39 protein-coding genes and 1 riboswitch (1 of these 40 cut by a window edge) are annotated in these 43,152 nt (G+C 62.3%); of the genes, 30 read left to right on the top strand and 9 right to left on the bottom strand.

Features of this window, described 5'->3' with window-relative positions; translation table 11 throughout:
* Positions 1-1,166 carry the 3' portion of a sigma-54 interaction domain-containing protein gene (locus HF257_RS24430; RefSeq protein WP_185710682.1) on the top strand. The gene continues 790 nt to the left of window position 1, outside the view, so 1,166 of the gene's 1,956 nt are visible here — the last part of the coding sequence; the start codon falls outside the window, past its left edge; its stop codon occupies positions 1,164-1,166.
* On the opposite strand, the gene rtcR is transcribed toward HF257_RS24430, so the two are convergent.
* On the bottom strand, positions 1,163-2,743 hold the full coding sequence (gene rtcR / locus HF257_RS24435) for an RNA repair transcriptional activator RtcR (protein WP_185710683.1): 1,581 nt from the start codon (positions 2,741-2,743) through the stop codon (positions 1,163-1,165). The genes HF257_RS24430 and rtcR overlap by 4 nt on opposite strands.
* A 214-nt stretch (positions 2,744-2,957) precedes the next feature.
* Between rtcR and HF257_RS24440 the strand changes: the two genes are divergently transcribed.
* Genes HF257_RS24440 through rtcA form a run of 3 tightly spaced genes read left to right on the top strand, consistent with a single transcriptional unit; the run spans position 2,958 to position 6,011 of the window.
* Positions 2,958-4,184: an RtcB family protein gene (locus tag HF257_RS24440; RefSeq protein WP_185710684.1), complete on the top strand. Its 1,227-nt coding sequence runs from the start codon at positions 2,958-2,960 to the stop codon at positions 4,182-4,184.
* Between the two features lie 13 nt (positions 4,185-4,197).
* On the top strand, positions 4,198-4,986 hold the full coding sequence (locus HF257_RS24445) for a nucleotidyltransferase domain-containing protein (protein ID WP_185710685.1): 789 nt from the start codon (positions 4,198-4,200) through the stop codon (positions 4,984-4,986).
* A gap of 11 nt (positions 4,987-4,997) precedes the next feature.
* Positions 4,998-6,011 carry an RNA 3'-terminal phosphate cyclase gene (gene rtcA / locus HF257_RS24450; RefSeq protein ID WP_185710686.1) on the top strand — a complete coding sequence of 338 codons (1,014 nt, stop codon included), beginning with the start codon at positions 4,998-5,000 and terminating at the stop codon, positions 6,009-6,011.
* On the opposite strand, the gene HF257_RS24455 is transcribed toward rtcA, so the two are convergent.
* Positions 6,008-7,051, bottom strand: a complete 1,044-nt coding sequence (locus tag HF257_RS24455; RefSeq protein WP_185710687.1) for a LacI family DNA-binding transcriptional regulator — start codon at positions 7,049-7,051, stop codon at positions 6,008-6,010. The two genes, rtcA and HF257_RS24455, sit on opposite strands and share 4 nt — an antisense overlap.
* Positions 7,052-7,212: 161 nt before the next feature.
* On the opposite strand from HF257_RS24455, the gene HF257_RS24460 reads away from it, so the two are divergent.
* From HF257_RS24460 to HF257_RS24480, 5 genes are read left to right on the top strand one after another with little or no spacing between them, the layout of a single operon-like run.
* Positions 7,213-8,334: a fatty acid desaturase family protein gene (locus tag HF257_RS24460; RefSeq protein WP_185710688.1), complete on the top strand. Its 1,122-nt coding sequence runs from the start codon at positions 7,213-7,215 to the stop codon at positions 8,332-8,334.
* Between the two features lie 58 nt (positions 8,335-8,392).
* Positions 8,393-8,713, top strand: a complete 321-nt coding sequence (locus HF257_RS24465; RefSeq protein WP_185710689.1) for a MocE family 2Fe-2S type ferredoxin — start codon at positions 8,393-8,395, stop codon at positions 8,711-8,713.
* A gap of 2 nt (positions 8,714-8,715) precedes the next feature.
* Complete coding sequence (locus HF257_RS24470; protein WP_185710690.1) at positions 8,716-9,915, top strand: NAD(P)/FAD-dependent oxidoreductase; 1,200 nt, start codon at positions 8,716-8,718, stop codon at positions 9,913-9,915.
* Between the two features lies 1 nt (position 9,916).
* Positions 9,917-10,735, top strand: a complete 819-nt coding sequence (locus tag HF257_RS24475) for a sugar phosphate isomerase/epimerase family protein (protein WP_185710691.1) — start codon at positions 9,917-9,919, stop codon at positions 10,733-10,735.
* A 49-nt stretch (positions 10,736-10,784) separates the two neighbouring features.
* Positions 10,785-11,747 carry a Dyp-type peroxidase gene (locus HF257_RS24480; RefSeq protein WP_185710692.1) on the top strand — a complete coding sequence of 321 codons (963 nt, stop codon included), beginning with the start codon at positions 10,785-10,787 and terminating at the stop codon, positions 11,745-11,747.
* A 132-nt stretch (positions 11,748-11,879) separates the two neighbouring features.
* Here HF257_RS24480 and HF257_RS24485 read toward each other — a convergent pair whose 3' ends face one another.
* The gene (locus HF257_RS24485; RefSeq protein ID WP_185710693.1) at positions 11,880-12,752 is read right to left on the bottom strand and encodes an undecaprenyl-diphosphate phosphatase; all 873 of its coding nucleotides are present in this window, start codon (positions 12,750-12,752) and stop codon (positions 11,880-11,882) included.
* A 180-nt stretch (positions 12,753-12,932) separates the two neighbouring features.
* Here HF257_RS24485 and HF257_RS24490 point away from each other — a divergent pair, with 180 nt between their 5' ends.
* From HF257_RS24490 to HF257_RS24515, 6 genes are all read left to right on the top strand, one after another.
* Positions 12,933-13,439 (top strand): GNAT family N-acetyltransferase, encoded by a 507-nt coding sequence (locus HF257_RS24490; protein ID WP_185710694.1) that lies wholly within the window; start codon positions 12,933-12,935, stop codon positions 13,437-13,439.
* A 275-nt stretch (positions 13,440-13,714) separates the two neighbouring features.
* The gene (locus HF257_RS24495) at positions 13,715-15,247 is read left to right on the top strand and encodes an ABC transporter substrate-binding protein (RefSeq protein ID WP_198913772.1); all 1,533 of its coding nucleotides are present in this window, start codon (positions 13,715-13,717) and stop codon (positions 15,245-15,247) included.
* A gap of 12 nt (positions 15,248-15,259) precedes the next feature.
* A complete protein-coding gene (locus HF257_RS24500) occupies positions 15,260-16,201 on the top strand; it encodes an ABC transporter permease (RefSeq protein ID WP_185710696.1) in 942 nt (313 codons plus the stop codon).
* A complete protein-coding gene (locus HF257_RS24505; RefSeq protein WP_185710697.1) occupies positions 16,198-17,052 on the top strand; it encodes an ABC transporter permease in 855 nt (284 codons plus the stop codon). The genes HF257_RS24500 and HF257_RS24505 overlap by 4 nt, the downstream gene beginning before the upstream one ends.
* 2 nt (positions 17,053-17,054) lie before the next feature.
* Positions 17,055-18,683 (top strand): ABC transporter ATP-binding protein, encoded by a 1,629-nt coding sequence (locus tag HF257_RS24510; protein ID WP_185712118.1) that lies wholly within the window; start codon positions 17,055-17,057, stop codon positions 18,681-18,683.
* Between the two features lie 155 nt (positions 18,684-18,838).
* Positions 18,839-20,077: an OprD family porin gene (locus HF257_RS24515; protein WP_408635727.1), complete on the top strand. Its 1,239-nt coding sequence runs from the start codon at positions 18,839-18,841 to the stop codon at positions 20,075-20,077.
* A 260-nt stretch (positions 20,078-20,337) separates the two neighbouring features.
* Here the strand turns inward: HF257_RS24515 and HF257_RS24520 are convergent, their stop codons facing one another.
* Entirely contained in the window at positions 20,338-21,216 is an 879-nt protein-coding gene (locus HF257_RS24520; RefSeq protein ID WP_185710700.1) for an FCD domain-containing protein, read from the bottom strand.
* Between the two features lie 141 nt (positions 21,217-21,357).
* On the opposite strand from HF257_RS24520, the gene HF257_RS24525 reads away from it, so the two are divergent.
* The 3 genes from HF257_RS24525 to HF257_RS24535 are packed head-to-tail and all read left to right on the top strand — an operon-like array spanning position 21,358 to position 25,589.
* Positions 21,358-22,863, top strand: a complete 1,506-nt coding sequence (locus HF257_RS24525; protein ID WP_185710701.1) for a serine hydrolase domain-containing protein — start codon at positions 21,358-21,360, stop codon at positions 22,861-22,863.
* Positions 22,864-22,875: 12 nt separating this feature from the next.
* A complete protein-coding gene (locus tag HF257_RS24530; protein ID WP_185710702.1) occupies positions 22,876-24,171 on the top strand; it encodes an aminotransferase class III-fold pyridoxal phosphate-dependent enzyme in 1,296 nt (431 codons plus the stop codon).
* Positions 24,168-25,589, top strand: a complete 1,422-nt coding sequence (locus HF257_RS24535) for an aldehyde dehydrogenase family protein (protein ID WP_185710703.1) — start codon at positions 24,168-24,170, stop codon at positions 25,587-25,589. The genes HF257_RS24530 and HF257_RS24535 overlap by 4 nt, the downstream gene beginning before the upstream one ends.
* Here HF257_RS24535 and HF257_RS24540 read toward each other — a convergent pair.
* A complete protein-coding gene (locus HF257_RS24540) occupies positions 25,576-26,514 on the bottom strand; it encodes a GlxA family transcriptional regulator (protein ID WP_185710704.1) in 939 nt (312 codons plus the stop codon). The genes HF257_RS24535 and HF257_RS24540 overlap by 14 nt on opposite strands.
* Positions 26,515-26,672: 158 nt before the next feature.
* On the opposite strand from HF257_RS24540, the gene HF257_RS24545 reads away from it, so the two are divergent.
* Together HF257_RS24545 and HF257_RS24550 are read left to right on the top strand one after the other, a co-directional pair.
* Positions 26,673-27,350, top strand: coding sequence for a type 1 glutamine amidotransferase domain-containing protein (locus HF257_RS24545; RefSeq protein ID WP_185710705.1), 678 nt, complete (start codon positions 26,673-26,675; stop codon positions 27,348-27,350).
* A 78-nt stretch (positions 27,351-27,428) separates the two neighbouring features.
* Entirely contained in the window at positions 27,429-28,547 is a 1,119-nt protein-coding gene (locus HF257_RS24550) for an alkene reductase (RefSeq protein ID WP_185710706.1), read from the top strand.
* Between the two features lie 186 nt (positions 28,548-28,733).
* On the opposite strand, the gene HF257_RS24555 is transcribed toward HF257_RS24550, so the two are convergent.
* A complete protein-coding gene (locus HF257_RS24555; RefSeq protein ID WP_185710707.1) occupies positions 28,734-29,720 on the bottom strand; it encodes an NAD(P)H-quinone oxidoreductase in 987 nt (328 codons plus the stop codon).
* A gap of 129 nt (positions 29,721-29,849) precedes the next feature.
* On the opposite strand from HF257_RS24555, the gene HF257_RS24560 reads away from it, so the two are divergent.
* Positions 29,850-30,725, top strand: a complete 876-nt coding sequence (locus HF257_RS24560) for a LysR family transcriptional regulator (protein ID WP_185710708.1) — start codon at positions 29,850-29,852, stop codon at positions 30,723-30,725.
* Positions 30,726-30,833: 108 nt separating this feature from the next.
* On the opposite strand, the gene HF257_RS24565 is transcribed toward HF257_RS24560, so the two are convergent.
* Entirely contained in the window at positions 30,834-31,652 is an 819-nt protein-coding gene (locus tag HF257_RS24565; RefSeq protein ID WP_185710709.1) for an alpha/beta fold hydrolase, read from the bottom strand.
* Positions 31,653-31,800: 148 nt separating this feature from the next.
* Here HF257_RS24565 and HF257_RS24570 point away from each other — a divergent pair, with 148 nt between their 5' ends.
* Positions 31,801-32,868, top strand: coding sequence for an NAD(P)-dependent alcohol dehydrogenase (locus tag HF257_RS24570; protein ID WP_185710710.1), 1,068 nt, complete (start codon positions 31,801-31,803; stop codon positions 32,866-32,868).
* Between the two features lie 124 nt (positions 32,869-32,992).
* Here HF257_RS24570 and mntP read toward each other — a convergent pair whose 3' ends face one another.
* Entirely contained in the window at positions 32,993-33,556 is a 564-nt protein-coding gene (gene mntP, locus HF257_RS24575) for a manganese efflux pump MntP (RefSeq protein WP_185710711.1), read from the bottom strand.
* A gap of 10 nt (positions 33,557-33,566) precedes the next feature.
* Positions 33,567-33,738: riboswitch (yybP-ykoY riboswitch) on the bottom strand.
* Between the two features lie 39 nt (positions 33,739-33,777).
* Entirely contained in the window at positions 33,778-35,154 is a 1,377-nt protein-coding gene (locus HF257_RS24580) for an aminotransferase-like domain-containing protein (RefSeq protein ID WP_185710712.1), read from the bottom strand.
* Positions 35,155-35,288: 134 nt separating this feature from the next.
* On the opposite strand from HF257_RS24580, the gene HF257_RS24585 reads away from it, so the two are divergent.
* From HF257_RS24585 to HF257_RS24620, 8 genes are all read left to right on the top strand, one after another.
* Complete coding sequence (locus tag HF257_RS24585) at positions 35,289-36,575, top strand: hydroxymethylglutaryl-CoA reductase, degradative (protein WP_185712119.1); 1,287 nt, start codon at positions 35,289-35,291, stop codon at positions 36,573-36,575.
* Between the two features lie 2 nt (positions 36,576-36,577).
* Positions 36,578-37,474, top strand: coding sequence for a hydroxymethylglutaryl-CoA lyase (locus HF257_RS24590; RefSeq protein WP_185710714.1), 897 nt, complete (start codon positions 36,578-36,580; stop codon positions 37,472-37,474).
* Positions 37,475-37,491: 17 nt separating this feature from the next.
* Positions 37,492-38,718, top strand: coding sequence for a CaiB/BaiF CoA transferase family protein (locus HF257_RS24595; protein ID WP_185710715.1), 1,227 nt, complete (start codon positions 37,492-37,494; stop codon positions 38,716-38,718).
* On the top strand, positions 38,715-39,170 hold the full coding sequence (locus HF257_RS24600; protein WP_185710716.1) for an FAS1-like dehydratase domain-containing protein: 456 nt from the start codon (positions 38,715-38,717) through the stop codon (positions 39,168-39,170). Before HF257_RS24595 ends, HF257_RS24600 begins: the two co-directional genes overlap by 4 nt.
* A gap of 2 nt (positions 39,171-39,172) precedes the next feature.
* Positions 39,173-39,568 (top strand): hotdog family protein, encoded by a 396-nt coding sequence (locus HF257_RS24605; RefSeq protein WP_185710717.1) that lies wholly within the window; start codon positions 39,173-39,175, stop codon positions 39,566-39,568.
* Between the two features lie 50 nt (positions 39,569-39,618).
* On the top strand, positions 39,619-40,104 hold the full coding sequence (locus tag HF257_RS24610; protein ID WP_185710718.1) for a hypothetical protein: 486 nt from the start codon (positions 39,619-39,621) through the stop codon (positions 40,102-40,104).
* Entirely contained in the window at positions 40,104-41,489 is a 1,386-nt protein-coding gene (locus tag HF257_RS24615) for a tripartite tricarboxylate transporter permease (RefSeq protein ID WP_185710719.1), read from the top strand. Before HF257_RS24610 ends, HF257_RS24615 begins: the two co-directional genes overlap by 1 nt.
* 78 nt (positions 41,490-41,567) lie before the next feature.
* The gene (locus tag HF257_RS24620) at positions 41,568-42,812 is read left to right on the top strand and encodes an OprD family porin (protein WP_185710720.1); all 1,245 of its coding nucleotides are present in this window, start codon (positions 41,568-41,570) and stop codon (positions 42,810-42,812) included.
* The last annotated feature ends 340 nt before the right edge of the window (positions 42,813-43,152 follow it).

Genomic DNA, 43,152 nt, shown 5'->3' on the forward strand with positions numbered 1-43,152 from the left:
GCCCGTTCAAGCGCCTGGGGCGCAGCGAGTTGAGCGACGTGCTGGGTGAACCGGTGCGCGATCTCGATTGCACCTTTCACCTGCACGACCGCAGCCAACTCGCCTGCCTGGTGTCGGTGTGCCCGCTGGAGCAGGGCGGGGTGATCGTGTCTCTGCGCGAAAACCGCCGCATCCGCGAAATCACCCGGCGCATCATCGGCACCCAGGCCAGCTACACCTTCGACACCATCCAGGGCAGTTCGCGGGCGATTCAGGACGCGCTGCACTTGGGGCGTATTGCCAGCCGCAGCGACTCCACCACTTTGATCCTCGGTGAAAGCGGCACCGGCAAAGAATTGTTCGCCCAGGCGATCCACAATGGCAGCGACCGGCACAAGGGCCCGTTTGTGGCAGTGAACTGCGGTGCGATCCCACGGGACCTGGTGCAAAGCGAGCTGTTCGGCCACGTCGAAGGCGCCTTCACCGGCGCTGCCCGTGGCGGGTCGGCAGGCAAGTTCGAACTGGCGGATGGGGGCACCATCTTCCTGGATGAAATTGGCGACATGTCCTTCGACGCCCAAGTCAGCCTGCTGCGGGTATTGCAGGAGGGTGAAGTGACCCGTGTCGGCGCAAAAAGCTCGCGGCAAGTGAATGTGCGCATCATCGCCGCCACTCACCGCAACCTGAGCCAGGCGGTGGCTGAGGGGGCGTTTCGCGAAGACCTTTACTACCGCCTCAACGTGCTGAACTTGACCGTGCCACCGCTGCGCATGCGTCGCGAAGATATCCCGTTGCTGGCGCGGCACTTCCTCACGCGATGCGCGCGCTCGCTGCGTAAATCGGTGCAAGGTTTTTCGCCGGATGCGCTGGCGTTGCTGTCGGCCTATGGCTGGCCCGGCAATGTGCGTGAGTTGGAAAACAGCATCGAGCGGGCGACCAACCTGGCGATGGGTGAGTTGATCCAGGCGGTGGATCTGCCGCTGGAAGCCCGGCAACGCTCACCGGCACGCCTGCACGAGCCGCAACCGGTCCAGGACTTGAGTAGTCACGAAATGAACGCCATCGTCGCTGCGCTGCAAGGCACTGGCGGCAATATCCGGTTGGCCGCCCGCCAACTGAACGTGTCCCGAGGCGGCCTCTATAACAAGATGAATCGGTTTGGCCTTGTTGCAGGGGATTTTCGCTAGGGTTTCAACTGTTTCCAGTCAACCCCAAAGCGCGCCAGGTATTTGCGCAGTCGATCCGCATCGTTCGGCTGGGCCTTGGCCTGGCGAGTTACGCCGAATAAACGCCGGCCAGCTTCGGACAGGCTGTCGCACTGCAAGCACACATCGATTACCGCCTTGAGTTGCAACTGGTCAAACAGGTCGAGGTCGGTGGGCAGCAGGGTGAGGGGTTCGGACAGCCCCCAGGCGTAGCGCAGTCGCAGGATTTCTTCCTCAACCTGGGCTTCGTCGATGCGCCCGCTGTCGGCCAGCGTCGCCATGCGCGTGATTGACGCTGACAGCTCACGAAAGTTGCCCAGCCACGCCGCTTCGCTGGAGCAGGCAAACGCCAGATAGCGGCGCCGCGCTTCCAGGTTGAAGCGCACACGGCGGCCTTGTTCGCGGGCGTGGCGCTCCAGTTCGAAATCGATGTTTGGCTCGATGTCCTCGCGGCGTCCCGCCAGGCCAGGCAGGTCAAAGGTCCATAGGTTGATGCGGGCATACAGGTCTTCGCGGAACAGCCCTTCGGCCACGCGCCCGCGCAGGTCGCGGTGGGTGCCGGCGATGATCAAAAAATCGCTGGCCACTTCGCGGTCGGCGCCCATGGGATAGAAGCGTTTTTCTTCGATGGCCTTGAGCAGCATTGCCTGTTCATCCAGGCCCAGTTCGCCGATTTCATCCAGGAACAACATGCCGCCATCTGCCGCGCGCAGCAGGCCGTCCCGGGCGTTTTGCGCACCGGTGAAGGCGCCCTTGATATGCCCGAACAACGCCGACATCGCGCCGTCGCCGCGCAAGGTGGCGCAGTTCACTTCGACAAAACGACCCTGCACCTGATGGCGGCTGCGCTTGAGCTCAAAGATGCGTCGGGCGAGGAACGATTTGCCCGCGCCCGTGGGGCCGATCAACAGCATCGGCGCGGTGGAGCGCACGGCCACTCGCTCAATTTGTTCGATGGAGCTATTGAAGGCGCTGTTGCGAGTGGCGATTCCCGACTTGAGGAAGGCCAGGCCTTCCAGGCGCTGGTGGCTAAAGCGTGAAGCGATGCGGTCGTAGCGCGACAGGTCGAGGTCGATCAGGGTGTGGGTGCCGGTGGCGAGCTCATGCTCGTCGCGGCGCCGGCTGGGAGAGGTCTGGATCAATCGCGCCGGCAGATTGCGCGCCTCGGTGAGCAGGAACCAGCAGATCTGCGCCACGTGGGTGCCGGTGGTGATATGGACCAGGTAGTCCTCGCGTTCGGTGTCGAAGGAGTAGGCGGCCGTAAAGTCGTGCAGCGCGCCGTAGACCTCTTCGAAATCCCACGGATTGTTCAGCGGCATGGGGTGCAGGCGGACGTCGGTGTGCGGCGAGACCTGCTGGATATCGGCACGTATCCGTTCGGCGATGCTGACGTCGCGGGCGTCGATGTCGTGGATCAGCTCCAGGCGATCAATCTGCAAGTCATCCTGCTGGCACAGGCCGACGCTGGGCCGCCAATGGTTCCAGCGGTTGGCACCCTTGCCGACGCGATCCAGCTTGGAGCCAATAAACCCGATGGTGACCGTGCGCTTGTGTTTCATGGCTAGACCAAAATATAAGTAACGATATGTAAGGATATGAATAGGGTGGTGGGCTTGTCATTGGTTTTAAGCTCTTGAAGCTGAATAAAATTAAAATATGTATATAAAACAATTAGATGGATATTTTTAAGTGGGCTTTAGTGGAAGCTGGCACGACCGCTGCTATATCCCAGCCAACGCCGCAACGACGGCTTTCAAAAAAAGAATCGAGATCATGCAAGAGAAAACCTACCAACTGCTGGAAGTGGCCAACGGCAAGCCAATCAAACTCTGGACTCAAGGCGTACCCGTAGAACCTGAAGCCCGCCAGCAACTGATGAACACCGCGCAGATGCCGTTTATCTTCAAACACCTCGCAGTGATGCCGGATGTGCATTTGGGCAAGGGCTCGACCATCGGCAGCGTGATCCCCACCGTGGGTGCGATCATCCCGGCGGCGGTGGGTGTGGACATCGGCTGCGGCATGATCGCCGCGCGCACCACGCTGATGGCCAGCGACTTGCCCGACAACCTCCATGGCCTGCGCTGCGCCATCGAGGCCGCCGTGCCCCATGGTCGCACTCGCAGCCGCAACGGTCGTGACAAAGGCGCTTGGGAAAACGTACCAGCCCAGGCCGACCAGGTGTGGTCGGCGCTGAATCCGCGTTTCAAGGCGATCACCGACAAATACCCGCAACTGGAGCGCAGCAACCACCGCCAGCACTTGGGCACGCTGGGCACCGGCAACCACTTTGTCGAGGTGTGCCTGGATGAAGCCAACCGGGTCTGGTTCATGTTGCACAGCGGTTCTCGTGGCGTCGGAAACGCTATCGGCAACCTGTTTATCCAGTTGGCCCAGGCGGACATGCGTCAGCACCTGGCTAACCTGCCGGACCGTGACCTGGCGTATTTCGAAGAGGGCAGCCAGCACTTCGATGACTACGTGGAAGCGGTGGGCTGGGCCCAGGATTTTGCGCGGCAGAACCGTGAACTGATGATGAAAGCGGTGGTACAGGCCACACGCAAGGTGATCAGCAAGCCGTTTGAGGTCGCATTGGAGGCGGTGAACTGCCATCACAACTATGTGCAGAAAGAGCGGCATTTTGGTGAGGACGTTCTGGTCACGCGTAAGGGGGCCGTGTCGGCGAAGAAGGGCGAGTTGGGGATTATTCCGGGGTCCATGGGCGCCAAGAGCTTCATTGTGCGCGGCCTGGGTAACGAAGAGTCGTTTTGCTCTTGCAGCCACGGCGCCGGGCGCACCATGAGCCGCACCAAGGCCAAGAACACCTTTACCGTAGAAGACCAGATCCGCGCCACCGCCCATGTGGAATGCCGCAAGGACGCGGATGTGATCGATGAAATCCCGATGGCCTACAAGGACATCGACCTCGTCATGCATGCCCAGCGTGAGCTGGTAGAAGTACTGCACACCTTGCGTCAGGTGGTGTGCGTCAAAGGTTAAAAGGGGATCCAAGATGCAAAAGGAAGAACGCCACCCATTGAGCGACGCCATGCGTACGCGGGTGTTGCTGGAGCTTGCACGCATAGAGCGCGAGCGCAATGTCACGGTGTTGTACGCCTGTGAGTCCGGCAGCCGGGCCTGGGGCTTTGCCTCCACCGACAGTGACTACGATGTGCGCTTCGTCTACGTGGAGAAGCCTGATTGGTTCTTGCAGGTAGACGCGCCACGGGACGTGATCGAGCGCCCGCTGGATGACGAGTTGGACATAAGCGGCTGGGAGCTGCGCAAGACCTTGGGCCTGCTGCGCAAATCCAATCCTACGTTGCTGGAGTGGTTGGATTCGCCGCTGGTGTATCGCCAGAACGCTGAGGCCACGGCGCAACTGCGTGGCTTGGCCGAGGCGTTCTATAGCCCGCCGGCTGCACGCAATCATTACTTGTCGATGGCCAAGAAAAACTTTCGCGGCTACCTGCAAGGTGACTCGGTGCGCTTCAAGAAGTACTTCTACGTACTGCGGCCGTTGCTCGCGGTGCGGTGGATCGACCTGGGCTTGGGTCGCCCGCCGATGACCTTCGCCGACTTGCTGAGTACGGTGGATGACGCGCAACTGTTGGACGAAGTCGCGAGCTTGCTGGTGTTGAAACGCAATGCCGGTGAGGCGGCGTACGGGCCACGGCGTCCAGCGCTGCATGCGTATATCCAGCGTGAACTGGAACGCACAGTGCCGGTATTGCCACGCACGCAGCAAGACTCACTGCAACTCGACCACTATCTGCGCGACACGGTTAAACGCTTTGCTTAAGGATATGCACAATGATTGAACTCGACGGCGCCATCGGTGGCGGCCAGGTACTGCGCAGCGGCTTGAGCCTGGCGATGGTCACTGGGCAGGCCTTGCACATCAAGAATATCCGCGCCAAGCGCAGCCGGCCGGGGTTGATGCGCCAGCACCTGACCGCGGTGCTGGCGGCGGCCGAGGTGTGTGGCGCCAAGGTGGAGGGGGCCGAGTTGGGTTCGCAGACATTGCGGTTTGAGCCTGGCCCGATTCGCGGCGGTGACTACCGCTTCGCCATCGGCACGGCGGGCAGTTGCACCCTGGTCCTGCAAACGCTGCTGCCGGCACTGTTGCACGCGCCGACGGCCAGTCGTGTGACGATCTGCGGCGGCACCCACAACCCGTTGGCGCCGCCGGTGGACTTCCTGCAGCAGGCCTGGCTGCCGTTGTTGCGCCGCATGGGGGCGCGCATTGAGCTGAGCTTGATCCGCTATGGGTTTTCTCCTGCGGGCGGTGGCGAGCTGGAGGCATTCATCCAGCCGTCCGAACTGAAGCCGCTGCACCTGATGCAGCGCGGAAAGTTGCTGGCGTCACGCGCCATCGCGCTGAGCGCTGGGTTACCCGCCCAGGTCGGTGAACGCGAACTCAAGCGTGTGGGACAGCGCTTGGCATTCGACGATACGCAATTGCTCTGGACAGAGATCGACCCGCAACAAGGCCCGGGCAATATGCTGATGCTGGAGTACGTCCACGAACAAGTCACCGAGGTGTTCAGCGCCTTTGGCATGACAGAGGTGCGGGCCGAAAAAGTTGCAGACCAGGCCATCGACCAGGCCATGGAGTGGCGCTGCACGGACACAGCGGTAGGTGAGCACCTGGCGGATCAGTTGCTGTTGCCGATGGCATTGGCGGGCGGTGGGCGTTTCACCACGCCGCATATGAGCGACCACTTGCACAGCAACATGCAAGTCATCCAACGCTTTTTGCCGGTAGCGATTGAAAGCCAAGTGTTGGAAGAGGGCGGGTTGAAGGTGGAGTGCCGGGCGCTTTAGAGATTCTCCGACGTGACGATCTGCGGCGGTATGTGCACCCGGTGCCGCACCGGATCGAACGCCTCACCGTCCTGCAGCTCCACCAGCAACTCGATCAACGCCTTGGCCGTTTGGCGCGGCTGCGAATCCATCACCACATCAATCAACCCCTGGCGAAGTGCATCACGCGACAGTGCGGTGGACTCCTGCAGGATGCAGCACAGCGCCGGGCGTTTGGGTAGCTGGGCCAGGGCATTGATGATGCCGTCGCCGCCGCCGCCCACCACACACAACCCGCGCAGGTCGTTGTGGCGGGTGATCAGGTCGAGGGTGGCTTCCTCGGTGATGTCGCTGTTGTCGAGGTTGATCAGCGGCTCAAGTGGCTTGAGCCCAGGTGCATGCTCGGCAAGGTAGCTGTGCAAACCTTCGACCCGGGCCTGGTGGCCGAGAAAGCGATGGCCGCCCAGCAAGATTCCCACGCTGCCTTTGCGTGCACCGCAGGTGCGGGCGAGCAACCAACCCATGGTGCGCCCGACCACATGGTTGTCCTGGCCCACGTAGGGTTCGGCGGCGTGTTCATGAATATCTGAGAGCAACGCCACCACCGGCACGCCGGCTTCACGGATCTGCTTGAGGGTGGCGTTGATCAGTGGGTGGGCAAAGCTGACGACGGCGAGGCCATCGCACTGCACGGCGAGTTGTTCGATCTGCGCGACGATGGCACTGGGGGTGCGATCCACGATGTACTCAAACTGGCAGGTCAGGTTGGCGCCAGCGTGCAGTGCAGCGGCATCGCTGATTGCCTGCGCCAGGCTGGCGTAAAACGCCTGGGCAGTGGCCAGCAACAGGATGCCGAAGCGGTAGGTGGGGCGACGTTCGCGAATGCGTTGGCCGATCAGCCGGGCGGCAAAATATCCCACGGCCTCAGCGGCCTGGAATACTTGCTCGGCAGTCTGCGGATTGACCGGCGCACGTGCATTCAACACGCGGTCGACGGTGGCCACACTGAGGCCCGCCTGGGCGGCCACGGTGGCGATGGTTGGGCGTTTATTGTTGTTCATGGCAGGCCCTTTATGCGTCTTGATAGAAAACTATCAAGCCCCGTTGGGCCTGGATGATAGCTTGATAGGGAATGGATTCAAGGCCTTGAGGGTGAATAACCGGTTCTCTATCGTTGGTTTCGCAAAGCACCAGAAACCCACGCTTGCGGAGAACAATAACAATGCCTGAACACACCGCTCACACCGCCCGGCGCGACTACAGCCTTACCGGCCCCGAAGCCGCCCGCGCTGCCGAAAAAGGCCTGGTATCAGCCAGTTGGTACCAATCGCCGATTTCGCGCAAACGCATGAAAGAACTGATGCAGCGCCGCGACGGTCCGGCGCTGCGCGATACCGCTATCTGGTTTGCCGCATTGTTCGCCACGGGCTTTGGCGGCTACTGGTTCTGGGGCTCTTGGGCTTGCGTGCCGTTCTTTATCGCCTATGGCGTGCTCTACGGCACCGCGTCCAACCCGCGCTGGCACGAGACCGGCCACGGCACCGCGTTCAAGACCCGCTGGATGAACGACGTGCTGTACCAGGTCGCCAGCTTCATGTGCATCTTCGAACCCCATGTATGGCGCTGGAGCCATGCACGGCACCACACCGACACCATCGTCGTCGGTCGCGACCCGGAGATCGTCGAGCCGCGTCCGCCGAGCTTCTTGATGATGTTTCTGAGCCTGTTCAATCTGCCCCTGGCCTGGAAAACCTTCAGCGGCGTGGCGCGGCATGCAATCGGCAAGATGAGTGCCCAGGAAGCGGATTTCATCCCTGAATCCGAATGGCCCAAAGTGTTCCGTGCGGCGCGTATCTGGGTGGGCATTTATGCCGTGGTCATCGGCACTGCGTTGTACCTGCACAGCTGGCTGCCCTTGATGTTGGTGGGCTTGCCAAGTCTCTACGGCGCCTGGCTCGGTTACCTGTTCGGCCTCACCCAGCATGTGGGCCTGGCCGAGGATGTGCTGGACCACCGCAGCAACTGCCGCACCATCTACATGAACCGCGTGCTGCGCTTTATCTACATGGACATGAACTACCACCTCGAACACCACATGTACCCGATGGTGCCGTACCACGCCCTGGCCCAGTTGCACGAAGAAATCCGCAACGACTGCCCGCCGCCGTACGCCAATCTCTTCGAGGCCTACAAGGAGATTTTGCCGACGGTCTGGCGCCAGCGCAGCGACCCCACCTATTTCGTCCAACGCCCAACCCCTGTAGTGAGCGAGCTTGCTCGCGCTGGGGGGCGCAGCAGCCCCAATGAGGCCACTGCGTTCTTTCAGACCCATCTCGACAGCTGATCCAGGGGCTGCTGCGCACCCCAGCGCGGGACAAGCCCGCTCACTACAAGGAACCTTTATGAACGATCAATGGATCGACGTCTGCGCCGTGGGCGAAATAGACGAAGAAGACGTACTGCGCTTCGACCACGGCCCGCACACCTACGCGGTGTACCGCTCGGCCGAGAATGAATTTTTTGCCACCGCTGGCCTGTGCACCCACGAGAAAATCCACCTCGCCGACGGCCTGGTAATGGACCACGTGATCGAGTGCCCCAAGCACAACGGCCGCTTCGATTACCGCACCGGCAAGGCCATGGGCGCGCCGGTGTGCGTCAACCTCAAGACCTACCCGGTACGGGTCGAATCGGGGCGAGTGCTGCTCGCCGTCACGGCCTGATGATGAACGCACCCCTGATCATCGTGGGCGCCGGGCATGCCGGCGGCCGTGCAGCGCTGACCCTGCGCGAAGAAGGCTACACCGGGCGCCTGATCCTGATCGGCGACGAGCCGCACCTGCCCTATGAGCGGCCACCGCTGTCCAAAGGGCTTTTGCAAGGCACGACGGACCTGGCCGGCTGTAGCCTGTGCGACAGCGACCAGCTGGCCGAACTGGGCATCGAACATATCGCCGGTAACCCCGTTACTCAATTGCAACCCCAGCAACACCGTCTGCAACTGGCCGACGGCCAATGGCTGCCCTACGCCGGCTTGCTACTGGCCACTGGCGGGCGGGCGCGGCGTTTGCCCCAGGTGCAGGCCAACGTGCTGTACCTGCGCACCCACGATGAAGCGCTGGCCCTGCGCAGTGTGCTGAACCCCGGCACCCGGCTCGTGGTGGTCGGTGGCGGTTTTATCGGCCTGGAAGTAGCGGCGACCGCACGTGGCCTGGGCTGTGAGGTCACGGTGCTGGAAGCCGGGCCACGCTTGGCGGGCCGTGTGCTGCCGCCGGTTATCTCCCAGGCGCTGTTGGAATTGCATCGTGAACAAGGTGTGGACGTGCGTTTGAATGTGGCCCTGGAATCCATCCAGGCCGACAGCGTGCAATGGGTGGATGGGCAGTTACTGCCCTGCGACCTGGTGGTGGTGGGCATCGGCATGCAGCCCAATATCGAACTGGCCACGGCGGCTGGGCTGGAAGTGGGGCAGGGCATTCGCGTCGATGACTATCTGCGTACCAGCGCCCCGAATATCTATGCGGCAGGCGATGTGTGCGAGTTTCGCCTGGGCGGGCGCTATCAACGCCAAGAGACTTGGCGCAATGCCGAAGCCCAGGGGCGGCACGCCGCGTTGAACTTGCTGGGGCGTGAGATTCTGTTCGAAGCGCTTCCCGGTTTCTGGTCCGACCAGTATCACTGGGGCTTGCTGACCGTAGGTGTGATGAGCCCCTCTGTGGTCACCCGTGCACTGCCCGGCGGCGGCCTGCTGCTGTTCTACCTCGACGCCGAGCAGCATTTGCAAGGTGCCTGCGGCTGGGCGCCCGGCAACAGCGTGGCCAAGGACATCAAGCTGTGTGAGCGCTTGATCGCAGCGCGTATCCCGTTGAATCCGACCGGCCTGGCCGACCCCGAACTGTCCCTCAAACACCTGCTGCGAGGCTGAAATGCGCCAATTCCTGGTGTTCCAATCCCTGTGGGCCATGCAAACCGAGCCCGGTCCGTTGGAGGCTCAGTTGGACCGTATCAAAGCCGCCGGCTTCGACGGCATCACCGACCATTATTGGAAGCCCGCCGAGGTCGCCCACCTGCATGCCGCCGCCAGCGCCCGGGGCTTGCAGATCGAAGGCCAGTTGTTTCCGCAATCGGTTGACGACCTGGCGGCCGCGCTGGATGTGATCAGCCGGTATGGTTGCCACCACCTCACCTTGCAGGCCGATGTGCGCCCGCGTACCCAGACCGAGGCCGCGCGGTTGGTCGAAGGCTGGCAGCGGTTGGCCGAGCAAGTGGACTTTCCGGTGCTGCTGGAAACCCATCGATATCGACTGACCAACGACCTGCTGTTCACCCTCGACCTGCTGGCGCAAATGCCGGATTTGAAGCTGCTGGCCGACCTGTCCCACTACGTGGTCGGGCGCGAACTCCCCGAGCCCGGTGCGGTTGAGGATGACGAGCAGATCCGTACGATTCTGCGCCACAGCTGGGGCTTTCACGGCCGCGTGGCCAGTAGCGAGCAGGTACAGGTCGCGCTGGGTTTTCCCCAGCATCAAGCCTGGGTACAGCGGTTTACCGAGTGGTGGCGCTACGGGATCGAAGACTGGCTGGCTCGCCCAGACGCGTCGCACAGCCTGTCCTTCACCTGCGAACTGGGCCCGCCGCCTTACGCGATCACCGGCGCAGACGGGCGCGAGCTCAGTGATCGCTGGTCCGAGGCGCTACAACTGCAGGCGTTGATTCGCGAGGTGTGGCGAAATTGTCAGAAATGATCTGCTAATCTGCGCGGGTTAAATCTCGCCATTAGCCTGGACGTTCACCATGACCCCATCCTCTGTTGAGCCGCCTCTCGAACCGCAGTCCGTATGCCACCCGATCACCAGCAGCGCGATTTTCATGGTCGCCACCCTCGCTCCCGGCAGTGAGGACACTGTGCGTGGCTGGTGCGCCGATATCGCCGGGCTAGTGCGCTCGGTGGGCAAGCGCGTGCCGGCAGGCAACCTCACGTGCGTGTGCGGGTTTGGCTCGGATGCCTGGGATCGGCTATTCGGCGCACCGCGTCCGGCGGCGCTGCACCCGTTTCGCGAGTTCGGTGTGCAAGGGCGCAAAGCCGTGTCGACACCTGGGGATATCCTGCTGCATATCCGCGCCGAACAGATGGACCTGTGCTTTGAACTGGCCACTCAATTGATGGCGGCACTGGGCGACAGCGTCAAGGTGGTGGATGAGGTCCAGGGCTTCCGCTACTTCGATATGCGCAGCATCATCGGCTTTGTCGACGGCACCGAGAACCCGGTGGGGCGCAAGGCCGAGGGCTTCACCATCGTCGGTGATGAAGACCGCGAATTCCGAGGTGGCAGCTATGTGCTGGTGCAGAAGTACCTGCACAACATGACGGCCTGGAACGGCCTGACGGTGGAAGCCCAGGAAAAAGTGATCGGGCGTACCAAGTTGTCGGATATCGAGCTGGACGATGAGACCAAGCCGAGCAATTCCCACAGCGCGCTCACTGTGATCACGGATGAGAACGGCGAAGAAGTGAAGATCCTGCGCGACAACATGCCCTTCGGCCGACCGGGTGCGGGGGAGTTCGGCACCTATTTCATCGGCTATGCGCGTTCGCCGCAGCCGTTGGAGTTGATGCTGGAGAACATGTTCGTCGGCCGGCCGGTGGGCAACTATGATCGCTTGCTGGACTTCAGCACCGCAGTGACCGGTGGATTGTTCTTCGTGCCCTCGGCGGATCTGCTTGAAGAGTTGGCCGAGCGAACAACAGATTTATAGTCAACACACTTCAAATGTGGGAGCGGGCTTGCTCGCGAATACGGTGTGTCAGTATCAGATGTGCTGACTGATACACCGCATTCGCGAGCAAGCCCGCTCCCACATTGAGTTTTCGCTGGTTTTAGAAACGTGTCAGCTCAGCAAACCGGTACTCACCGCCACAATCAGGAACACCCCCAACAACGCCCGGTAGATCACAAACGGCCAAGTCGAGAAGCGTTCCAGGAACTTCATCAATCCCCAGATCGCAAAAAACGCCGAGATGCTGGCCACCACCAGTCCAAACAACAAATGCGGCCAGGCGTGGGCGGGCATGTCGGCGTGCAGCAGCACCCACAGCTCTTTCAAGCCGGCGAGGGCAATCGCCGGCAGGCCCAGCAGGAAGGAAAAGCGCGCCGCTTCCTCACGCTTGAAGTTGAGGAACAGCGCGGCGGTCAGGGTCGAGCCGGAACGCGAAACGCCCGGAATCAGCGCACCAATCTGCGCAATGCCCACGATCAACGCATCGCGCAGGCGCATTTCACTGACTTCCCGCGTATGGCGCGCACGCACTTCCGCCACCGCCAACAGCACCGCCATGACCACGCAGGAAATGCCGATCACCATCAGCCCACGCAGCGGCGAGTTGCACGCGTTCAGGGTCGAGGACAACGCGAGGCCGGCAATACCGATAGGGATGGTCGCCAACACGATTGCCACTGCCAGTTTGAACCAACGGTCGTTGTAGTCACCCCGACGCACTGCACCGATGCTGCCGGTTGTCACCTGGCGCACGTCGCGCCAAAAGTAACTGACCACCGCCGCCAGAGCTGCCAACTGCATGGCTGCCGAAAACGCCGAGCCGGGGTCTTGCCAGCCAAGCAGCGCGGGCACCACACGCATGTGGGCGGTGGACGACACCGGCAACAGTTCGGTGATGCCCTGGATCACGCCCAGGATGAAAATCTGCAGGTAGTCCAGGGAGGCAAAACCCACATCCAGGCCGGCGGAACAGACGTTGGTCAAAATACGTGCCCTCAAAAGTAAAAACCGATTTGGGCGAAGTTTATTCTAAATGTTTCAAGATTTTGGGTGGGCCAGCGCAAATCCGCAATCGGTTCAGCAAACAGAAAGGTTGGACAATGTATTGGCCTGTGCAGGGGTTTTGTGAACAATGGCGCCCTGCGTTTTTTCACCGAGAGTCCCATGCCTGAAACCACCGTCGAATTGATCCAGACCGGCCCTGATGATGCCGAGCTGATCCGCAATCTCTATCAGTATTACGCCTACGAGTCGTCGGACTGGGAGCAGGAAGATGTCGAGGCCGATGGGCGTTTTTACATCCACGACGAGCACCTGGTGCGTTACTGGGAAGACCCGCAGTGGAGCGCCAACCTGCTGCTGGTGGATGGTTATATCGCCGGCTTCCTGTTGATCGAAGGCAGCGAGTTGCCGGGCATCGACGCCCTGGAGCTGGCTGACCTGTTCATCCTCAAACGCTACCGCCGCAAAGGCATCGGTCGTGCCATCGCCAGCCAGGTGTTGTGCAGCGGCGAGGCCAATTGGCTGGTGCGTTTCTATGACCAGGACGAAGTGTCCCAGGCGTTCTGGCGCACGGTGCTGGATAACTTGCCGCGCCCGGTGCAGAGCCTGGAGCTGGACGACGACCCGCAATTGGTGAGCTACCTGATCACGCGGGCTGCGCTGCATTAAGTGGCGGTGGTTCCACAGGAAGAGGCTTCGGCCTCTTTTTTTTGTCTGCGCTTTCGTAATCAATGTTTTTATATGCATAAAAAAACATTTACAAGCAGTGTGCTTGCTGTGAATATGTCCCGGCGAATTTAAAAAAACAAAAATCATCCGCGGCCCTGACTCCTGTCAGGCCATAACAACAACGACCTAATACAGGCTTGAAGCCGGCTCCTGCCCCAGGCCGGTCTTTGCAGCGAAGGAGAACGTCTCCCGTGAATCGCTTACTCAATGGAACGCTGTGCGCCACCCTCGCATTCGGCGCCGGCCTTGCGCAGGCCCAGACCACTTTGCGCGTGGGCTTGAACGCCGATATCCGCAGCACAGAACCTGGCGTCAACCGCGACGAAAATACCGACACCGTGATGCTGCACATCGTCGAGGGCCTGGTGGCCCACCGCGAAGACGCCTCCGTCGGCCCGTTGCTGGCCCGTGAAGTGCAACACTCCGGTGACGGCATGACTTACACCTTCAAGCTGCGTGAAGGCGTGCACTTCCAGAACGGCTCAACCCTGACCGCCGAGGACGTGAAATGGACCTGGGAGCGCTACTTGAATCCCAAGACCCAATGGCGTTGCCTGGCTGAGTTCGATGGCCGTGGCGGGGCGAAGATCACCGGTATCGACACGCCGGACCCGCTCACCGTGGTCTTCCACCTCGACCAGCCGAGCGGCCTGTTCCTGGCCTCGATGGCACGCCCCGATTGCGGCGGCAGCGGCATCCTGCATCGCGACTCGCTGGCGGCGGACGGCAGTTGGAAGGCGCCCATCGGCACCGGCCCGTTCAGCCTTACCGAATGGAAACCCGGCCAATATGTCGTGCTGTCACGCTTCAAGGACTACAGCCCACGTGTCGAGGCGGGGCCGGACGGCTTCACCGGCAAGAAGCAGGCGCTGGTGGATGACTTGCGTTTCATGGTGATCCCGGACCCGTCATCGGCCAAGGCGGCCTTGATGTCCAACAATATCGACCTGCTGCCCAACGTCAGCGCCAGCGATGCCGAAGAACTGAAGGCCAGGCCGGGCGTGCAGATCTCCTTCAGCCCGATCATGGCCATCTGTGGCTTGTTGTTCCAGACCAACGACCCGCTGCTCAAGGATGTGCGCATCCGCCAGGCCATCGCTGCATCCCTCGACTACGGGCAGATGGTCACCGCGCTGTCCAACGGCACCTCCGAGCCGAACAACTCGGCAATCCCGCAAACCAGCCCGTTCTACAGCGCCACCGCCAAGCAGGGTTACCACTACGACCCGCAGCAAGCCCAGCACCTGTTGAAAGAGGCCGGCTACAACGGCCAGCCGATCAAGATGATCGTCAACAAACGCTACTCGCAGATGTTCGACATGGGCCTGCTCAGTCAGGCAATGGCAGTGGCCAGCGGCTTGAATATCCAGATGGAAACCCTGGAGTGGGGCACCCAGCTCGAGCGTTACCAAAGCGGCAACTATCAGATGATGGCGTTCTCTTATTCGTCGCGCCTGGACCCGGCCACCAGCTTCGACTCGTTGATGGGCGACAAGACCAAGGAACCGCGCAAAGTCTGGGACAACCCCCAGGCCCAGGCGGTGCTGCGCGAGGCGGTGCGTGAGAGCGACACGGCCAAGCGCCAGGCGTTGTTCGACCAACTGCACACGATGATGATCCACGACACGCCGATGGTGATCATCTACAACGGCACGGTCGCCGCAGCGCTGCGCGACAGCGTCAAGGGCTTCCATTCGTGGCCGGTGTCGTCGCCACGGTTGTGGGGCGTCAGCCTCGCGGCACAGTAACGAGGCCTGAGCATGTTGCGTTTTATCCTGCAAAAATTCGGGATGGCGATCCCTACACTGTTGCTGATTTCGGTAATGGTGTTCGCCTTGATCCGGCTGATCCCGGGCGACCCGGCGTTGTTGATGCTCGGCGATATGGCCGACCCGCAAAGCCTGGCCGATATGCGCCACACCCTGGGCCTGGATCACTCGTTGGTGACCCAGTTCCTGATCTGGTTCAAGGCCGTGTTGAGCTTTGACCTCGGGTTCTCTATCAGCACCAAGCAGGCGGTGTTGCCGCTGATCCTGGACCGGTTCAGCGTCAGCGCGACCATCGTGCTGGTGGCGGTGTTGCTGGCCACGTTGATCGCGGTACCGATCGGCCTGATCGCCGCGTGGAAGCAAAACAGCGCGCTCGACCTGGGGCTGGTGTCCGTGGCGACCTTGTTGCTGTCGATCCCCAGCTTCTGGCTTGGCTTGCTGTTGCTGCACGCTTTCGGCATCCAGCTGGGCTGGTTGCCGGTGGTGGGCTACGTCAGTTTTGCCCAGGCACCGTGGCAAGCCATGAGCTACATGGTGCTGCCGGTCGTCACCCTGACGTTGGTGGAAGTCGGCGCGATCACCCGCATGGCGCGGGCCAGCACCATCGAAGTGCTGCGCCTGGAATACATCGCCCATGCCAGGGCCAAGGGGTTGTCGGAGCGTGCGGTGTTGTGGAAGCACGCCTTGCCCAACGCCTTCGCGCCCACTTGGACCTTGGTGGGGTTGATCCTCGGCAACCTGTTGGGCGGCATTGCCGTGCTGGAAACCGTGTTCACCCTGCCAGGTATCGGCCGCTTGATGGTGGATGCGATTTTCGCCCGCGACTACCCGGTGCTGCAGGGCTGCCTGCTGCTGATCACCTTTATCTACGTGCTGGTCAACCTGTGTGTGGATCTGCTCTATCCGCTGTTCGATCCAAGGGTGAAGTTATGAGTTCGACGATTGCCGTGCCGGCACCCGCCAAGCGCCGCCGCGCCTGGGCACCGGCCAACGCCTTGATCGGCGGCGGGCTGCTGGTGGCATTGGTTGCCCTGGCGTTGATGGGGTTGGTGTGGTCGCCGTTCGACCCGCTGAAGATCGACCTGCTGTCGCGCTTCCAGGCGCCCTCGGCCGTCCACTGGCTGGGCACCGACGAGTTTGGCCGCGATGTGTTCAGCCGTTTGCTGATCGGTGCGCGCACCAGTTTGTGGGTGAGCTTGCTGACGGTCAGCGTCGCTGTGATGGCGGGCACCCTGATCGGCATGCTCGCCGGTTACCTGCGTGGCTGGACCGACCGCGTGCTGATGATGTTCAACGATGCGTTGCTGGCATTCCCCGGCATCCTCATGGCGCTGGGCATCATGGCGATTATCGGCGCGAGCAAGTACGGCATTGTCCTGGCCCTGGGCATTGCCTACACGCCGTCAGTGGTGCGAGTGGTGCGCGGCACGGTGCTGTCCCTGCGTGAACTGGAGTACATCGAGGCTTCACGGGTGATTGGCAACTCCGAGCTGTACACCATGCTGCGGCACATTGCGCCGAACTGCCTGGCGCCGTTGTGCGTGCTGGCCACCAGCATGTTCGGTTGGGCATTGCTGTCGGAAAGTGCCTTGAGTTTCCTCGGCCTTGGCGTGCCGCCACCGGCGGCGACCTGGGGCAACATGCTCGCCAGCAGCCGGCCGTACATCGCCTCGGCGCCGTGGCTGGGTGTGTTCCCCGGGCTGTTTATCTGCCTGACGCTACTGGCGATCAACCTGTTTGGCGATGCACTGCGTGATCGCCTCGACCCGCGGATGAGGAAATGAACATGTCGGCCAATCCTGTTTTGCTGAACGTGGAACACCTGAAAATTCGTGTGGGTGAGCACGGCCCGCTGGCGGTGGATGACTTGAGTTTCAGCATCGCGCCGGGTGAGATCGTGGCGCTGGTGGGCGAGTCCGGCAGCGGCAAGACCATGGCCGCCCGCGCCGCCATCGGCTTGCTGCCGTTGCCGATGCAAGTATGCGGCGGGCGCCTGGATTTCCAGGGACGCGACCTGGCCAGCGTGAGCACCGAGGAACTGCGCGGCATTCGTGGTGCGAGCATCGGCATGGTGTTCCAGGAGCCTATGGTGTCGCTCAACCCTGCGTTGAAGATCGGCCAACAGATGAGCGAAGCGCTCAAGCTGCATACCGATCTTGAACCGCCGCAGATCCGCGAGCGCTGCCTGACCATGCTGCGCCGCATCGGCATCAAGGCGGCGGAACGTTGCCTGGAGTCCTATCCGCACCAATTCTCCGGCGGTATGCGCCAGCGCATCATGTTGGCCTCGGTAATGTTGCTGCGCCCAGCGCTGTTGATCGCCGACGAGCCCACTACGGCGCTGGACTGCCTGGCGCAACTGGACGTGATCGAGTTGATGCTCGAACTGACCCGCGAGCAGGGCACCGCCATCCTGTTTATCAGCCATGACCTGTCCCTGGTCGCCCGCTATGCCCACAAGGTGGTGGTGATGCGCCATGGCAAGGCGGTGGAACAGGGCACTACCGAAGACATCCTGCTGGCGCCCAAGGCCGAATACACCCGGCAACTGCTGGAAGCCTTGCCGCGTCGCGGCGTGCTGGCACCACTGCCGGCCAGCAACGGGCCGTTGGTCGAGGTGGACCAGGTGTGCATCGAGTATCCTGGGCCGACCTCGTTCTGGGGCAAGCGCCAGTTCAACCGCGTGGTGCATTCCGCCAGCCTGGTGAGCGCCCCCGGCGAAACCCTGGCGCTGGTGGGGGGCAGTGGCTCGGGCAAGACCACCCTCGGGCGCTCGCTGGTGGGGCTGATCAAACCGTGTGCCGGGGCGATTCGCTTCAAGGGCGTGGATATCCTCAAGGCTGCCAACCGCACCCATCGCCTGCAATGCCAAATGATATTCCAGGACCCGTATTCGTCCTTGAACCCCCGGATGAAGATCGGCGAAATCCTCGCCGAACCCCTGCGCCACGAGCCCGGCCTCAACGCCGCCGAGCGCCGTGAACGGGTGACGCAAACCCTCAGGGACATTGGCCTCGGCGAGCAGTTTGTCGAGCGCTTTCCCCATCAACTGTCCGGCGGCCAACGCCAGCGCGTGGCCATCGGCCGGGCCCTGGTGCGCCACCCGCAATTGGTGATCGCCGACGAGCCGATCTCGGCCCTGGACATGACTATCCAGAAGCAGATCCTCGAACTGTTCGAACGCTTGCAGCTGCAATACGGCTTTGCCTGCCTGTTCATTTCCCATGACCTGGCAGCGGTGGAGCGCATCGCCCATCGGGTGGCGGTGATGCACCAGGGCAATGTGGTGGAAGTGGGCACGCGCGAGCAGATCTTCGATCACCCACAGCATCCGTACACCCGGCAATTGCTGGCCGCCGCCAGCCCGCTGGAGAAATTGCCGGACGGCGGCTACCGAATACGCCCGGCGATCTGATCCCCTGATTTCACCCGGCGCGCAGGCTTTTGAACCTGCGCGATGGGGAATGTCGTGCCCAAAAAACAATAAGACCTACTCACCCCAAACGACTGCCAGGAGCCAAGAACATGCACAACAACAATCTCAACCTGATCTTGAAAGGCGTCGGCCTTATGAGCGGGGGCCTGCTGTGCGCCCCGGCGCAGGCTGACTTCATCAAGGACAGCAAGGCAGATCTGGACCTGAAGAACTACTACTTCAATCGCGATTACCGGGAAGACGCGGGGCAATCCAAGCGCGAGGAATGGGCCCAGGGTTTCATCCTCAACCTCAAGTCGGGGTTTACCGAAGGCACCGTGGGTTTTGGTGTGGACGTGGTTGGCATGCTCGGCCTGAAACTCGATTCCAGCCCGGACCGTTCCGGTTCGGGCTTGTTGTCGCGGGACAACGACGCCACGCCGGGCAAGCCCAGTTATGCCAAGCGTGCCCATGACGAGTACTCCAAGTATGGCGTGACCGGCAAGGTGCGCTTTGCCCAGAGCGAGTTGCGCAGCGGCTACCTGCTGCCCGATTTGCCTACCTTGCAGCCCAACACCAGCCGCTTGTTCCCGCAGACCTTTCGCGGCACCCAGGTGACGTCCACGGACATTGCCGGGTTGGCCCTGATCGGCGGGCAGATCGACCAGACCAAGCAGCGCGAGTCCACCGATTACGAAGACATGGCACTGACCAGCCAGAGCGGCGCCTACAAAAGCACCGCCAAGAGCGACCGCTTCCGCTTTGCCGGCGGCGATTACAAGCTCACGCCGGGCATGACCCTGAGCTACCACTTTGCGCAATTGGAGGACATCTACCAGCAGCACTTCGTGGGCGTGAAAAACAGCTTTGCCTTGGGCGGCGGCACGCTCAAGACCGATATCCGTTACTTCGATGCCGACAAGTCCGGCGCGGGCCTGGCCGGCAAGGTGGACAACCGCGCGCTGAGTACGCGGGCGATGTTCAGCTACAAGGGCCACAGCGTTGGCGGGGGTTATCAGGAGCAGTATGGGCAGACGCCGTTTACCTATGTGGACGGGACCAATACCTACCTGTTTTCCGAGTACCAGTTGAGCAACTTCTCGCAGACCAATGAGCGGGTGTGGCATGCGCGTTATGACTTTGACTTTGCTGCGCTGGGTGTGCCGGGGCTGACGTTTTCGACGCGTTGGGCCAAGGGTGACCAGGCCGAGGTGAAGGGGTTTGCGGGGGAGGGGCGTGAGTGGGAGCGGGATATCGACCTGGGTTATGTGTTTCAGTCTGGGGCGCTTAAAGGGGTGTCGTTGCGTTGGCGCAATGGGTTGAGCAAGGCCAACTATTTCCGGGACATGAATGAGAACCGGGTGATTGTTGGTTATACCGTGGCGCTCTGGTAATGCGCATGCTTGGGGCGCAGTACATATCCATTGCTTGGCCCTGCGCGGCTAACCCGGCGTCCTGCCGGGTTACCCACGGATTCAAGCCTGCGTTCGGCCAGCGTGGTTTAACGGGGCGACTCAGATCAAGATCAAAAGCCAAAGCCAAAGCGCGGCGGCCTTATAGCCGACCGATATTGACTAGCGAACGCTTTCCAAATGTGGGAGCGGGCTTGCTCGCGAAGGCCGCGCCTCGGTCTTCCAGAACGGCGCCCATCTCATTAGCCCTTATTCCTCGCCACCCGCAACTTGCTCGCCACATCCAAATGTCGATGCAACAGCGTCGACGCCCATTCGTTATCGCCTTGCTCCAGCGCATCCAGGATCGCCAAGTGCTCACAGCACGACACCTTGACCCGCTCCGGGTTGTTCACGGTGTGGAACTCGGTCAGTCGGCGCAGGCGGTTTTGTTGCTGGATGGCTTGCAGGATGTAGCCATTGCCGGAGGCCGCTGCCAGCAGTTCGTGGAATTCGGCGTTGTATTCGATAAAGCGTTGGCCATCCACCTTGCCTTCCAACAGTTCCATCTGACGTTCGCGGCAGCGGCGGAATTGCTCGGGGTTGATCTTGAAGGTCGGCTCCAGCAGCCCGGCCGGTTCCAGCAGCATGCGAAAGCGGTAGCTCTCGAAGCGCGTCTGCGGGCTGTTCAGGGTCGGCAGGAACTGCCAGCCGTGGCCGTGCTTGCGCTGCATCACGCCTTCATCCGACAGGCGCAGCAGGCAGCGGCGCAGCACGCTTTTGCCGACACCGTAGCGGCGCAGCAGGTCGCTCTCGGAAATCTGGTCGGGCAGTACCTGGTTCAGTCGGTCGTCGATCAACCGGGTGTACAGATCGTCCTCTTCGTTATGCAACGGCGTGAGCTGTTGCACCCGGCCGTCCGCCGCTTCGAGCGGTACGCGATAGCCCTGTTGGGGCAGCGGTTCGATGGCTTTCTGCTCGGCCAGGTACACCAGCGCGCTGCGGATGGGCGAGCGCGATACGCCCAGGCGCTGGGCCAGTTCCACTTCTTTGAGGTGCAGGCCGGGTTGCAGGTCGCCGCTGGTGATGGCGGCCAGGATCTGGCCGGCGACTTTGGTCTGCAGCGAGGTGAGTTGGGACATGGCGCGCGATCGTTCCTGTGACAGGGGAGGCAAGGATACCCGGAAAGTCTGGATTATAGAGGGCTCAAATACATCTGGGCCGCAGCGAACAAATCTTTATCTGCATTATTTGAAATATAAAAACATTATTGAGGACCCATCATGACCTACATCCCGCTGCCCAGAGCCTTGCCCGACGACTGCGGCGTCGACCCGGCCGGCGTTGTCGACTTCCTCCAGGCCGTCGCCGAGACGGGCCTTGAGCTGCACAGTTTCCTGCTCTATCGCCAGGGCGCCGTGGTGGTCGAGGCGTACTGGCAGCCGTATGCGGCGCATCGCATGCACGTGCAGCATTCGGCAACCAAGAGCTGGACCGCCACGGCCGTCGGCCTGTTGATCGACGACGGTCGCCTGAGCCTGGAGGCCAAGGTGGTCAGCTTCTTCCCCGAGCTATGCCCGCAACCGATCAGCGCCAACCTTGCGGCGATGACCGTGCAGGACCTGCTGACCATGCGCACCGGTCATACCCGTGGCATCTCCGGCGGCGACTGGCGCAACCTGCAAAGCAGCTGGGTCGAGGCGTTTCTCAATGAGCCGGTGGATGAGCCGCCGGGCCAGTCGTTTATCTACAGCAGTGCGTCGAGCTTCATGTTGTCGGCCATCGTCACCCAGGTCACCGGGCAAACGATGCACGCGTTGTTACAGGAACGCGTCCTCGATCACTTGGGGCTTGATCACCTGGAGTGGGACCTGGCCCCTGGCGGTTTCAATTCCGGTGGCAATGGCTTGAGCTGCACCAGCGAAGACTCGCTGAAATTCGGCGTGCTGCACCTCAACCACGGCCAATGGCAGGGGCGCCAGTTGTTGTCGCCGCAGTGGGTGGCCAATGCCACGCGCAACCAGGTGGAGGACGTGTGGATGGGCGAGTTCGACGGCAAGCAATACCTGCCGCGCGACAAGAACAAGGCCAATGAGGCCCAGCGCGAAGGCTATGGCTACCAATGGTGGATGACCGAACACGGCGGCTATTACGCCTCTGGCGTGTTCGGCCAGCAGTGCATGGTGCTGCCGGACCAGGACACGGTGATGGTCTTCACCTGTGGCCTGCGCCTGGGCGAAAAACGCCTGCACGCCGCGCTGTGGCAGCACCTGTTTCCAGCATTGGGCCGCACGGCCAAAGACGCCCCGGCCAGCCAGGCACAACTGGATACGCTGCTCGACAACCTGCACTTGCCGACCCTGCAAGGGCTGAAAACCTCACCCGCCAGCAGCGCGCTCCACGGCCGTTTTGCGATTGAGCCGAACGAAGACGGCGTGCGCGAAATCGCCTTCGATTTCCTGGGCGACCATTGCGATTTCACCCTGGTGGACCACCGTGGCACGCACCACGTACGCGCCGGTTTCCAGCAGCCGGTTGAGAGCATTACCAGCATCACCGGCAACTACTTGCACCACCAATACCAACCGGAACAGACCCCGGTGGTCGCCCAGGCCTGCTGGTCCACCGAAGGCGAACTGCTGATGGATTGGCGCTTTGTCGAAACCGCTTTCGGCGATCACGTCACCTGTCGCGTGCAGGATGGGAGGCTGCGCTTTGATCGTGGCGTCAACACCAACGCCGGCGCCTTGCAACGACCAACCCTGACCGGTTCGCGAATCCAGCTTTAAGGAGTACACCCCATGACCTCTTCCCTGTGGGCCCCGTTTACCGCAATGCGCCCGTTCAACCGCCAGCCGATGCTGTTCGACCGCGCCGCCGGCATGCACTACACCACCCCAGAAGGACGTGATGTGCTGGATGCCATGGCCGGGCTGTGGTGCGTCAATGCCGGCCACGGCCAGGCGCGGATCGTCGAGGCGATTCGTGAAGCGGCGGGGCGCCTGGACTTTGTGTCCTCGTTCAAGATGAGCCACCCGGCGGCGCTGAACCTGGCCGACCGGTTGGTGGCGACCGCCCCGGCGGGCCTGGACAAGGTGTTCTTTACCAACTCCGGTTCAGAGGCGGTGGACACCGCGCTGAAAATCGCCAGGGCCTATCATCAGGCGCGGGGTGATTGCCGGCGGACCAAATTCATCGGCCGCGCCAAGGGCTATCACGGCATGGGCTTCGGTGGTTTGTCGGTGTCGGGGATTGGTCGGCAGAAACGCGACTTTGGCCCGTTGCTTGGCGATGTCGCGCACTTGCCGCTGCCCTACGATGCGGGTTCGCGTTTCAGTCGCGGCCAGCCGGAGCAGGGCGCGCACTACGCCGATGCATTGCTGCAGCTGTTGGAGGTGCATGACCCGGCCACCGTGGCGGCGGTGATTGTCGAGCCGGTCACCGGTTCCGGCGGGGTGTATGCGCCGCCGTTGGGTTATCTGCAGAAACTACGTGAGATATGTGATCGCCATGGCGTGTTGCTGATTTTCGACGAGGTCATCACCGGTTTCGGCCGCGTCGGGCATTCGTTCGCCGCCCAGGCGTTCGGTGTCACACCGGACCTGATGAGCCTGGCCAAAGGGCTCACCAACGGCGCCGTGCCCATGGGCGGGGTGTTGGTCAGCGGCGCGGTGTACGAGGCCTTTATGCAAGGCCCGGAACAGGCCATCGAGTTGATGCACGGCTACACCTATTCCGCCCACCCGCTGGCCTGCGCTGCCGCGTTGGCGACACTGGAGGTGCACGAGGAACTGGGTATCAACGCCCATGTGCAGCAGATTGCACCACTGTGGCAAACCACCGCGCTGGCGCTAGGTGATAACCCATTGGTGCAGGACGTGCGTGCCATCGGCCTGCTGTGCGCGGTCGAACTCAAACCCCGCGAGGGCGCGCCGGGTGCCAGGGCTACCGAAGTGGCCCAACGCTGTTTTGACGCGGGTGTGCTGGTGCGCGCTTCTGGAGAAAACATCGTACTGTCGCCGCCGTTGATCATCAGCGAAGAACAGATCGACCGGGTGTTCGGCACCTTGGCCAAGGCGATCGAGGCGACCCGATGAACACCCTGGACTTTTACATCGACGGTGCGTGGGTCAAGCCATTGGGCAGTGAAACCCTACCGGTGATCGATCCCGCCACCGAGCGCACCGTCGCGACCATCAGCCTGGGCACCGTTGCCGATCTTGACCTGGCCGTGGCAGCGGCCAGGCGCGCGTTTGACAGCTACGCGCAGTGGCCGCGTGAACAGCGCCTGGAACTGCTGGCGGCGATCATCGACGGTTATCGCCAGCACAGCGAGGCCTTGGCGCTGTGTGTGCACCAGGAAATGGGCGCGCCGTTATCGCTGGCGCGCAGCGCGCACGTGCCGGCAGGGTTGGGCCACCTGCAGCGTGCCTATGAGGTGCTCAAGGACTACGTGTTCGACCAGCCCCACGGCAGCACGCTGATCAGCCGCGAGCCGATCGGTGTGTGCGGCCTGATCACGCCGTGGAATTGGCCGCTCAACCAACTTACCTGCAAGCTCGCTCCGGCGTTGGCGGCGGGGTGCACGGTGGTGCTCAAACCGAGTGAAAAAGCGCCGCTCTCAGCCCTGCTGCTCGCGGATATCCTGCATCAGGCCGGCGTGCCCAAGGGCGTGTTCAACCTGGTCAACGGCGATGGGCCGACGATTGGCGACGGTATTGCCCGGCACGCCGACATCGATATGGTCTCGTTTACTGGCTCAACCGGCGCGGGTATCGCGGTGGCCAAGGCGGCGGCGGACACGGTCAAGCGCGTGTCCCAGGAGCTGGGCGGCAAGTCGGCCAACCTGATCCTGGCGGATGCCGACCTCGATGCGGCGGTGCGCCACGGCGTGAGCAGTTGTTTTCGCAACAGTGGGCAGTCTTGCAATGCACCGACGCGAATGTTGGTGCCGCGTGCGCTTCAGGCCCGCGCCGTGGAGATTGCCCAGGACGTCGCCGCCGGTATCTGCTTCGATGACAGCCTCCCGGCGACGGCCATGGGCCCCTTGGCCAACCAGGCGCAGTTCGAACGGGTGCAGGGGGTGCTCGGCGCCGTGGATGCGCCGCCGGTATGCGGCGGCGTGGGGCGGCCCGAAGGCGTGACGACAGGGTTCTATGCGCGGCCCACGGTGTTTGCCGATGTCGACCCGAATTCGCCCATTGCCCGTGAAGAAGTGTTCGGGCCGGTGCTGGTGATCATTCCCTACGACAGCGAGGAGCAGGCCATCGCCCTCGCCAATGACAGCCCCTACGGCCTGTCAGGTTATGTCACCGCTGGCAGCCTGGAACGGGCGCGGGCCGTGGCGCGGCGCTTGCGTACCGGTATGGTCCATCTCAATGGCAGCAAGGCCGACAATGGCGCGCCGTTTGGCGGGTACAAACAGTCGGGCAACGGGCGCGAGTGGGGCGTATTTGGTTTGGAAGACTACCTGGAAGTGAAGTCGCTGTTTGGCTACCAACCTAAACCGGGTTGAACAGCGCCTGCTGCATTGCCTTCGGCGGTTGGCCGAAGGCGCGCAGGAACGCCTGGCGCATGCGCTCGCGATCACCGAAGCCGGTTTCGCGGGCTACCACTTCCACTGGATGCCGGCTGGTTTCCATCAGTGCCCGCGCGGCTTCCACCCGCAGCGACTCGATGGCCTTGGCCGGCGTCTGCCCGGTTTCTTCGCGAAATACCCGGCTGAACTGGCGGGGGCTGAGGCGCGCCACGTCGGCCAAGGCATCCACCGACAAATCGTGGGTGAGGTTCTCGCGGGCGTAGGCCAGGGCCAGTTGCACGCGGTCGGATTTGGGGTCCAGTTCCAGCAAGGCTGACAACTGCGACTGCTCGCTGCCCCGACGCTGGGCGATCACCAGTTTGCGTGCAATACGCCGGGCGAGGTCGCTGCCCAGGTCGTTCTCCACCATCGCCAGCGCCAGGTCGACGCCGGCGCTCATGCCCGCGCCGGTCCACACCTGGCCGTCCACGACGAACAATTTGTCTTCTTCCAGATGAATATGCGGGTAGCGCTTGCGAAAGGCCGGCGCGTGAATCCAGTGGGTAGTGGTGCGCTTGCCTTCCAGCAGGCCGGCCTCGGCCAGTACGAATATGCCCATGCACAACGAGGCAACACGCCGCGACTGGGCGGAGGCGGTCTTGACCTGTTCCAGCAGGTTGGCCTCCGGTAGGCGGAACTCCATGTAGCCGCCGACGATCAGCGTGTCATAGCCCTGCGGCCGGATCGGCGTGGTGTTCACCGAAAAACCCTGGGAAGTCATCACCGCGCCGCCGTTTTCCGACACCAGGTGAAATTCGTAGGCCGGCTCGCCCTGCATCAGGTTCGCGCATTCGAACACCGAGCCCACGCTGAGGCTCAGGCATTCGAAATTCGGGTAAACCAGCAGCGCAACGCTGTGCATCGTCATTCTCCAAGGGGTGTGGGAGGGGGGATTGTCGGCGGCTCGTGGGCAAACGGCAACTGCCATCGGGCATGTCCGAAAACCTTGCGGATATGACGTTGTGACAACACGCCCCGGCTCCTAAGCTTCAACCCACACTCATCCCGAGGCACTCGACAATGAAAGTATTGATGGTATTGACCTCTCACGATCAGTTGGGCAACACCGGCCGCAAGACCGGCTTCTGGCTCGAAGAATTTGCCGCACCTTATTACGCATTCAAGGACGCCGGTGCCGAGATCGTGCTGGCATCCCCGGCAGGTGGCCAGCCACCGCTGGACCCGGTCAGCGACCTGCCGGACTTCCAGACCGAACAGACCCACCGCTTCGCTGCCGACCCAGCCGCCCAACAAGCCCTTGCCTCCACGCTCAAGCTGGACGCGGTCAACGCAGGTGACTTCGACACAGTGTTCTACCCAGGCGGCCATGGCCCGCTATGGGACCTGGCGGAATCGCCCACTTCCATCGCGCTGATCGAAGCCTTTGAGCGCGCCGGCAAGCCCATCGGTTTTGTCTGCCATGCACCGGGCGTGTTGCGCCACGTCAAGGCAGTCAACGGTGAACCGTTGGTCAAGGGCCGCCGTGTGACCGGGTTCTCCAACTCGGAAGAAGCGGCGGTGGAGTTGACCGATGTGGTGCCGTTCCTGGTTGAAGATGAATTCAAGAAACTCGGCGGCAATTACGAGAAGGGCGCCGACTGGCAATCCTTCGTGATCGTCGATGGCCTGCTGGTTACCGGCCAGAACCCTGGCAGCTCCAGCGATGTGGCCAAGGCCCTGCTGAAACTCACCGCCTAAATCAGTTAACCCGTTATTGATTGGCGACTCTCAGGAGTCGCCAATGCTTTTGCTCGTCCCGGATTTGGAAAACCGCACATGACAAACGTTTTAAGCACCCCGGTAAAACTGGGCCGACACACCCTGAACAACCGTGTCGTCCTGCCCCCGCTGACTCGCCAGCGCAGCGCCCAACCCGGTGATATTGCCACCGACCTGATGGCCGAGTATTACCGCCAGCGCGCAAGTGCCGGGTTCATGGTCAGCGAAGGCACGCAGATCGAGCCGCGTGGCCAGGGCTACGCGTGGACGCCGGGTATCTACAACGCCGCGCAAGTCGACGGCTGGCGCACAGTCACCGACGCGGTGCACGCCGACGGCGGGGTGATCTTTGCCCAGTTGTGGCACGTGGGGCGTGTGTCTCATCCCGGTTTGCAGCCCGACGGAGCGGCACCGGTCGCGCCGTCGGCGATCGCGCCTTTGCAGGCCAAGGCCTTTATCGAAACTGCGCCAGGCGCGGGTGAGCTGGTGCAACCGCCGGTGCCGCGTGCGTTGAGTACGCGTGAAGTCAAGGAATTGGTCGGGTTGTACGCCGAGGCGGCGCGCAATGCCATTGCCGCTGGGTTTGATGGCGTGGAGATTCACTCGGCCAACGGGTATCTGGTCAACCAGTTCATCTCGGCCCACGCCAACCGCCGCGACGACGAGTACGGCGGCTCGTTGGATAATCGCCTGCGTTTTCTGCGGGAGATCGTCGAGGCGGTGAGCGATGCAGTGGGCGCAGAGCGGTTGGGCGTGCGTTTTTCACCGTTGTTCAGCGGCACCGACCAGGACCGCGTGTACATCGGACTGGTGGAAGAAGACCCGCACACCACCTATATCGAAGCCATCAAGCTGCTGGAAGCGGCGGGCGTCGCCTACGTCTCCATCGCCGAAGCGGACTGGGACAACGCCCCCGAACTGCCGGAAACCTTTCGCCGAGCCGTGCGCGAGACGTTCAGCGGGCGGATCATCTATGCCGGGCGCTACACCGCTGAGCGCGGCGAGAAACTGGTGAGCGCAGGGCTGGCGGATTTGATCGCATTTGGCCGACCGTTCATTGCCAACCCAGACCTGCCGCAGCGACTGTTCAACGGCTGGCCGCTGAACCCGCTGCGGGCGGAAGGGATGTACGGTGGTTCGGAGCAGGGCTACACCGACTACCCGACATTCCGCTAGAAACCCGGTCTTCAATACAAAGCAGGTCAAGTGTGGGATCAGCGATGCACCCATTTTTCGGACCTGGCACAAAGCTAAATGTGGGAGCTGGCTTGCCTGCTATGACGGTGGGTCAGCTTGCATGTGTGTCGGCTGACACGCCGCCTTCGCGAGCAAGCCCGCTCCCACAGGGGATTTGCGGTGTTGCTAGATCACCCGCAGCACAATCTTCCCGATATGCTCCCCGCCCTCCATCCGCGCATGGGCCTTATCCGCTTCGGTATAGTCAAACACCTGGTCGATCATCGGCAGACAGCGCCCTGCTGCAAGCACCGGCCAAACGTGTTCGCGCAGTTGCTCGGCAATTTCGGCTTTCTCATCCCGGGTCCGCGCCCGTAACAGCGAGCCGGTGACGATTGCGCGTTTGCCGAGGATGGTCAGCAAGTCCACCTCGTTGGCCTTGGCGCCGCCGAGGAAGCCCAGCATCACCAGGCGCCCGTCCATGGCCAGGGCCTTGAGGTTATTGTTGAGGTAGGAGCCGCCCATGATGTCGAGGATCACATCCACACCTTGTTCGCTGATGACCTCGACGAAATCCTGCTGGCGATAATTGATCGCTTCGGCACCCAGCGCACGGATCGCCGCGCATTTGTCTTCGCTACCAGCGGTGGCAAACGCCTGGATCCCGAACTCGCGACACAGCATCAACGCGGTGGTACCGATGCCGCTGGTACCGCCATGGATCAACACGCGCTGGCCTTTATGCGCGCCGCCGAGGCCGAACAGGTTGGCCCAGACGGTGAAGAACGTTTCCGGGATCGCGGCGGCTTGAATCCACTGCATACCCTCGGGAATCGGCAACGCCTGGCCAGCAGGCACCGTGCAGTACTGGGCGTAGCCGCCGCCGTTGGTTAGCGCGCAGACCTTGTCGCCGAGGGCATAGGCGCTGACGCCTTCGCCCAATGCCACCACTTCACCGGCCACTTCCAGGCCGGGGTACGGGCTCATGCCGGGTTTCATCGGGTAGGTGCCTGCCCGTTGCAGGGCATCGGGGCGGTTGACCCCGGCGGCGTGCACGCGGATCAGAATCTCGCCGGCCGCCGGGGAGGGCACGGGCACCTGGCGCGGCTTGAGCACCTCGGGGCCGCCGGGAGTGGTGATTTCGATCAGGGTCATGTCGGTTGGCAGGGTCATTGTGCGAGTCCTGTAACGGTGAATGTATGACGGTATTTGCAATGGCGATCAGCATAGCGGGTAATCGTGATGCAATAATGCTGCGATTTTTCGTCATGCTGATGCGAAAATGCATCACTGGAGAGCCACATGAACTGGGACGATGCACGGGTCTTTCTCGCGGTGTGCCGCGAGTCCACGTTGCGTGGCGCCGCACGGGTGCTGGGAGTGGACCAGGCCACCGTTGGTCGGCGCATCAATGGCCTGGAGAAATCCCTGGGTGCGACGTTGTTCCTGCGCACCTCGGAGGGTTATGTACTGACTGCCGTTGGCGAGGCGGCTTTGCTGTCGGTGGAGAATATGGAGCGCTCGGCACTTGAGCTGCAGCGTCAGATCCAAGGCCTGGATGACCGCCTGACTGGCACCGTTCGGGTCAGCACGACTGACTCCCTGGCCATCGACTTCTTGATCCCCTCCATCGCCCGCTTGCACGACAAACACCCGGACGTACGCGTGCAACTGGAAGCTTCCACCCAGTTCCTCAGCCTGGCCAAGCGCGAAGCCGATATCGCCGTGCGCAACCAGCGCCCGGACAACCCCGACCTGATCGCTCGTCGCATCGCCCGTTGGCCGGTGGGGCTGTTCGCCTCCCAAAACTACATCGACCGTCACGGCCAGCCACAACCGGGTCGCTTGTTCGAAGGTCACGACCTGGTGGTCTATCAACCCCACCTGCAAACCCAAAAAGACCTCACCCTGGTGTCCGAACCCATCAGCCGTGGGCGCATCGTCGCTGCCTTGGGTTCCAGCCTGCTAGTGCGCCGCTCCATCGCTGCCGGCATTGGCATCGGCGAAATCCCGGTGTGCACCGGGGAACGCGACGGGCTGGTGCGCCTGTGGCCGGAGCGCGTACGGCCCACACCCTATGACGTGTGGTTGGTGACCCACGCCGACCTGCGCCACACCGCACGGGTGCGGGTGGTGATCGATGAGATTGTCGCGGCGTTCGCTGACACGGGGGAGTGAGGTCAGCACACCGTTGCAATCAGTGGGCCAGGGCGTCTTGTCGTAAACCCGCGTTTTTCCTGAACAAAAAAGGCCGGGCAAGCCCGGCCAAAATAAGGAGAGGGTGAATCAGCGGTTCAGGAACGCCAGCAGGTCTTCATTCAAGGCCTGGGTGTGGGTGGCGGCAAACCCGTGGGGCGCGTCCTTGTAGACTTTCAGCTCGGCGCCCTTGATCAGTTCGGCGGCCACTTTGCCGGTGGTTTCGAATGGCACGATCTGGTCGCCATCGCCATGGATCACCAGGGTGGGTACGTCGATCTTGGCCATGTCCGGGCGGAAATCGGTGTCGGCGAAAGCGGTGACGCAATCCACCGTCGATTTGAGCGAAGCCTGCAGGGCGATCTGCAAGGTCTGGGTCAGTACGCCGGGCGAGACGACCTGGCCCTTGTTGAGGCCAAAGAACGGGGTGTTGAACTCGGAGATGAACTGCGCACGGTCCTTGAGCAGACCGGCCTTGATACCGTCGAACACCTCGGCGGGCACGCCTTGCGGGTAATCGGCGGTCTGGCCGAAGATCGGCGTTACCGCACCCAGCAGCACCAGGCCGGCCACGCGTGCGCTACCGTGGCGTGCGATGTAGCGCGCCACGTCGCCGCCGCCCATGGAGAAGCCCACCAGGGTCACGTCCTTGAGGTCCAGGTGTTCGATCAGTTGGGCGATATCGTCGGCGAAGGTGTTGTAGTCGTTGCCGGTCCACGGTTGGTCCGAGCGCCCGAAGCCTCGGCGGTCGAACGCGATGGTGCGAAAACCGCGGCTGCTCAGGTATTCCATCTGGTATTCCCACATGTCCGCATCCAGCGGCCAGCCGTGGCTGAACAGCACGGGCTTACCGCTGCCCCAGTCCTTGAAGTAGATCTGGGTACCATCTTTGGCAACGAATGTGCTCATGGAAAACTCCTTGGGGGTGGGCGAAACAGCTCAGGCTCACTATTGCGGTAAACCGGACGAAGGGCTTGTACGCATGTGCTCGGTTGAACGGTTCAGCGTCTATGCTGGTCCACTGACTTCCACTGTCCGATCACACAGGTGAACGAAAATGGCCAAGACATACAGCTACGCCGCTCGGGACTCCAAGGATTCGCTCAAGCCCTTTACCTTCGAGCGTCGAGCGCCGGGGGCGGATGACGTACAGATCGACATCCTGTTCTGCGGGGTCTGCCACTCCGACCTGCACACCGTGCGCAACGAGTGGCAGAACACCCTGTATCCCTCGGTGCCGGGCCACGAGATCGTCGGCCGCGTCACGGCGGTGGGCGCCAATGTGAAGAAGTTCAAGGTGGGCGATCTGGCGGGCGTCGGTTGTATGGTCGACAGCTGCCAACAGTGCGAGTCTTGCGCCGAGGGCGAGGAGCAATACTGCGAAAACGGCTTTACCGGCACCTATAACGGGCCGATGTTCGGGGGCGAGAACACCTTTGGCGGCTACTCGGACAATATCGTGGTCAAGGAAAAGTTCGTGCTGCGCATCTCCCACGGCGATGCCAACCTGGCGGCTGTGGCGCCATTGCTCTGTGCCGGTATCACCACCTATTCGCCGCTGCATCATTGGAAGGTCGGCCCTGGCAAGAAGGTCGGTGTGGTCGGGCTTGGCGGCCTGGGCCATATGGCGGTAAAGATCGCCCATGCCATGGGCGCGCATGTCACGTTGTTCACCACCTCACCCAACAAACGCGAAGACGGCCTGCGCCTGGGCGCCGACCAGGTGGTGGTGTCGAAGAATGCTGATGAAATGGCCAAGGTCACCAACAGCCTGGACTTCATCCTCAACACCGTGGCTGCGCCGCACAACCTGGACGCGTTCATCAGCCTGCTCAAGCGCGACGGCACCATGACCCTGGTCGGCGCGCCAGACAGCCCGCACCCTTCGCCTGCGGTGTTCAACCTGATCTTCAAGCGCCGCAGCCTTGCGGGGTCATTGATCGGCGGGATTCAGGAGACCCAGGACATGCTGGATTTTTGTGCCAAGCACAAGATTGTCTCGGACATCGAGATGATCGATATCCAGGGCATCAACGACGCGTATGACCGGATGCTCAAGGGGGATGTGAAGTACCGGTTTGTGATTGATATGGAGAGTTTGAAAAAAGAGCATCACGCCGCGTAAAAAACACCGTCAATCCAATGTGGGAGCGGGCTTGCTCGCGAATGCGGTGTATCAGCCACAGATGTGGCAACTGACCCACCGCATTCGCGAGCAGGCCCGCTCCCACATGGGTTATGTGTTGACCTTAAACGGACAGGTGCTCATACAAAATCGTCGCACCCACCAACATCAACACCACACCCCCGACCATCTCGGCGCGTTTGCCCACCACTGTCCCCAACACCCGCCCGAGCATCATGCCGATGGTTACCATGGTCATCGTCGCCAAGCCAATCGCCGCAGCCGCCACCAGAATATTCACATCGACAAACGCCAGCCCCACGCCCACCGCCAGCGCATCAATGCTGGTAGCAAAGGCTGTGACGGCCAGGATCATGAACGAGTGCTGGGTAGGTTTCTCGGCGTCTTCATCATCGGCCTTGAAGCCGTTGTAGATCATGTGCAAGCCCAGGGCGACCAGCAGGGTAAAGGCGATCCAGTGGTCCCAGTCTTCCACCCAGCGGGTGGCCGCATGGCCGATGGCCCAACCGATCATCGGCGTAATGGCTTCGATCACACCAAAGATCAGGCCGGCGCGCAGGGCTTCGGTGAGGCGCGGTTTGTGCAGGCTGGAGCCTTTGCCGATGGCCGCCGCGAAGGCGTCGGTAGACATGGCCAGGGCCAGGAGGATCAGGGAAATGGGATTCACGGTAAGGCTTCCAGTCGGGCTATGGGACGCAACGACACTTCCACGCGCCCGACTTTAGGCATGGAAATGTCGCTGGTCTCACCAACCGAAAAACGGTGTTCGTACCACGGCAGGTTGCCGAATATGTTGATACGAACGCTTCCAACAGGGTCAGAAGCCGGTTACTCCCCAACGAGGGTGGCGATCATAGGCGGGCAAACATGAAAATTTTGTTAATCCCGTTATCGCAACTCGCGGATGATCCGGCAGAACACGGGGTCATCCAGGTAGGCCACGTTCAGTCGGGTCCAGGGCGAGGTGTTTTTGGGGTGGGTCGAGAAGATCGAACCTGGCGCCAGCATCACCCCTTGAGTCAGGCAGTGTCGGGTGAGGGCATTGGCGTCTTCGATATGCGGGAAGCGCGCCCACAGGTACAGGCTCTGCTCCGGTCGGCAGAACACCTCGGCGCCGAGTTCGTCGAGCAGGTCCAGGCCGCGCGCAGTGGCGTGGCGCAAGCGGTCTTGCAGGCGCGACAGGTGGCGCAGGAACTGGCCTTCGCCGAGGATCACATCGATGGTGCGCTCACTGTATTCGGCGCCGCTGTTGTGCAGGATCATCTTGATATCCGCCAACTCTTCGACACGCTGCTTGCTGCCAGCGATAAAGCCAACGCGTAACGCCGCCGACACTGACTTGGAAAAGCTGCCTACGTAAAGCGTGCGGTTGAGTTGGTCGAGGGCCGACAGCTTGATCGCCGAACTGGGTTTGAAGTCGGCCATTGCGTCGTTCTCTACCAACAGCAGGTCATACGTCTCGGCGATGCGCAGCAGTTGGTGCGCCTTGGCCGGGGACAGGTCGGAGCCGGTGGGGTTGTGGCCGATGGACTGCAAAAAGAACAGGCGCGGTCGATGGGCCCTGATCAGTTGCTCTAGTGCATGCAGGTCCGGCCCATCGGGCTCGCGGGGCACGCCGAACATGTGTGCGCCCTGCAATTGCAGCTTGCCGAACAGCGGGTAGTAACCGGGGTCTTCCACCAGCACGGGGTCGCCGGGGTTGAGGTAGCGGCGGATGATCAGGTCCATCGCGTGGTTGGCACCCAGGGTGGTCACCAGTTGCCGGGGCGAAACGGGCAGCGCGTAGTCCGCGAGTTTTTGCACCAGCCGCGCGCGCAACCCGGCGTTGCCCAGGCGCGTGCCATAGCGAAACAGCGTGGTGACCCCGGCGCGCACCACCTGGCGGTGGAACTTGTCCAGGCGCATGTCCATCAACCATTCCACCGGCGGGAAGCCTTCGCCGAGGTGGGAATGGCCCGGGTCGCGCACAAATTGCTGGCGCATCATCCAGATGGTGTCCAGGGCGCGGTTGTACGGCAGGCTGTCTTCCTCTTCGCTGGTGTGGGCCACGCGTTTGATCACAAAAAAGCCTTGGCCATGGCGCGCTTCCACCAGCCCATCGGCGGCCAGGTGCTCGTAGGCGGTGATCACCGTGTTCTTCGAATGCCCATGCAAGCGCATGTATTCGCGCAGCGACGGCAGTTTCTCGCCCGCCTTGAGCGCGCCATCGGTAATCTGCTGGGCGATGGCGCTGGCCACCTGTTGCGCGAGGGTAGGGCGCGACATGCTGCAATTCCTCGTAGGTTCTTGTTATGGGTACAGTCGGCGAACTGTCCGGCAAAACTGTACCTTCTTTCAAGGCTACAGATGGGGCAATTTGGCGGCATCCAATAACAAATGACTCCTCGAGGAGCCCCTGAATGTCGATTGATTCCCGCTTGCCCAATTTCCGCAGCCTGTCTCCCAGCCAGCGCCTTGAACACCTGCAACCCTTGCTCGGCCTGAGTGATGAAGACCTGGCGCTGCTGCGCGACGCCGGTGCGTTGCCGCTGGAAATCGCCGACGGCATGATCGAAAACGTCATCGGCAAATTTGAACTGCCGTACGCCGTGGCCAGCAACTTCCGCATCAATGGCCGCGATGTGGTGATCCCGCTGGTGGTGGAAGAACCTTCGGTGGTTGCCGCCGCCTCGTTCATGGCCAAGCTGACTCGTCCGACCGGTGGTTTCCAGACCTCCAGCAGCGCACCGCTGATGCGCGCCCAGGTGCAGATCATCGGCATCAGCGACCCGTTCAATGCGCGCTTGAGCCTGCTGCGCAACAAGAACGAAATCATCGCCCTGGCCAACAGCAAAGACCAGTTGCTCAACACCCTCGGCGGTGGCTGCCGCGACATCGAGGTACACACCTTTGCCGACAGCCCACGCGGGCCGATGCTGGTGGCCCACCTGATCGTCGACGTGCGCGACGCCATGGGCGCCAACACCGTCAACACCATGGCCGAAGCGGTGGCACCGCTGATGGAACGCCTCACCGGCGGCAAAGTGCGCCTGCGCATCCTGTCCAACCTGGCGGACTTGCGCCTGTGTCGCGCCCAGTTGCGCATCGCTCCGGAACACCTGGCCACCAGCGAATACAGCGGTGAAGACGTGATCGAAGGGGTGATCGACGCCTATACCTTCGCCGCCATCGACCCGTACCGCGCCGCCACCCACAACAAAGGCATCATGAACGGCATCGACCCGCTGGTGGTCGCCACCGGCAACGACTGGCGTGCCGTGGAAGCCGGTGCCCATGCCTACGCCTGCCGCAGCGGCCACTACGGGTCGCTGACCACCTGGGAAAAAGACAGCCAGGGCCATTTGGTCGGCACCCTGGAAATGCCGATGCCGCTGGGCCTGGTCGGCGGTGCCACCAAGACCCATCCGCTGGCGCAACTGTCGCTGCGTATCCTCGGGGTGAAGACCGCCCAGGAACTGGGTGAAATCGCCGTTGCGGTCGGCCTGGCGCAGAACCTCGGCGCATTGCGTGCCCTGGCCACCGAAGGTATCCAGCGTGGGCATATGGCGTTGCATGCGCGCAATGTGGCGCTGTCAGCCGGTGCCCGTGGTGATGAAGTGCAATGGTTGGTGGAGCGCATGGTCGCGACCCACGACGTGCGCGCCGACAGTGCGCGGGCTTTGTTGCTCGATAAGCGCGGTCAGTGAGGATGGACGCCGTCAGGCTGGTGGAAGTGGGCGCGCGGGACGGTTTGCAGAACGAAGTCCGTTGCCTGCCCGTGGACACCCGAGTGGCCCTGGTGGAGCGCCTCGCCGATTGTGGCTTGCGCACCATTGAGGCCGGGGCATTCGTGTCGCCGCGCTGGGTGCCGCAGATGGCCGGTTCCGATGAAGTGCTGCGCCAAGTGAGCCCGCGTGCGGGCGTGACCTACACCGTCCTGGTGCCCAACCTGCAAGGCCTGGACATGGCCCTGGCCGCCGGGTGTCGGGAGGTCGCGGTGTTTGCGGCGGCGTCCGAGGCGTTCTCGCAAAAGAACATCAATTGCTCGATTGCCCAGAGCCTGGAACGCTTCGAGCCGGTGTTGGCCAAGGCCCGGAAAGCGGGTGTCGCGGTGCGTGGCTACGTATCCTGCGTGCTCGGCTGCCCGTTTACCGGCGCGGTTCCCGTCGCCCAGGTGGTGACGGTCACCCAGGCGCTGTATGCCATGGGCTGCTACGAAATCAGTTTGGGCGACACCATTGGCACTGGCACGCCGAATGCGACGCGCCGATTGATCGAGGCCTGTGCCGGCGAGGTTCCCATGAGTGCCTTGGCTGGGCATTTCCATGACACCTACGGCATGGCGGTGGCCAATGTGCAGGCCGCGTGGCAAGCCGGGGTACGGGTGTTCGACAGTTCGGTGTCGGGCTTGGGCGGCTGCCCGTATTCACCGGGCGCTACCGGTAACGTGGCCACCGAGGAACTGGTGTACCTGTTTGAAGGGCAGGGCATTGCCACCGGGGTCGACCTTGCAAAATTGATCGAGGTAGGCGTCTTTATTGATAGCCAGCTGCAGCGCAGCGGTGAATCGCGGGTCGCCAAGGCATTGCGCGCACGCATCCAATAACAAAAAGTGGAGCACCCATGAACCCTCTCGCAACCACCCTGGCCGGTTTCGGCCCGCTCAAGGGCGTGACCATCCTTGACTTGACCCGCGTGGTCGCAGGCCCCTATTGCGCCATGCTGCTGGCAGACATGGGCGCCAACGTGATCAAGATCGAACACCCCACCGACCCGGACCTGACCCGCGAATTCCCACCCATGAGCCGCAGCAGCGACACGCCGGTCAGCGGCTTCTTCGCCCAGTTCAACCGTAACAAACAGGCGGTGTGCCTGGACCTCAAGCACCCGGACGGCAAGGCCACGTTCCTGCAGATGGTGGGCAAGGCCGACATCGTGATCGAGAACTTCCGCCCCGGCACCATGGACAAGCTCGGCCTGGGCTACAAGGTGCTCAAGGCCGTCAACCCGGCACTGGTGTTCACCGCCATCAGCGGCTTTGGCCAGCACGGGCCCAACTCTTCACGACCGGCATTCGACAGCAGCGCCCAGGCATCCGGCGGGCTGTGGTCGATGAATGGCACCGTGGAGGAGCCGATGCGCGTCGGCACGGTTTTGGGTGACCTGTCGGCGGCCCTGTATGCGGCCATCGGCACCCTTGGTGCGCTGCGTGAGGCCGAGCGCAGCGGTCACGGGCAACTGGTGGACGTGTCCCAGCAGGATTCGATCATTTCCCTGACCGAAAATGCCCTGGTCACCTACACCGAAACCGGCGAGGTGGTCGGCCCTACCGGCAATGGTCATCCCTTTGTCAAACCCTACGGGCGCTATGCGTGCAAGGACGGCTTCGTGTTTTTCGGCGCCTACACCGACAAGTTCTGGCGCGAGGCCTGCCAGGCATTCGGCACGCCTGAATGGGCCAGCGACCCGGAATTGGACACCATGGCCAAGCGCTTCGAGCAGGCCACTTACCTGCGTCGGGTCAAACCCATCGTCGAGGGCTGGTGCGCGGCGTACACCAAGGCCGAACTGGAAGCCCTGACCGGCGACCGCTTCCCGTTGTCGCCGATCAAAAGCATGGACGAAGTGGTTGCAGACCCCCACGTGCGTGAGCGCGACATGGTGGTGAGTGTGGAATGCCAAGGCGCGCATTTCGAGGTGTTCGGCAACCCGGTCAAACTCTCCGGCGGCACCTTGGAGAAGGGCGCCAGTGCCCCCGCTGTCGGCCAGCATAACCAGCAGGTCTACCGCCAATGGCTGGGCCTGGAACAACACCAATACGATGAACTGGTCGCCCGAGGTGTGATTTGAGCCTGCTCACCGAACAGATCATGAGTTGCATCGGCCTGGCCTTGCCGCCGGTGCGCTTTGAGGTCAGCCGCAATGACATTCGCAAGTACGCCGTGGCCACCGGCCAACGCCAGGCGCGGTTTCTTGCCGGTGACGAAGCGCCGCTGATGTTCCTGTTCAGCGTGCTGATGCCGGTGCTGCCCCTGGACCAACTGCGTGAAGACGGCCATTGCCCCGACAACCCGTTGCTGCCGCAGCTGCCGCTCAAACGTATCCTGGCCGGTGGCAGCCGCTACCAGGTGCACGGGCGCATCTATCCCGGCGACGTGCTGGTGTGTCGCCAGAGCCTGGTCGACATTCACGAGAAACAGGGCAGCGACGGCCCGTTGATTTTCCTGGTGTTCGAGAACCGGTTTGAAAACGAAGCCGGCGAGCCGCTGGTGATCGAACACCTGACCCGGATAGCGAGGTAAGCATGGCCATTCCTGAAGTCGGCCAGGCGCTGCCTGAGCGCCAATACACCCCGGATAGCGTGCAATTGTTCCTGTACAACGCGGCGATCTGGAATGCCCACCGCATCCATTACGACCTGCCTTACGCCCAGGACGGCGAAGGTCACCCGGCGCTGCTGGTGGACGGTCCGTTGCAGGGCGACTGGCTGACCCAATTGCTCTACGACTGGATGGGCGCCAACGATGAATTGCTGGCGTTCGAGTACAGCAACCGTCGCGCCGCCTATCTCGGCGATGTGCTCACCGCTTGCGCCGAAGTCGAGGCGGTTGAGCAGGCAGACGTCACGTTCGCCTTGCGCATTGTCAACAGGCACGGCCAAGCGACTACCGTCGGACGGGCCACTGTCCGCCGTGGCTAATGCTTCACCCCCCTATAAAAACAACAAGCCCGAAAGGGCCGGAGGGCACCATGCAACAACCTCTTTTACCGCCGGACAAGCAACACCTGTATGAGGTGTGGGGCGACACCATCGATGGCCGCCACCTGGCAATGTCCATCGGCATTGGCGCCGTGGTCAGCCTGGGCGCCTACTTTGCTGCGCAGCACCTGTTGCACTACCTGGTGGAGTCGGCGCAGATGGCCCGTGCCTATGCCATGTTGATCGGCATCCTCGGCTGCCTGGCGGGCGGGGCGATCAGCGCCAAACTGTTCCCGCCCAAACGTGACGTGCAAGAGAACCTCGCCGACCAGGGTTTTCGCGAACAAGTGGTGGCCGACCTGCTCAAGGAGTACGGCAGCCTCGGGCGTTTGGAAGACTTGTCTGCTGAGGTGATTGCCGAACTGCGCGAGCTGGAACTGTACGAGCTGTTTCGCGAGGCCCAGGCACGTGAAGAAAGCCTGCGTGAAACGCCGGCCACCGCACTCACCGCCAGCCTCAGTGGAGGGCGCGGGTGATGGAAGTCTTACTGCACGAAATCATGATGGCCTTCGCCCTCGGGCTGCTGGGCGCGGTGGTGTTCGCCGCCATCGGCCTGGTGTCCGGTACGGATGAAACCACCACGCTCGCACCGCTGACCATGCTGGTGGTGCTGTTGGGTGCGCCGCCGGCCGGGGTGCTCACATTCTTCCTCGCCGGCGCCGTGGCCAAGCACATGACCCATGCCGTGCCCACCGCGTTGTTGGGGATTCCAGGCGATACATCGGCCACGGCGCTGCTGGCGGATGCCAACTACCTGCGCAAGCTCGGCGTGCCGCATATCGCGCTGCGCAAGATGATCTCCGGTGGCGCGGTGGCGGCGCTGATCGCGGTGCCGTTGTCGGTGTTGTTCGCGGTGTTGCTGGCGCCGTTCGGCGCGGTGATCAAGCAATTCGCACCGTGGGTGTTCCTGTGTGCCGCGTTTACCATCGCCTACTTCTCCGCTGGCCGTTGGGCGGCGGTGCTGGCCCTGGTGCCGTTTGTGGTGGTAATCGTGGCGTTGCAGGCGTTGACCGGGCAGTACGGGGTCAAGTTGTCGGTGAGCTACTTCCTCGGCATCGCCGTGGCACCGCTGATTGCCTCGCTGTTTTCCCTGCTGGCCCCCGGCGAGCGCCAGCGTATGCGTCGCGACCAATACCGGGTGTTTTCCCTGGCCCCGGACGTGAAGGGCTGGAGTGGCTATTTCCCCAACCCGTTCAAGGTCATCAACCCACGCCAGGTGCGCGTCACGGCCATGGCCGCCAGCGTCTCCAGCGCAACATTTGTGTTCAGCCCGGTGGCCATGACCGTGATCATGGGCGAAGTGATCGGCTCGCGCATCAAGCATGCCTACGACCGCCTGACCACGGTGATTACTGCGCGTAACGGCGTGACCGAGTCCACCTATATCGCTGAAACCCTGATCCCACTGATGGCCTTTGGTTTGCCATTGAGCCCTGTGGCAGCTGGCCCGGCTGCGCCGCTGTTCAACGCACCGCCACGCTTCTTCGTCGACAACGCCACCGGCGAGATCAACAACCTGCACAACCTGCTCAATACCTGGGAGTTCCTCGGCTACGGCATGCTCGCGGTGATCGTGGCGATCCTGGTGGCGTACCCGTTCACCATGAACTTCGCCCACGGCGCGGCGGCCTTTGTGGTGCGCAAGATCAGCCATGAAGCGGTGATCGCGACCTTTATCGGCCTGGTGCTGGTGATCGGCATCTGGGAAGGCGGGCTGCTGGGGTTGATGGTGATTGTCACCATAGGCCTGCTCGGCGGATTCCTCGCACGCTTCCTGGGCTTCAACATCGGCGTGCAGTTCATGGGCTATTACACCGCCGTGCTTACGGTACCCGCGATCATCGCGTTGACCGGCAACTAACTCCCTCCATCCCACCAGCCAGCAGATACCTGTTATCTGCGACGGGAGGCGTTCGCCTCCCAAAAAGGAATAATAAAAATGAAGATCCTTTTGCGCTCCAACCCAGTGGTACTCACGTGCCTGGCACTTACCGCCGGCAGCAGCCATGCCGAGGGCTTCCTGGACGACAGCAAGGCCTCGCTGAACCTGCGCAACTTCTATTTGAATCGCAACTTCGTCAATGGCAACTACCCCCAGGCCAAGGCCGAGGAGTGGACCCAAAGTTTTATCCTGGACGCGCGTTCCGGCTACACCGAAGGCCTGGTGGGCTTTGGTGTGGACGTGCTGGGGCTGTACTCGGTGAAGCTCGACGGCGGCAAGGGCACCGCCAACACCCAGTTGCTGCCGGTGCATGGCGATGGCCGCCCGGCGGACGATTTTGGCCGGCTTGGGGTTGCGCTCAAAGCCAAGCTGTCGAACACCGAACTGAAGGCGGGCGAATGGGCGCCGGCCTTGCCGGTACTGCGCTCGGACGATGGTCGCTCGCTGACCCAGACCTTTCGCGGCGCGCAGATCACCTCGAGGGAAATCACTGGCCTGACCCTGTACGGCGGCCAGTTCCGCGCCAACAGCCCGCGCAACGATGCGAGCATGGAGGACATGTTCATGGGCGGCCGCCCGGATGCCACCTCCGACCGCTTCAACTTCGGCGGTGCTGAGTACCAGTTCAACGACAAGAAAACCCAAGTCGGCGCCTGGTATTCAGTGCTGGCGGACATCTATCAGCAACGCTACTTCAACCTGATCCACAGCCAACCGGTAGGCGGTTGGGTACTGGGTGCAAACCTTGGGTACTTCTCCGGCGAAGAAAACGGCAGCGCCCGCGCTGGCACCCTGGACAACCGTGCACTGTCGGCCATGCTCTCAGCCAGAACCGGCGCGCACACCTTCTATGTGGGCCTGCAACGCCTGTCCGGCGACAACGGCTGGATGCGCGTCAACGGCACCGCCGGTACCAGCCTGGCCAACGACAGCTACAACTCCAGCTATGACGCGGCCAAGGAGCGCTCGTGGCAACTGCGCTATGACTATGACTTTGCCGCCCAAGGTGTGCCGGGGTTGACGCTGATGACCCGGTATATCCGGGGCAGCAATGCGCACGTCGGTGCGGTTACCGATGGCGAGGAATGGGGGCGCGAGTCGGAGCTTGCCTACGTGATACAAAGCGGGCCGGCGAAGAACCTGAATGTGCGCTGGCGCAACTCCACGCTGCGCCGCGACTTCAGTACCAATGAGTTTGATGAGAACCGGTTGATCATCAGTTATCCGTTGTCGTTGTTGTAACACTACTCAAAATGTGGGAGCGGGCTTGCTCGCGAATGCGGTGTGTCAGTCAACTCATTCATTGGCTGACACACCGCATTCGCGAGCAAGCCCGCTCCCACATTTGGATCTCCATACATCAGATAGATAATGGTTTGCTCTGGCTCTGGCTCTGGCTCTGGCTCTGGCTCTGGCTCTGGCTCTGGCTCTGGCTCTGGCTTTTGATCTTGATCTTAAGCGCCCCGTTAAACCACGCTGGCCGAACGCAGGCTTGAATCCGTGGGTAACCCGGCAGGACGCCGGGTTAGCCGCGCTGGGCCAAGGATGGCCCATCGCGGCGGCCCACGGATTCAAGCCGGAG

This window comes from Pseudomonas cremoris, assembly GCF_014230465.1.

Bases quoted from the DNA above. Each gene is read 5' to 3' on its own strand.
- rtcR (WP_185710683.1), bottom strand. From the start codon at position 2,743: ATGAAACACAAGCGCACGGTCACCATCGGGTTTATTGGCTCCAAGCTG.
- HF257_RS24440 (WP_185710684.1), top strand. From the start codon at position 2,958: ATGCAAGAGAAAACCTACCAACTGCTGGAAGTGGCCAACGGCAAGCCA.
- HF257_RS24445 (WP_185710685.1), top strand. From the start codon at position 4,198: ATGCAAAAGGAAGAACGCCACCCATTGAGCGACGCCATGCGTACGCGG.
- rtcA (WP_185710686.1), top strand. From the start codon at position 4,998: ATGATTGAACTCGACGGCGCCATCGGTGGCGGCCAGGTACTGCGCAGC.
- HF257_RS24455 (WP_185710687.1), bottom strand. From the start codon at position 7,051: ATGAACAACAATAAACGCCCAACCATCGCCACCGTGGCCGCCCAGGCG.
- HF257_RS24460 (WP_185710688.1), top strand. From the start codon at position 7,213: ATGCCTGAACACACCGCTCACACCGCCCGGCGCGACTACAGCCTTACC.
- HF257_RS24465 (WP_185710689.1), top strand. From the start codon at position 8,393: ATGAACGATCAATGGATCGACGTCTGCGCCGTGGGCGAAATAGACGAA.
- HF257_RS24470 (WP_185710690.1), top strand. From the start codon at position 8,716: ATGAACGCACCCCTGATCATCGTGGGCGCCGGGCATGCCGGCGGCCGT.
- HF257_RS24475 (WP_185710691.1), top strand. From the start codon at position 9,917: ATGCGCCAATTCCTGGTGTTCCAATCCCTGTGGGCCATGCAAACCGAG.
- HF257_RS24480 (WP_185710692.1), top strand. From the start codon at position 10,785: ATGACCCCATCCTCTGTTGAGCCGCCTCTCGAACCGCAGTCCGTATGC.
- HF257_RS24490 (WP_185710694.1), top strand. From the start codon at position 12,933: ATGCCTGAAACCACCGTCGAATTGATCCAGACCGGCCCTGATGATGCC.
- HF257_RS24500 (WP_185710696.1), top strand. From the start codon at position 15,260: ATGTTGCGTTTTATCCTGCAAAAATTCGGGATGGCGATCCCTACACTG.
- HF257_RS24505 (WP_185710697.1), top strand. From the start codon at position 16,198: ATGAGTTCGACGATTGCCGTGCCGGCACCCGCCAAGCGCCGCCGCGCC.
- HF257_RS24510 (WP_185712118.1), top strand. From the start codon at position 17,055: ATGTCGGCCAATCCTGTTTTGCTGAACGTGGAACACCTGAAAATTCGT.
- HF257_RS24515 (WP_408635727.1), top strand. From the start codon at position 18,839: ATGAGCGGGGGCCTGCTGTGCGCCCCGGCGCAGGCTGACTTCATCAAG.
- HF257_RS24520 (WP_185710700.1), bottom strand. From the start codon at position 21,216: ATGTCCCAACTCACCTCGCTGCAGACCAAAGTCGCCGGCCAGATCCTG.
- HF257_RS24525 (WP_185710701.1), top strand. From the start codon at position 21,358: ATGACCTACATCCCGCTGCCCAGAGCCTTGCCCGACGACTGCGGCGTC.
- HF257_RS24530 (WP_185710702.1), top strand. From the start codon at position 22,876: ATGACCTCTTCCCTGTGGGCCCCGTTTACCGCAATGCGCCCGTTCAAC.
- HF257_RS24535 (WP_185710703.1), top strand. From the start codon at position 24,168: ATGAACACCCTGGACTTTTACATCGACGGTGCGTGGGTCAAGCCATTG.
- HF257_RS24540 (WP_185710704.1), bottom strand. From the start codon at position 26,514: ATGCACAGCGTTGCGCTGCTGGTTTACCCGAATTTCGAATGCCTGAGC.
- HF257_RS24545 (WP_185710705.1), top strand. From the start codon at position 26,673: ATGAAAGTATTGATGGTATTGACCTCTCACGATCAGTTGGGCAACACC.
- HF257_RS24550 (WP_185710706.1), top strand. From the start codon at position 27,429: ATGACAAACGTTTTAAGCACCCCGGTAAAACTGGGCCGACACACCCTG.
- HF257_RS24555 (WP_185710707.1), bottom strand. From the start codon at position 29,720: ATGACCCTGCCAACCGACATGACCCTGATCGAAATCACCACTCCCGGC.
- HF257_RS24560 (WP_185710708.1), top strand. From the start codon at position 29,850: ATGAACTGGGACGATGCACGGGTCTTTCTCGCGGTGTGCCGCGAGTCC.
- HF257_RS24565 (WP_185710709.1), bottom strand. From the start codon at position 31,652: ATGAGCACATTCGTTGCCAAAGATGGTACCCAGATCTACTTCAAGGAC.
- HF257_RS24570 (WP_185710710.1), top strand. From the start codon at position 31,801: ATGGCCAAGACATACAGCTACGCCGCTCGGGACTCCAAGGATTCGCTC.
- HF257_RS24580 (WP_185710712.1), bottom strand. From the start codon at position 35,154: ATGTCGCGCCCTACCCTCGCGCAACAGGTGGCCAGCGCCATCGCCCAG.
- HF257_RS24585 (WP_185712119.1), top strand. From the start codon at position 35,289: ATGTCGATTGATTCCCGCTTGCCCAATTTCCGCAGCCTGTCTCCCAGC.
- HF257_RS24590 (WP_185710714.1), top strand. From the start codon at position 36,578: ATGGACGCCGTCAGGCTGGTGGAAGTGGGCGCGCGGGACGGTTTGCAG.
- HF257_RS24595 (WP_185710715.1), top strand. From the start codon at position 37,492: ATGAACCCTCTCGCAACCACCCTGGCCGGTTTCGGCCCGCTCAAGGGC.
- HF257_RS24605 (WP_185710717.1), top strand. From the start codon at position 39,173: ATGGCCATTCCTGAAGTCGGCCAGGCGCTGCCTGAGCGCCAATACACC.
- HF257_RS24610 (WP_185710718.1), top strand. From the start codon at position 39,619: ATGCAACAACCTCTTTTACCGCCGGACAAGCAACACCTGTATGAGGTG.
- HF257_RS24615 (WP_185710719.1), top strand. From the start codon at position 40,104: ATGGAAGTCTTACTGCACGAAATCATGATGGCCTTCGCCCTCGGGCTG.
- HF257_RS24620 (WP_185710720.1), top strand. From the start codon at position 41,568: ATGAAGATCCTTTTGCGCTCCAACCCAGTGGTACTCACGTGCCTGGCA.